This is a genomic window from Niallia sp. XMNu-256 (assembly GCF_036670015.1).
In the GTDB taxonomy this organism is placed as follows: Bacteria; Bacillota; Bacilli; order Bacillales; family Cytobacillaceae; genus Bacillus_BD.
In genome coordinates, this window is sequence record NZ_CP137636.1 from 1,308,374 (window position 1) to 1,366,044 (window position 57,671).

The 57,671-nt window shown below is 38.1% G+C and carries 52 protein-coding genes and 2 riboswitches (1 of these 54 cut by a window edge); of the genes, 37 read left to right on the forward strand and 15 right to left on the reverse strand.

Annotated features, from left to right (window positions below; all coding sequences use genetic code 11):
- The 4 genes in view from R4Z10_RS06750 to R4Z10_RS06765 are tightly spaced (each overlapping or abutting the next) and all read left to right on the forward strand, a layout consistent with a single transcriptional unit that may run on beyond the window.
- On the forward strand, positions 1-1,062 hold the 3' portion of the coding sequence (locus tag R4Z10_RS06750; protein WP_338472437.1) for a Wadjet anti-phage system protein JetD domain-containing protein. 24 nt of this gene lie to the left of the window's left edge; only the last 1,062 of its 1,086 coding nucleotides appear in the window; the start codon falls outside the window, past its left edge; it ends in the stop codon at positions 1,060-1,062.
- The gene (locus R4Z10_RS06755) at positions 1,059-2,570 is read left to right on the forward strand and encodes a hypothetical protein (protein ID WP_338472438.1); all 1,512 of its coding nucleotides are present in this window, start codon (positions 1,059-1,061) and stop codon (positions 2,568-2,570) included. Before R4Z10_RS06750 ends, R4Z10_RS06755 begins: the two co-directional genes overlap by 4 nt.
- On the forward strand, positions 2,567-3,313 hold the full coding sequence (locus R4Z10_RS06760) for a DUF6063 family protein (protein WP_338472439.1): 747 nt from the start codon (positions 2,567-2,569) through the stop codon (positions 3,311-3,313). The genes R4Z10_RS06755 and R4Z10_RS06760 overlap by 4 nt, the downstream gene beginning before the upstream one ends.
- Positions 3,291-7,757, forward strand: coding sequence for a hypothetical protein (locus R4Z10_RS06765; RefSeq protein ID WP_338472440.1), 4,467 nt, complete (start codon positions 3,291-3,293; stop codon positions 7,755-7,757). The genes R4Z10_RS06760 and R4Z10_RS06765 overlap by 23 nt, the downstream gene beginning before the upstream one ends.
- Positions 7,758-7,843: 86 nt before the next feature.
- Here R4Z10_RS06765 and R4Z10_RS06770 read toward each other — a convergent pair whose 3' ends face one another.
- From R4Z10_RS06770 to R4Z10_RS06780, 3 genes are read right to left on the reverse strand one after another with little or no spacing between them, the layout of a single operon-like run.
- Positions 7,844-8,368, reverse strand: a complete 525-nt coding sequence (locus tag R4Z10_RS06770; protein WP_338472441.1) for a DUF3231 family protein — start codon at positions 8,366-8,368, stop codon at positions 7,844-7,846.
- Between the two features lie 41 nt (positions 8,369-8,409).
- Complete coding sequence (locus tag R4Z10_RS06775; protein WP_338472442.1) at positions 8,410-8,829, reverse strand: DUF3231 family protein; 420 nt, start codon at positions 8,827-8,829, stop codon at positions 8,410-8,412.
- Entirely contained in the window at positions 8,829-9,491 is a 663-nt protein-coding gene (locus R4Z10_RS06780) for a hypothetical protein (protein ID WP_338472443.1), read from the reverse strand. The genes R4Z10_RS06775 and R4Z10_RS06780 overlap by 1 nt, the downstream gene beginning before the upstream one ends.
- A 479-nt stretch (positions 9,492-9,970) precedes the next feature.
- Between R4Z10_RS06780 and sigY the strand changes: the two genes are divergently transcribed.
- From sigY to R4Z10_RS06810, 6 genes are read left to right on the forward strand one after another with little or no spacing between them, the layout of a single operon-like run.
- Positions 9,971-10,495 (forward strand): RNA polymerase sigma factor SigY, encoded by a 525-nt coding sequence (sigY, locus tag R4Z10_RS06785; RefSeq protein ID WP_338472444.1) that lies wholly within the window; start codon positions 9,971-9,973, stop codon positions 10,493-10,495.
- Positions 10,496-10,499: 4 nt separating this feature from the next.
- Positions 10,500-10,826, forward strand: coding sequence for a YxlC family protein (locus R4Z10_RS06790; protein ID WP_338472445.1), 327 nt, complete (start codon positions 10,500-10,502; stop codon positions 10,824-10,826).
- Positions 10,823-11,038 (forward strand): transcriptional regulator, encoded by a 216-nt coding sequence (locus tag R4Z10_RS06795; RefSeq protein WP_338472446.1) that lies wholly within the window; start codon positions 10,823-10,825, stop codon positions 11,036-11,038. The genes R4Z10_RS06790 and R4Z10_RS06795 overlap by 4 nt, the downstream gene beginning before the upstream one ends.
- Before the next feature lie 11 nt (positions 11,039-11,049).
- Positions 11,050-11,241 carry a PLD nuclease N-terminal domain-containing protein gene (locus tag R4Z10_RS06800; protein ID WP_338473177.1) on the forward strand — a complete coding sequence of 64 codons (192 nt, stop codon included), beginning with the start codon at positions 11,050-11,052 and terminating at the stop codon, positions 11,239-11,241.
- A 13-nt stretch (positions 11,242-11,254) separates the two neighbouring features.
- The gene (locus R4Z10_RS06805) at positions 11,255-12,145 is read left to right on the forward strand and encodes an ABC transporter ATP-binding protein (RefSeq protein WP_338472447.1); all 891 of its coding nucleotides are present in this window, start codon (positions 11,255-11,257) and stop codon (positions 12,143-12,145) included.
- Complete coding sequence (locus R4Z10_RS06810) at positions 12,142-12,918, forward strand: ABC transporter permease subunit (RefSeq protein WP_338472448.1); 777 nt, start codon at positions 12,142-12,144, stop codon at positions 12,916-12,918. The genes R4Z10_RS06805 and R4Z10_RS06810 overlap by 4 nt, the downstream gene beginning before the upstream one ends.
- Positions 12,919-12,953: 35 nt before the next feature.
- Here R4Z10_RS06810 and R4Z10_RS06815 read toward each other — a convergent pair whose 3' ends face one another.
- A complete protein-coding gene (locus tag R4Z10_RS06815) occupies positions 12,954-13,262 on the reverse strand; it encodes an IS3 family transposase (RefSeq protein ID WP_338472449.1) in 309 nt (102 codons plus the stop codon).
- Between the two features lie 582 nt (positions 13,263-13,844).
- Here R4Z10_RS06815 and R4Z10_RS06820 point away from each other — a divergent pair.
- Entirely contained in the window at positions 13,845-15,218 is a 1,374-nt protein-coding gene (locus R4Z10_RS06820; protein ID WP_338472450.1) for an aromatic acid/H+ symport family MFS transporter, read from the forward strand.
- 142 nt (positions 15,219-15,360) lie between these two features.
- On the opposite strand, the gene R4Z10_RS06825 is transcribed toward R4Z10_RS06820, so the two are convergent.
- Together R4Z10_RS06825 and R4Z10_RS06830 are read right to left on the reverse strand one after the other, a co-directional pair.
- A complete protein-coding gene (locus R4Z10_RS06825) occupies positions 15,361-15,654 on the reverse strand; it encodes a Dabb family protein (protein WP_338472451.1) in 294 nt (97 codons plus the stop codon).
- 12 nt (positions 15,655-15,666) lie between these two features.
- The gene (locus tag R4Z10_RS06830; RefSeq protein WP_338472452.1) at positions 15,667-16,917 is read right to left on the reverse strand and encodes a flavin-dependent oxidoreductase; all 1,251 of its coding nucleotides are present in this window, start codon (positions 16,915-16,917) and stop codon (positions 15,667-15,669) included.
- Positions 16,918-17,307: 390 nt separating this feature from the next.
- Here R4Z10_RS06830 and R4Z10_RS06835 point away from each other — a divergent pair, with 390 nt between their 5' ends.
- The 10 genes from R4Z10_RS06835 to R4Z10_RS06880 all read left to right on the forward strand — a co-directional run bounded on the left by R4Z10_RS06835 (position 17,308) and on the right by R4Z10_RS06880 (position 26,140).
- Entirely contained in the window at positions 17,308-17,685 is a 378-nt protein-coding gene (locus R4Z10_RS06835) for a cupredoxin domain-containing protein (RefSeq protein ID WP_338472453.1), read from the forward strand.
- A gap of 358 nt (positions 17,686-18,043) precedes the next feature.
- Positions 18,044-18,145 carry a hypothetical protein gene (locus R4Z10_RS06840; protein ID WP_338472454.1) on the forward strand — a complete coding sequence of 34 codons (102 nt, stop codon included), beginning with the start codon at positions 18,044-18,046 and terminating at the stop codon, positions 18,143-18,145.
- 64 nt (positions 18,146-18,209) lie between these two features.
- On the forward strand, positions 18,210-18,278 hold the full coding sequence (locus tag R4Z10_RS06845; protein ID WP_338473178.1) for a hypothetical protein: 69 nt from the start codon (positions 18,210-18,212) through the stop codon (positions 18,276-18,278).
- A gap of 287 nt (positions 18,279-18,565) precedes the next feature.
- Positions 18,566-19,291 carry an alpha/beta hydrolase gene (locus R4Z10_RS06850; protein WP_338473179.1) on the forward strand — a complete coding sequence of 242 codons (726 nt, stop codon included), beginning with the start codon at positions 18,566-18,568 and terminating at the stop codon, positions 19,289-19,291.
- A gap of 38 nt (positions 19,292-19,329) precedes the next feature.
- Positions 19,330-20,619 carry an MFS transporter gene (locus tag R4Z10_RS06855; RefSeq protein WP_338472455.1) on the forward strand — a complete coding sequence of 430 codons (1,290 nt, stop codon included), beginning with the start codon at positions 19,330-19,332 and terminating at the stop codon, positions 20,617-20,619.
- A gap of 110 nt (positions 20,620-20,729) precedes the next feature.
- Positions 20,730-21,560, forward strand: coding sequence for a formate/nitrite transporter family protein (locus tag R4Z10_RS06860; RefSeq protein ID WP_338472456.1), 831 nt, complete (start codon positions 20,730-20,732; stop codon positions 21,558-21,560).
- 94 nt (positions 21,561-21,654) lie between these two features.
- Entirely contained in the window at positions 21,655-21,852 is a 198-nt protein-coding gene (locus R4Z10_RS06865; RefSeq protein WP_338472457.1) for a hypothetical protein, read from the forward strand.
- A gap of 1,978 nt (positions 21,853-23,830) precedes the next feature.
- On the forward strand, positions 23,831-24,310 hold the full coding sequence (locus R4Z10_RS06870; protein ID WP_338472458.1) for a YjdJ family protein: 480 nt from the start codon (positions 23,831-23,833) through the stop codon (positions 24,308-24,310).
- Positions 24,311-24,458: 148 nt separating this feature from the next.
- Positions 24,459-24,560: riboswitch (SAM riboswitch) on the forward strand.
- 111 nt (positions 24,561-24,671) lie between these two features.
- The gene (locus R4Z10_RS06875; RefSeq protein ID WP_338472459.1) at positions 24,672-25,007 is read left to right on the forward strand and encodes a hypothetical protein; all 336 of its coding nucleotides are present in this window, start codon (positions 24,672-24,674) and stop codon (positions 25,005-25,007) included.
- Positions 25,008-25,078: 71 nt separating this feature from the next.
- A complete protein-coding gene (locus R4Z10_RS06880) occupies positions 25,079-26,140 on the forward strand; it encodes a sulfite oxidase (protein WP_338472460.1) in 1,062 nt (353 codons plus the stop codon).
- A 222-nt stretch (positions 26,141-26,362) separates the two neighbouring features.
- Here R4Z10_RS06880 and R4Z10_RS06885 read toward each other — a convergent pair whose 3' ends face one another.
- The gene (locus tag R4Z10_RS06885; RefSeq protein ID WP_338472461.1) at positions 26,363-26,701 is read right to left on the reverse strand and encodes a YmaF family protein; all 339 of its coding nucleotides are present in this window, start codon (positions 26,699-26,701) and stop codon (positions 26,363-26,365) included.
- Positions 26,702-27,097: 396 nt separating this feature from the next.
- Here R4Z10_RS06885 and R4Z10_RS06890 point away from each other — a divergent pair, with 396 nt between their 5' ends.
- The 5 genes from R4Z10_RS06890 (at position 27,098) to R4Z10_RS06910 (ending at position 36,294) form a co-directional block, all read left to right on the forward strand.
- Positions 27,098-28,948, forward strand: a complete 1,851-nt coding sequence (locus tag R4Z10_RS06890; RefSeq protein WP_338472462.1) for a bifunctional homocysteine S-methyltransferase/methylenetetrahydrofolate reductase — start codon at positions 27,098-27,100, stop codon at positions 28,946-28,948.
- Positions 28,941-32,372, forward strand: coding sequence for a methionine synthase (metH, locus tag R4Z10_RS06895; RefSeq protein ID WP_338472463.1), 3,432 nt, complete (start codon positions 28,941-28,943; stop codon positions 32,370-32,372). The genes R4Z10_RS06890 and metH overlap by 8 nt, the downstream gene beginning before the upstream one ends.
- Before the next feature lie 506 nt (positions 32,373-32,878).
- The gene (locus R4Z10_RS06900) at positions 32,879-33,964 is read left to right on the forward strand and encodes a Fe(3+) ABC transporter substrate-binding protein (RefSeq protein WP_338472464.1); all 1,086 of its coding nucleotides are present in this window, start codon (positions 32,879-32,881) and stop codon (positions 33,962-33,964) included.
- A gap of 6 nt (positions 33,965-33,970) precedes the next feature.
- Positions 33,971-35,611 (forward strand): iron ABC transporter permease, encoded by a 1,641-nt coding sequence (locus R4Z10_RS06905; protein ID WP_338472465.1) that lies wholly within the window; start codon positions 33,971-33,973, stop codon positions 35,609-35,611.
- Positions 35,608-36,294, forward strand: a complete 687-nt coding sequence (locus R4Z10_RS06910) for an ABC transporter ATP-binding protein (RefSeq protein WP_338472466.1) — start codon at positions 35,608-35,610, stop codon at positions 36,292-36,294. Before R4Z10_RS06905 ends, R4Z10_RS06910 begins: the two co-directional genes overlap by 4 nt.
- 264 nt (positions 36,295-36,558) lie before the next feature.
- Here the strand turns inward: R4Z10_RS06910 and R4Z10_RS06915 are convergent, their stop codons facing one another.
- Complete coding sequence (locus R4Z10_RS06915) at positions 36,559-37,314, reverse strand: GTP cyclohydrolase II (protein WP_338473180.1); 756 nt, start codon at positions 37,312-37,314, stop codon at positions 36,559-36,561.
- Between the two features lie 240 nt (positions 37,315-37,554).
- Complete coding sequence (locus R4Z10_RS06920) at positions 37,555-38,820, reverse strand: M48 family metallopeptidase (RefSeq protein WP_338472467.1); 1,266 nt, start codon at positions 38,818-38,820, stop codon at positions 37,555-37,557.
- Between the two features lie 276 nt (positions 38,821-39,096).
- On the opposite strand from R4Z10_RS06920, the gene R4Z10_RS06925 reads away from it, so the two are divergent.
- From R4Z10_RS06925 to R4Z10_RS06945, 5 genes are all read left to right on the forward strand, one after another.
- A complete protein-coding gene (locus R4Z10_RS06925) occupies positions 39,097-39,513 on the forward strand; it encodes a hypothetical protein (RefSeq protein WP_338472468.1) in 417 nt (138 codons plus the stop codon).
- Positions 39,514-39,706: 193 nt separating this feature from the next.
- The gene (locus R4Z10_RS06930; protein WP_338472469.1) at positions 39,707-40,411 is read left to right on the forward strand and encodes a cell wall hydrolase; all 705 of its coding nucleotides are present in this window, start codon (positions 39,707-39,709) and stop codon (positions 40,409-40,411) included.
- 445 nt (positions 40,412-40,856) lie between these two features.
- Entirely contained in the window at positions 40,857-42,083 is a 1,227-nt protein-coding gene (locus R4Z10_RS06935) for an MFS transporter (RefSeq protein WP_338472470.1), read from the forward strand.
- Between the two features lie 240 nt (positions 42,084-42,323).
- Positions 42,324-43,337 (forward strand): UDP-glucose 4-epimerase GalE, encoded by a 1,014-nt coding sequence (gene galE, locus R4Z10_RS06940; RefSeq protein WP_338472471.1) that lies wholly within the window; start codon positions 42,324-42,326, stop codon positions 43,335-43,337.
- A gap of 108 nt (positions 43,338-43,445) precedes the next feature.
- Positions 43,446-44,675, forward strand: a complete 1,230-nt coding sequence (locus R4Z10_RS06945) for a glycosyltransferase family 4 protein (protein ID WP_338472472.1) — start codon at positions 43,446-43,448, stop codon at positions 44,673-44,675.
- 146 nt (positions 44,676-44,821) lie between these two features.
- Here R4Z10_RS06945 and R4Z10_RS06950 read toward each other — a convergent pair whose 3' ends face one another.
- Positions 44,822-45,658 (reverse strand): protein phosphatase 2C domain-containing protein, encoded by an 837-nt coding sequence (locus R4Z10_RS06950; RefSeq protein ID WP_338472473.1) that lies wholly within the window; start codon positions 45,656-45,658, stop codon positions 44,822-44,824.
- Between the two features lie 485 nt (positions 45,659-46,143).
- Here R4Z10_RS06950 and R4Z10_RS06955 point away from each other — a divergent pair, with 485 nt between their 5' ends.
- Entirely contained in the window at positions 46,144-46,680 is a 537-nt protein-coding gene (locus R4Z10_RS06955) for a hypothetical protein (RefSeq protein WP_338472474.1), read from the forward strand.
- 519 nt (positions 46,681-47,199) lie between these two features.
- Here R4Z10_RS06955 and R4Z10_RS06960 read toward each other — a convergent pair.
- Positions 47,200-47,454: a hypothetical protein gene (locus tag R4Z10_RS06960; RefSeq protein WP_338472475.1), complete on the reverse strand. Its 255-nt coding sequence runs from the start codon at positions 47,452-47,454 to the stop codon at positions 47,200-47,202.
- Between the two features lie 250 nt (positions 47,455-47,704).
- Positions 47,705-47,859, forward strand: a riboswitch (cyclic di-AMP (ydaO/yuaA leader).
- 174 nt (positions 47,860-48,033) lie between these two features.
- Between R4Z10_RS06960 and R4Z10_RS06965 the strand changes: the two genes are divergently transcribed.
- From R4Z10_RS06965 to R4Z10_RS06980, 4 genes are all read left to right on the forward strand, one after another.
- The gene (locus R4Z10_RS06965) at positions 48,034-49,305 is read left to right on the forward strand and encodes a cation:dicarboxylase symporter family transporter (RefSeq protein WP_338472476.1); all 1,272 of its coding nucleotides are present in this window, start codon (positions 48,034-48,036) and stop codon (positions 49,303-49,305) included.
- Positions 49,306-49,500: 195 nt separating this feature from the next.
- Complete coding sequence (locus R4Z10_RS06970; RefSeq protein ID WP_338472477.1) at positions 49,501-50,961, forward strand: S8 family serine peptidase; 1,461 nt, start codon at positions 49,501-49,503, stop codon at positions 50,959-50,961.
- A gap of 152 nt (positions 50,962-51,113) precedes the next feature.
- Positions 51,114-51,893 carry an alpha/beta hydrolase gene (locus tag R4Z10_RS06975; protein WP_338472478.1) on the forward strand — a complete coding sequence of 260 codons (780 nt, stop codon included), beginning with the start codon at positions 51,114-51,116 and terminating at the stop codon, positions 51,891-51,893.
- Positions 51,894-52,056: 163 nt separating this feature from the next.
- On the forward strand, positions 52,057-52,251 hold the full coding sequence (locus tag R4Z10_RS06980) for a hypothetical protein (protein WP_338472479.1): 195 nt from the start codon (positions 52,057-52,059) through the stop codon (positions 52,249-52,251).
- A 192-nt stretch (positions 52,252-52,443) separates the two neighbouring features.
- On the opposite strand, the gene R4Z10_RS06985 is transcribed toward R4Z10_RS06980, so the two are convergent.
- Positions 52,444-53,220: an NERD domain-containing protein gene (locus tag R4Z10_RS06985; RefSeq protein ID WP_338472480.1), complete on the reverse strand. Its 777-nt coding sequence runs from the start codon at positions 53,218-53,220 to the stop codon at positions 52,444-52,446.
- Positions 53,221-53,703: 483 nt separating this feature from the next.
- On the opposite strand from R4Z10_RS06985, the gene R4Z10_RS06990 reads away from it, so the two are divergent.
- Positions 53,704-54,252: a hypothetical protein gene (locus R4Z10_RS06990; protein ID WP_338472481.1), complete on the forward strand. Its 549-nt coding sequence runs from the start codon at positions 53,704-53,706 to the stop codon at positions 54,250-54,252.
- Between the two features lie 46 nt (positions 54,253-54,298).
- Here the strand turns inward: R4Z10_RS06990 and R4Z10_RS06995 are convergent, their stop codons facing one another.
- The 3 genes from R4Z10_RS06995 to R4Z10_RS07005 form a co-directional block, all read right to left on the reverse strand.
- Positions 54,299-54,604, reverse strand: a complete 306-nt coding sequence (locus R4Z10_RS06995) for a DUF5634 family protein (protein WP_338472482.1) — start codon at positions 54,602-54,604, stop codon at positions 54,299-54,301.
- Positions 54,605-54,708: 104 nt separating this feature from the next.
- Complete coding sequence (locus R4Z10_RS07000) at positions 54,709-55,896, reverse strand: amidohydrolase (RefSeq protein WP_338472483.1); 1,188 nt, start codon at positions 55,894-55,896, stop codon at positions 54,709-54,711.
- An 83-nt stretch (positions 55,897-55,979) separates the two neighbouring features.
- Positions 55,980-57,380: an MFS transporter gene (locus R4Z10_RS07005; RefSeq protein WP_338473181.1), complete on the reverse strand. Its 1,401-nt coding sequence runs from the start codon at positions 57,378-57,380 to the stop codon at positions 55,980-55,982.
- Between the last annotated feature and the right edge of the window lie 291 nt (positions 57,381-57,671).

Consider the following 57,671-nt stretch of genomic DNA (forward strand, 5'->3'; position numbering starts at 1 on the left):
ACAAGGGTAAGAGGATTTATTGAAGACATTCAACACCCTAAGCAAAAAAGGAAAATGAATATAAATGACTTAGAATTGCAGTTACGGAAGCTTACCGACGATTATTTTGAAATGGATGGGTATTCGTTATTTTATCAAGCCATTCAAGGGTTGGAAGAGGAAGGAAGGCTGACACCGATTCAAAATCATCAATACAATGCAAAAACGCCGGCCCTTCCTTTATTTTACTGGGTTAATATAAAAGCCCAGGAAGTGAAATGGGATCGGCTCGAGATGATGAAATTAAGTGATGTGTTTGACTTCTCCTATTATGAAAGGCATCCAGAATGGCAAACAAAAGAGGAATGGGAGCGTATCGAGAAGGTCTACGCGTTTCTAAAGTCTAGTGGGGAACGGGAAAACGTGTCTATTGAAGAAAGAAGTCTGGAGTTGTTTGGTCATGAAAAGTTTCTGATCGACGGGGACGAATTTCCAGAGGGAAAGGGTTTTCTCGCACGAATTGGTATCACTCAAGACGAGCTTAAAATGATGCATTATGGAGAGCCTTTTGTCTTTTGGTTGAAGCAAGGAAAAGAGATTAAGGATGTTCAGCGCGTATTGATCGTTGAGAATCTCTCATTCTTTCATACTTCCATTAAATTATTGGAAATGGATGGGCTTGATTATGAACCTGAGTTAATTATTTATGGGGAAGGGACGAAAATCGAAGAGAGTTTTGCCTTTTTCTTTCAAATGTTTCCACAAAAAAACTATTTATTCTATTATGCAGGGGATCTTGATGCTGCGGGCTATGGAATCCTAAAGCGATTGATCGATAAATACTCCGATTGCTGTATCCAGCCTGCATTAAAAATATATCGAAAAATGCTTCAATGTCTGGAACAAAGCAATGAGCAAAAGTTAGGTCAAACCCAAAACTTAAATGAAGTGCTCCAATCCCGTGATGCATTCTTTCAATGGTTTACGGAAGAGGAGAAAGAGCTGTTACAGCAACTATGGCAGGAAAATAAACGGATTCCCCAAGAGGTCTTAACAATTGAAACATGGAGGAATTGGATGTGAATGAATCATGGGAAGGATTCGCCGAGCGAATGCAACGATTAAATCCACTGTTCGAGCTTGGGAGAGGAATGGAAGTAGGCGAGCTGAAGCCCCATCTGCAAACCATTCTCATGCAAGTGCTTCTCACGATCTTCTACAGGGAACTAAATGATGATGACCATCGAAGAAAGTCAGATATTCGTTACGTCGTAGAAGATACGATCAAACAAATGAAGCTTTTAGGAGACGAGAAGCAAATTGAACGGATTACAAGCGGGCTTCTTTATCAGGGCAAGGAAGAGTATAGTAAACCGTTTGAAGCCTTGTATTTTGATGAAATGAAACAATCCTGGGAGACGCAAGTGTTTCGCTATGTGACGATGGATGAATTATATACCAATTTAGAGCTGGGCGGTTCGATTGTCTATAAACTGACAGATGTTGCCCAGGAAATGATTTTTATGAGCAGGGAAATGGCGGAGGAGTTCTCCATTACGATTGAACAGCTTTATAGCATGCAGTTGATTAAAAACGGTAATTTTAGAAAAGCTACTCGAAACCTCGATAACCTCATTTCACGAGTCAACCGCTTAATGGCAAAGGAATTTACTTTTCAAAAAGAAATGATTAACAACCCCAAAATCTTATTAATAGAAGAAGAATGGCAAAGGGCTGACAATCGTGCTGAAATTGAAAACCAATTTGAAGAAGAAAAAAATCATTTCCGCACAATTACAAGCATGATTGAGAAAACGAAACGAAGAAATGAAGAAGAGGATGAAATTCAGAAGGAATTGATGCTCCTTCAGGAAAAGATTGGTCATACACGGCAGCTTCATGACCGATTTGCGAAGCTGGTGATTCAAAATATCTCCTATGAGATGAAACTGAAAGCGGAGAACCCTTCCTTGTTTTGGGAAACAAGCCTTGTTTCGTTTCGAGAGCATATTTATGAAAATTGGTTCATTAAGGAAGGGGTTCAGCGCTTTGAGATGGTTGAACAGGTCCTTTCACCTTTGTTTTCACCTAAGAATGAATTCATTCTGCCATTAGATTGGATTTGGGGGGAACAAGAATTTGATGAAAAGCCACAAGAGGATCCTGTTATTGAGGAAGAGGTAGAAGAGGCAGTTACTCGGAAGCGGGTGACAAACTGGGATTCTGTGATTCAGGCATGGAGCTATGTGTTTCAATACTTACAAACATACGGGGAGTTCTCCTTGGTGAATTTAGAGACGTTGCCAGTAGAAGTGCAGGATTTGTGGATGGAAGAGTCCGAAACGATCGATTTATGGATGATGTTTGATAAAAAGCCGTTAAAGATCCAAGTCCTACATCGGTTAGAAGAAACATTAAGTGATGAGCGGGAAATTCTCCTTTTTAAATTAATGAAGGAATACCCGCAGTTTCAAATGTTTGAGGGCTTGAAAATTTATACGAAATTTGATCCGAAAGCAGAGCCTTTCCAATGGCAGCAAATGAAAATCACCCCATTTAAGATCTGTTTAGAGGGAGGAGAAGCAAAGTGAATGCGGATAGTATCAAAAAAGCATCAGCCGTCTATTTTACACTATTAAAAGAAAAGGTCATCGATGAAACGAGCGAACACTTTCAAACGTATTTTGATCCTGAAGTGAGACAGACCGTTCTTTTAATGGCCGATGAATCAGGGACCTTTATCATTGAGTCGCCGAAGCGGATCCATTTGGTCGTCCAGCCAACAGGCTCCGTGTTTGCGACGAATTTTACCCATATGAAAGAAAAGCATAAGCAAGTTGAAACGAAAAAACACTTTCATCTCATGAGCGTCGTTATCATGTCTTTTTTAGCAGCTATTGACCAAAACCAGGCGGCTAAAATTCGTACGAAACGGGAAGGAATCAGTTATTATGCATTGGAACGACAGGTGAACGAATTAGTGAGGAATTGGGACTCGATTCTGAAAAATAATCCTTCCTTTGGGGAAGAGGAAAAGATTGATATGAAGGACGTTGTCACCACTTGGAAATACATGGAAGTGGATACAGAGGATTATGGAATGAAAAAAGGCAATCGACGGACTCGAATTGGCTTGATTGCGAGCGCCATGCGTTTATTAGAAACGGAGGGGCTAATTGTTGTTCTTGATCGTGAGGATATTCCTAAGGCGATTCCAAAACAAGAGCTGTTTGAACGGGTTGAATATTTATATCATGATTATGATCGTTATGAAATGTTTAAAAAACTGATGACTATAGAGGAGGGGGAGCATGCCGAAAATCCATCGAATTAGAATTGTCGGCCTGAAGTATGATGGCATGCAAAAGCAGTATAAGGATACGACGTTTAATTTCCATAATGAAGAGACCTCCACAAATGGTTTAATTTCCATGATGAATGGGGGAGGTAAGGGTGTTTTTCTTCAAACCATCTTCCAAATCCTTAAGCCGGGGACTGCGTGGGGAAAGCAAAACAATCGGTATTACCAACAGTTCTTTTTTAATCATAAAGAGCAATTTATCCCTTATACCTTTCATGTCGTTATTCAATGGGAATTAGATGGTAGTGATCACAGACATTTAGTAACCGGTGGCATGTTTTCAGCTGAACAACGGATTTCTATGAATGAAGAAGGCATTCCGGAAGGGAAAACATTGGAGCAGGAAGCGAAGATCTTGCCGAATATTTCTTTTTATACGAGAGAATTCGAAAGTAGAGAAGAGGCCGCGCTTGAGCATCTTCCTCTCTATGAAAATGATGAGGTTGCCGATACGGAAAACTTAAAGGACTATCTTAAATGGAACGGTTATGATGTGTACCGGGATACGAAGAAGCATTATCGGATTTTGGATACGTACGGAATTAATCGTAAAGACTGGGATATTATGAAAGATATCAATAAGGATGAGGGCGGAGTCGGAAAGTATTTTGAAGGCGCTGAGGATGACCATTCTCTTTTTCAAAAACGAATCATTCCGACAATCAGTCAAGTTCTATATCGAACAGAACATCAAAAGAACGACCTCGTTGAAATTTTTAAAAGTCAGGCAAGCATTGCGAAGGACCTTCCAATTCTTTTAAAAAGAGAGCAAGCCCATAAGGAATTTTTAGAAGATATTGTTCCATTTGAAGAGCATGTCGCAAACGGTGTACAGCATAAAGATATTGTGGATGAAAGTATAAAGACTGGCAGACAGCTCTTAGGGGCTTTAGAGCATTTGAAGCAAACAGAGGAGGAAACACTTCTAACGTTAGAAAAAGAACTGGAAAAATTAATGCTCAAACAAGCGGATTTACGCTTTCAAAAAGACAATTTAGAATTTGCGAAGGCACATAGAGAAGTCCTAGATTGGGAGAAGAAATTAGGAGAAGAACGAGAGAAATATGCGTCTCTACAAGAGATTTTGAAGGAAAAGCAAGAGCAAAAAGATGAGCTCTCCTTTCAACTCTTATTAAAAGAGTGGCATGAAAACGAACAAACGATACGTGCTCTTTCTGGGCAGATTGCAACATTGGAGCAAAACAGCGGGTTAGAGCAAACCAATCAGCGAATGGATGAAATTAGGAAAGAGGCAAAAGAGCAGTGGGAACAATCTTCACAATCGATAGCAGAAGCCGTTAAAAAATATTCAGGCTACCAATTATCTTTAAAGAAAAAGGCAGCTGGATTGGCGCAGCAAGATAAACAAAAGACAACCGAAATTGCCCAGCTTCGAACGGAAATTGATGCTCTTTATACGGGAATTCATCATTTTGAGACGAAGGAAGCCGCTCTGATTAAGGAATTTGGCGACCGGTTAACCTATGATTTCACGGGCTTTACGAACAGTCTTTCTAAAGGGATTGAAGAGAAAAAGGCTGGTTTGGATGAGCTGCAGGTAAAAATGAAGGACTCAAATGAGCGCCAAAATGGTCTAGCTACCTCACAAGGTACGATTAATCAAGCGATTCAATTTTCAGAAGAGAAGTGTGAAGAGTTAAAGGCAGCCATTAAGGTTCAAAAGCAAAAAGAAGCTAAACTATTAGACCGGCTTCAGGGGATCTTAGATGACGTGACAGAGACGTTCACACATGCCATTCTATCGAAATATGCGATGGAAATGGAAGAATTATTAGTCAAAAATAGAGAGTCAGCCGAACAAATCAAAAAAGAGCTTTGGGAACTTCAGTTGGATCATTCTTTGAACGATGAGCCCTTCTGGATTGCCAATAAAGATGTGAAGGAATTAAAGGAATGGATTGATGAGAAGACCGGGATTGATGTGTTCTATGGGTCCCAATTTTTACAATCTTTACCAGCAGGAGAAATGGCGAAGTCCTTACAGGAAAATCCGCTTCTTCCTTATGGCTTAGTTGTGAGCGCGCAGCAATGGCAAAGAGTGAATCAACAATTCCTTTCCGGAAGATTGTTTAATAGCCCTGTTCCGATTTTTCTACGTGAAGAAATGAACAGTGACCATCATCCAGCCACCTTTGTAATCCTGAATGGAACGGAAAAAGGCTTGTTAACCAATCGAAGTCAATTCACCGATTGGAAAATAGAGATTGCAAAACAAATTGATGAAAAGCAAGAGACGCTGATCGAAATAGAAAAAACGGAAACGTCCTACCGCCGAATGTTAAAAGAAATCGACCGATTCCTCTCAAGCGAGCTTTCCAGTGAACTAGAGAAGGCTTTAGATCAGGAACAGACGTCGCTGCTATCTAAAAAAGCGGAATTACAGGAAGTTGTAACCGGGCAGGATAAGGAAAAGGAATTACAGCTTCTGTTTAAGGAACAGCAGGAAAAGACAAAGCGTAAAATTGGCGAGCTAAAAAAGGATCTTGAAACATTAGAAGAGTATGAACGTGAAAAGACGCTTCATCAAGAAAATGTACGGGTGAAAGGGGAGAAAGAGAAACAGAAAGAAGCCTTGGAAGAACAGCAGAAGGAAATTGCCAAAGAGCATGGATCGATGATTGAATTGCAGAATGAATGGAATCAGACGTATGTCGAATGGAAAGTGTCGATCGAACAAAATTTGAAGGAGATTGCTCTTTTCATTGAAGAAGCGGTATTTCCAGCTGACGAAAAGGCAGAGCTTAGTGAAGAGATTCCGCGTTTATCGTCTTATTTATTAGAAGAGATGAATGGAAAAATGGAAGAGTTAAAACAGCTTCAGAAGTCAAAAGAAGAACAATCAGGAGAATTGCTTGCTTTAGAAGCGGAAAGAAAATCGGAACAAAAGCAGCAAACGAAATTAGAAAAAAAATTAAAAACGCATGACAAGGAATGGAAAGAGGCATCAGAGCCGGATGAACCGATAAGTATTTTAGAAAATATGCTGCAAACGGCACAAAAGGAACTGAAAAGTGCTGAGAAAGTGGAACGGGAACAAGATAAAGCCATCACTGCTGCTGAAACCTCTTTGCAACATAGTATCGATCAACGAGATAAGTCAGCAAAAAAGGTGGCCAAGCATGAAAAGCAGCCTGAGGAATGGGCAGATTTTGATTTAGAAATAAAGGAAGTTGAGATTAAAGACCAAACGAAAATGACAAAAGACGAGATCAAGAAGACGGAAAAACGTCAGAAGGAAACCGAGTCGAACATTAACGGATTTGAAGGGGATCTGTTAACGTTATCCGTTATTTTAAAAGAGGAAGCGGCCGCTTTTACAGATGAAGATTTGGAGAAAATTAAGAGCCAAGGCAAAGCCTGTATTTTATCTTGGTGTGAAAAACATCAAGCAATTGAAGAAGAAGGCAAAGAAAAGCATGCGAAAATCGAGCAATCATTACGAAATTTAAAGCTCACAATTGAAGGAAAGGATTGGGAGCTTCGTTTTAAAAATGAAGTGTTAACAACGCTCGACCATATGGATACGAGGCATTATAGCCATATAGGAAGCATTGTAAAAAATATGAAGCGATTTTCACAGAGTGGTTTGGAACAATTAGAACGTGATAAAGAATGGGCTGAGAAAGCGCAGAATTTCTGGGCCAGCCGTGCCAGTATGAAAGTTATGAGCATTTCAGAGGCGATTCGCTCAATGATTGCGAAAATGAAGCTGAAAAATGAACGTGGTGCCTTCCCGCTCGTCCAGCTTAAAGATGACATTCTGCCTAAAAGGGCAGAAGAGGTAGAGCCGCTCTTAAAGCAGCATTTCGTAGCATCCATCAACAAAATTACAAAACAATTTGATATGATTGACGATCAAAATCGAACGTTAGATGAAGAAATCAAAAAACTAATCAGTGATGAGCAAATTTTATTTGTCGCTCTTCGAAATCGTTATCCGGAACTGCTCGTCTATAATATGAGAACGGATAATGCCTTTATGTATGGGAAACCGCAAAGAGAGCATTATTCTACATGGCAGACGATTAATCAAGGATCAAAGACGAAATCCGATGGAAGTGGTGGACAGAAATTATCCGCACGCATGGTCATGATGATGATGTTATTATCGGTAAAAAGCGAAACCGATCAAAGTTGGGTTCCGTTAGTTTGTGATAATCCATTTGGACAAGCGGCTTCAGCCCATGTTCTTGATCCGATCTTCGCAGTCGCTGAAAAGCTGAAGTTCCAATTCATCGTCGTCACTCCGCCTGAATTGGTTAAAACCGAAATCAGCCAGCGATTCCAAGCCTATTACAAACTAGACTTTGTTCGTGAAAAGGGCAAAGAAATCGTGTCAGACACCATCGTGCCAGCATTTCGGATCTATCAGGGAGAAGAAATCATCACGTCGTAAATTCCGTCGTCACTCTCTTAATTCGGGTCGTCACAGTGACGACCCGAATTTTTTGGGGACTTACCCATCCCCAAGTTTTTTGAATTTCATCTAGATATGGCACCGGGTACTTTTTCCAACCACTCATGGTCAATAAGAAATCGCGTGATTTTTTCTGAGAATGCTCCAGCTTTACTGATTTGGGTAGAATAGGATGCAACTAATTCATGATTCATTATGGTGCCAAGTGAAAAACCGTACTGGGACAAAAGTGTACCGAATAAACCAGCGATATGGTTAACCATGATTCGATCGGAAAACAGTCTCGTTTTTGAACCGGATATTTCGGCTGCATAACTAGGTGGAATGGGAAGTTCATCTTGCTTAAGAATTTCTCCTAAAGCTTCATATTGTTTTTTAGCAACTGAAGCACCCTTCTGGAATAATTCAACAACCTCTTCAGAATCTGATGTTTGAGCAAAGCCGATAGAAAGTGCTTCGATGATTAATAGAGTATCTACTATCAGGTAAAGATTAGCGATTTCCATGCTATTTACCGGACGAGTATCTCCAACCCATCCATTTAAATAACTCGATTTTTGTACTACTTCCATCGTTGAGGGTGCCGGCAAGGAAGGGGGTCTCCAGTAGACTCCTTTATCTAGAAGAAGATTCACGACCCTTTCATAGATGCTGATGGCGGAATATAGACAATCCCCATGATATTTTCGGATGTCTTCCCTAGTACTAGAGCGAGTGATCGTGAATGAAATTCTAGACCCAGTCGTGCTCCCATATGGAGGTAGTATAATAAGAATCGATCGGAAAACAAAGCGGATGAGTGTTTATTGATATCCTTCTCTGAAAAGCCAGCTGGAATCGGATACCCCTCATCACTGAGAAGCTTTTTTCGTGTATTGACAATTTCCGTATTCTTCTGTAACACAAATGAATATAGGTTTTGAATCTCTTCGTCTTTCGTTTGCTCACAAAATGCGGTTAAATACCAGATTGACATTTCATTAATGGAATATCCGGTCCAAAGAAAACCGAGTTCAGAAGCAGTAAGAGAAATGTGCTCTTCATTCGTCATTATGAGGTGACTCCTTTTTTCATTTTTATATAAGGGCGAAGTAAATAACTTGCCACTTTTAATGGGTTAATGGTTTTAGTTTGGAATAACTTTTCTCCCCAGTACCCTTGAAGGGATCGTATAATACGGTCAATTCCTTCATTTGATAGCTGTTCCATTGCTCTCCTTAACACAAGCGAGTTTTCATAACTTTGGCGCAGCGGTTCCATTAATTCTTCATATTTTCCTAAATCACACAGATCATAGGCGGCATAGACTCCACTTAATAGGGCAGTATATTGACCAAATCCCATAAAAGGCATCATACTTCCAAAACAATTTCCTACATAAAACGTATTTCCAATTCGAGCAGAACGACAAATTCCAATAGGATAGTTTGTAATTTGAAATCCGTCCGTGATTGGCAAATCTTGTTTCAATTTATTACGAACCTTTTTATAAAAAATATCCCATAAGTCATTAATCGATCGGTTGTTATCGGGGTTGTCTGGAATGGCTATGGAAATATTTGCTTCTTTTTCTGAAAAGGGAATTAAAAAGCCATATCCATCTGGAGCGATATCATAATTGATCCAACTCATGACCGTATATCGATCAAAATGTCCTTTCACTGTCGACCCTTTTATGGAAACGGTTAAATCTTCCCTGAAATTTGTAACCATTTTTTCCAATTATGTGGGAGTGGAAGGTTCATTCATTCATTCATTCGATAGAGGATAGAGAACGTTTTATTTTCGAATGTAACTACTTACATTTAATGAAAACCAATTTAAGTATAGGGAATCAAAGCCAAAGGCAAGTTTTTAATAATAATAATCTCCTTAGTATTTGGGAACATCTCCATATGCTAAGGAGATTTTTTTGTTTGGATTGGATAGAGGGTCAACATAAGACAGTATTAAGAGGAGCGTGAATAACTATGTTTGACTAACTTTTGAAACCTACAGAGAGAAAATTATATAGCTTTTGAAGCTAGTTTAAGTTTTACTTATTCTAAATAAAGACAACTTAAATCGAACAATATGAGTGGTGAAAAGATAGCAAGAAAGCAATTTTTACTGCTCGAAAAAAATAAAAAAAGAAATGAACGATCTGGCAGTTTCAAACGTCTAATAATTAATCGGATAGAAAGGGGGAGCGTATGGAACATGAGCAAGATAGGATCTTAGTTGAAAAAGCACGATCCGGAGATCAAGATGCATTCACTGTGCTTTTCGAGAGCTATTATTCATTCTTATATAAATATTTGTTAAAACTCACTCTTGATGAGGAAGTGAGTGCAGATCTTGCCCAAGACACGATGTTCAAGTGCTATACGAATCTTTCCTCTTTTAAAGGAGAAGGAAAGTTTTCGACTTGGATGATTTCAATTTCAACAAGGTTGTATTTGGATTTTCTTCGCAAGAAAAAACGTGAAAAGAATTGGCTAGGTCAGTTCAAACAGACCCTTTCTCGTCAGCTATCTTGGCAAGCGAATGCAAAAGGGATGGAATGGAGCGATGCGTTAGCAGATTTTAACCAATTGGAGGTTGAAGTGAGAGTCCCGATTCTTTTACATCATTATTACGGGTATTCGTATGAAGAAGTCGGACAAATGATGGGGATTCGTCCAGGTACAGTCAAGTCAAGGGTTCATAATGGGTTAAAACGATTACGAAAGGGGTGAGTTGATGAAGAAAGGTGAAGAACAAACTCCAATTCAGAAGTTACAACAGGATTGGAAGCAGCTTGATGAATTAGCTGGGAATCCGTCAATTTCAGCGATCGAAATGAAACGGCAGATCGCTGAATACAAGGAGAAACAGAAGAAACGACTTTATAAAGAATTAATGATTTTTTACGTAACAGCACTCTGTATTTTAGGATTTTTCATCACTAGTTTTTTGAGAGCTCCTGGCCTTTTTATTGCGATTGAAATACTCGCAATGATTATAGGGCCAATTGTCTATTATATTTTGGTAAAAAGAAAGAAGAAGGAAAGGAATATTCTCGGATGAAAACTTGGGAACTTTACTTAATTCCAGTTCTTGTTGTGATCTTACTTGTTCAAAGTACGCTGCTGTTTATTGATGCGAAAAAGAAAAACGGGTTTGCATGGTTTTGGGGGCTTTGGGGATTGATTCAATTTCCAATGCCAACTTTGTTTTATCTCTTATTTGTCATTTTACCTTATAAAAGAAAACAGAAACATCATGAAACGGGGGAATAAATATGAACACAATCGTTGATGTAAATTGGGCGCTTGTCGCACCACCTTTGGTTTTGCAACTTATTCTAATGATCTTTGCGCTTGTGAACTGTGTAAAACAAGAGGAGACGAAGGGACCGAAATGGATGTGGTTTGTTATCATCATCTTCGTGAATATTGTGGGGCCGGTCATTTACTTTCTATTCGGTCGAAAAAAAAGTTAAGGGGGGAAGGAACATGCTCGTAACCGTCAAAAATTTATCAAAGAAATATAAAAGGCATACCGCCGTCCATCCACTTTCCTTCTCAATTCGAAAGGGGCGTTGCATCGCCTTGCTTGGTCCGAACGGCGCTGGGAAAACAACGACCTTGCAAATTCTCGCAGGGTTGTTGACACCGACGACAGGAAAAATTGAGTTTGCAGAAAACAAGCAAAAAGATGTGCGGTCAAGGATTGGTTTTCTTCCGCAACACCCTTCATTTTTCAACTGGATGACCGCAGCGGAGTTTCTTCAATTTGCTGGAGAATTGTCCCAAGTTCCAAAAAAAAATTTGACCGTTCGGATGGAAGAGATACTGGCATTTGTTCAACTTGAGGAAGTAAAAAACAAGAACATCGGTGGGTTTTCAGGAGGGATGAAGCAGCGGTTAGGGCTTGCGCAGGCATTGTTGCATGAACCGGAATTGCTTATTCTTGATGAACCAGTTTCAGCTCTTGATCCGACTGGCAGAAGAGATGTGCTCCAGTTAATACAGCGACTAAAAAGCGAGATGACCATTCTGTTTTCAACACATATTTTACATGATGCTGAGCAAGTGTGTGAGGATATCCTCATGCTGAAAGATGGAAGCTTAAAATGGGATGGGACGTTAGAGGCTTTAAAAAAAGAATATAATTCGCTCACCATTAAGCTGCAAACAAGAGAGCCGTTAGAAGGGGCGCTCGAACAGTTGGGTTTTATTCGAAAGGTCGAGTATTTTGATCCTTGCACGGCTAAGATTGGGATGGATTTAGCTTATTCTAATCAATTAATTGAGACAGTTTTGCAGCAACAGCGAACGCTAAGTCATTTTGAAGTTTTGCAAGATTCATTGGAAGACGTATATATGAAGGTGATGGAGCGATGAGAATTTTTATGGTTTTATTTAAAAAAGAAATGATGGATAGCGTGCGCAGTGGGAAATGGATATGGCTGCCAATCGTGCTCATGGTGATTGGCATTTCGCAACCACTGACAAGCTATTATATGCCGCAAATTCTTGAGATGGCGGGAAATCTTCCTGAAGGAGCTGTTATTGATATCCCAATGCCGTCGGGAGCGGAAGTGTTAATGGGGACGTTGTCTCAATATGGAACCATTGGAACATTATTGTTCGTTCTGGCGTTGATGAATGTAATTTCCCAAGAGCGACAATTCGGTTCATTATCATTTGTGATGATGAGGCCTGTGAGTGCAACACAGTATATGGCAAGTAAATATGTGGCACAGCTTTGCATTTTGCTTGTCGCATTGACAGCAAGTTACCTCTTAACTTGGTATTATACAAATATCTTATTTGATCAGGTGCCATGGACCCTGATGCTCGCAAGCTTAGCTGTTTATAGTCTTTGGCTTGTTTTCCTTACTGCGGTTACACTTTTTTTGGGAACTCTGTTACGGAATAGTGGAGGAATTGCAGGAGCCAGTGTGATGTTTTTAGCTGCTATGAGTCTTCTTACAACTTTATTGCCGAAATATATGGAATGGAATCCAGCTAATTTGCGCGCAGAAGCTTCAATTATTTTATTAGAGGGAGAATGGCAACGATCGACATCTCTTCTATCCATCAGTACCTTGGCCTTATCGTTCCTATTTTTTGGATTAGCAGTGTATGCCTTTAGAAAGCTTGAAAGGTTTTGATACATCGGTTTCTGTGTTTCACCAATTATTACTATTTATTTAAAAATGGAAAGTATTATTCGGGTGGTCACTGTGGAAGAACCTAATAAATGAACACCGTAAAAATTCGAAAAAATTGCTACTTTTTTGTGGTTCACAAGCATTCCTTTGGAAGTAAAATATTTAGCAATTCGTTTGGCTCCGTATGTACCTTTATGAAGAGTAAAAGCCCTTTTTATCTTAGTTAGTAATTTACCGTCTTCAACGGATGCTTGTGATTTTGGTCTTTTAAGATAGGCATAATAACCACTTTTAGAGATTCCAAATATGGGACAAAGAAGGCCTACTAAATAAATCTTCCCCAAGTACGAAATAGCTTCAAATTTCGTGCTTATTCGTTCTCCTTGAGAAAGGCCTGGAATTTTTTTAATATCTCATTATCCAATTCTACTTCCTTTTGCTTTTTTCTAAATCTCTAACCTTTTGACTACCTTTTTTCGATTGGGGGATTATGAGCGGAATGATTTTTAAAGCCGTTTTGTCCCTTTTCTTTCTATGCAATAACCCAACGATTAACAGTATCGCGATGTAGATTTAAACTGTCCGCCTTCTTTCTAACTGATTTCTTACCATCTAAAATCTGACGTACAGCCTCCCACTTAACTTCGACACTTGCTTCCTTTTTGCCATTCTAGTTTTGCCCCTGAAATGTAGATATGTCGTATTTTCATCTATACTATATATCCCTTATAAGGGGCAACTACTGTGATTTGTCGAAAAAGATTGAAAGTTATTTTTATTTTACATATAATTAACGGATAAAAATTAATTTGATGTGATTATTATCGGTTCGTGAGTATTTTGATTATTTGGAAACGAAACGAGAAGAGGGGGATGAGACGGTTACTCAAATTAAGAACTTAATTTTAAACAAGGGGGTTATAAACATGCAAAAGATCCATCCAATGAATATCATTAATGAAAGTCGTTTTCATTCCTTTCATATGATTCTCGTATTCTGGCTGTTTGTAATTATTGCTTTTGATGGGTACGATGTTGTTATTTATGGAGCGGTCGTTCCATCACTTATACAGGAATGGGGGATATCTGGGGTAACAGCAGGTGCAATTGGAAGTTATACAGTCATTGGAACAGCGACTGGAGCGGTTGTTTTTGGTATTCTCTCAGACAAGATCGGTCGTAAGAAGATTATCATATTCACCACTTTTTTATTTAGTTTTTTCACATTTATATCTGGTTTCGCGGATGGCCCTGTTCTATTTACGATATTTCGTGTAATTGCGGGGATCGGTCTTGGAGGGGTTATGCCGAATGTAATTGCTCTAGCAACCGAATTTTCTCCTAAGCGTATCCGTACGGCAATTGTATCTTTCATTTTTTGTGGATATTCCGTGGGAGCCATGGCTGCTGCCCTTACAGGTCGCTCTTTAATCACGACGGTTGGTTGGGAATCTGTGTTTTGGCTTGCAGGAATTCCAATTTTATTTATTCCTTTTTTAATAAAGAGTCTTCCAGAGTCGATCGACTTTTTACTACAGAAAGGAAAGTTAGAGGAAACGAGAAAGACACTTGGTAGAATTGATTCACACCTAAACCAATCATCTGAAGTTCAGTTTGTGAAACCAGCTGTTAGAGAAGCAGGCTCGCCTGTTGTTAAGCTTTTCGGGGACAAGCGAGGAATTAGTACGCTTATGTTCTGGATTTCTTGCTTTAGTGCTTTCGTCTTAATCTATTCCATGAATACATGGTTACCTTCTCTTATGATGGAAGTCGGTTATGATCTAAGTTCAAGTCTTGCTTTAACAGCAGTCACACAATTGGGGGCGATTGTAGGTACAATCATCTTTGGTCCAATAGTGGATAAGATTGGATTTAAAAAAGTGCTTGTTCCTTTATTCTTTAGCGGGGCTATTGCTTTATCCTTAATTGGCTTCTCGAAAAATATCTTTATTGTTATTGCGCTCCTTTCCGTTGTTGGTGCTGCATCAGTGGGATTACAAAATTTATCGAATGCGTTCGTTTCACAATATTATCCAGGCAATATGCGTTCAACAGCGATTGGGAGTACGATGGCATTTGGACGTTTGGGCGGAATTGTGGCCCCAATATTTGTAGGGATTTTACTATCATTAAGTCTCGCGCCACAGTATAATTTCGCCGCGATTGCAAGTGCTGCCGTTCTTGGTGGTGTGGCAATCCTATTTGTACAAGATAAATATGCGTATTTTAATGAGAATGAGCTAGAACTACAAGGAAAAGTGGTTTCAAACCCAAAAGGAGAAGTGATCGTGGTAGAGTAGCAAAATATGAAATGAACAAACCTGGGAAAGTTGTCCGGGATTTGTTTGTTTGAGGAAGTATTTAGCTTGCTCAATTGCCAATCATAACAAAAAACCCCCCATTCATTGAAAGTGGGGGGTTTTTGCGATCTATTTTAAGATATTAAAATTTAAAATCAACAACAATGATGTCTTCTACACCAAGTTCTTGCAAGTGTTGTTTAATTTCTATATGTTTTGGATGGGAGTCATAGTTTTCAAGCGCGATTTGATTTTCAAAACGAACGGTGAGTCCAATCTCGTAACCTTTGCTTCGATTGGAAAAGTCCCGTCCTTGCTGAATATCAATGATCCCTGGAATAAAATCTTTTAAAGCCATCGTTCTTTCAATGAGTCCATTGAGCTGTTCATCTGATAGTTGATTTTTAAATTTGATTAAGACGATATGTTCAATCATTTACGGCCGTACCTACTTTCTGTTTAATGTTTGGCGGTCAAAACCGGCAATTTTTTTATATTTGTTTGCAATATCCTCTAACTCTTGTTGAGTGATAACATCGTGTAAATGGTTAAAGCCATTTGGTGCACGATCTTCGACAATTTGCATGACACTTTCCGGTCCATTTTGTCGGTTGCTCATTACGATTGAGGCTGTTGGCTCCATTCTTGCATCAGCATAGGCTTTTAAAGCAAGATCAACCGTAGGCTGCGATTCAAATGCTTGTCCAAGTGCATCCGCATCCAAGATGGCTTGTGAGGCTCCATTTGAACCGATCGGGTACATAGGGTGGGCTGCATCACCTAATAAAGTGACTCTTCCGAATGTCCACCGTGGAAGTGGGTCACGGTCAACCATAGGAAATTCATAAACGGTTTCGGTTTCTTCAATTAATTTTGGAACATTTAACCAGCCGAAATCCCAATTGGAGAAAGCAGGTGCAAAAACTTCTTTATCCACTTTCCGGTTCCAATCACTGCGAGGAGGAACATCGCCTTGTACGGAAAGTTCCGCAATCCAGTTAACTAAGGAACGGCCTTTTGCAGCAGTCTCCGGACAAACAGGGTAAGCCACAAATTTTTGATCTTGGAACCCAGACATAATCATTGATTTTCCTGTCAAAAATGGAGTAGATTCAGTGATCCCACGCCATAAAATCCTACCGCTAAACTTCGGAAGCCCTTCATTTGGATAAAAATGTTTCCGAACGACGGAATGAATTCCGTCTGCTGCGATGAGGAAATCCCCACGGTATGTGCCAACGATTTCTCCAGTCTTTTTATTTTCAAAGGTGGCTTCAACCCCGTCATCAAATGTTTGAAATGATTTTAGATGATGGCCAGTAACAATCATGTTTTCACCGAGTTGTTCTTTTACAGCGTCTAACAAAATCATGTGCAGACGGCCACGGTGAATGGAATATTGTGGCCATTTATAACCAGCATCTAAACCTCTTGGTTCATGCCATATTTGTTGACCAAATTTGTTATAGTAATTTAATTCAGCCGTAGGGATACCTTGTCTCTTAAGCTCGTCTTTTAATCCCAGCTCAGTTAAAATTCGTACAGCATGTGGAAGTAAATTAATACCTACCCCTAAAGCCTTTATATTTTCTACACTTTCGAATACACGCACTGATACGCCAACGTGGTGAAGTTTAAGGGCGGTAACGAGTCCGCCGATACCACCACCGACAATAATCGCCTTATTTTCTTTTGTCAATTGTTTCTCCCCCATACCATTATCTAAAAATAGTTGTTTATATATCTTTTAATTTTAGCATTACTTTTGCAGCAAATAAACATGGATAACCTCCCTAAGATAAATAATTCTTTATTTTTGATAAATTTTATCAAATTTCGGATGTGCGTGCCCACTCTAACTAGGTATTAGAAATGTACCTTAGGAAGAGCCCATTTGAATAAGAATAAAGAACGATTTAGTAGTAGTTGGGAAGGACGTGTGGCGTTATTATTCAGCTATTGCTGCTGAGGTAAAAGATGCTGATTTTTTTCTGGTTCGTTCGGGGCGTCACAGCGACGACCCGTAACTTTTTGTTTGGATAATATTTGTAAATTAGCAGAAAATAGGGCAGAGAAAGGAGGGATGGGAATGTTACTGAAAAAGTACGTCGTTGGATTGGTTTTATTGTTTGGATTGTTAACGATTGGTTCACTAGAGGGATTCGCTCAGTCTAGTACCGAAAATCAACCTATAGAGACGGCAAAAGCGTTAGAAGTGGAGTTAAGGGATGACTCTTTTAATCCAAATACGATCACGCTTCCTAAAGGTGAATCGACAACGTTGCTGTTGAAAAACACAGGCAATAAAGAACACACTTTCACAGTAGAAAAGCTCAGAATTGATGTTGAAGTTGAGCCGAAAAGTGAAAAAACCATTACTGTGAAACCGGATCAGCCTGGTACATATGAATTGATTTGTCGCTATCATGTCCAAGAAGGCATGGTTGGAAAAGTCATTGTCCAATAATGGTCACTGAGAAACTTTTTAGACAAGAGCCGGTTCCTAAATATTGATAAACTGCTGCACCTCAATTGTTAGACATAACGGATGATTGAGGTGCAGTTTTTGCTTGGGAAATCCCCGCTCAATTTTGATCTTATTCAATATTCACCGTACAAGTTGATATTGTATATTTTTTTGGGTATGTTATAATGCTCGGAATCTAGCTGGAAATAATTGAATAAGAACGATTATTCTAGAGTCCAAGTTGGAAAAAAGAGTTTGATAGAGAAAATGGTCAGATAAGTTCGCTGAAAAATGAAATTAAAAATTTTTAGAAGCAAATTTGTCTGTTGTGAAATTACCTCAAGCGGAACCAATACGTATGTGGGCTTTAAACTCCAATGTTTTTTCAATGACCCAAACAGAAGAGGAACTGTCTATTGTGTGTTCTTCCCAATGCTTTACCAACAAATCAATCTTTTAAAGAGGTTGAAAACAATTGGAAATGTATAAAAGTAGAGGGAATGTAGTACTTCAGCCTTACTGGAATATTAGCTTCATTAGCCAATCCATTAACCGAAAATAAAATCAGCATTTATGCTATTTCAACCTTTTAATACCGATTACTTATTGATTAAAAGCGATTCCATCAAAAAGACAAAATCATATTAGAGAATGAAGGACATAATTTTTAACATTTTTAAAATTGTTTAATCCCACGATGAGATGCGTTAAACAATGAAGGATTATCGCTTTTTTGGTGAAACTATTAAACGAAAGAGCAGATTTAATATCGTATAGTAGGAATAGAACAATAGGATGTGAATAAATGTCTTACTAAAAATCGGAAGATGGGATTGATCTTTTTTATGAGTGTTATGGTGAAGGAGAGCCACTCGTTTTTATACATGGATTAGGTGCTTCTTCTGCGATGTTTGAACCGCAAGTTGAATATTTTCAAAAATTTTTCAAAGTCGTTCTAATCGATTTAAGGGGAAATGGAAAATCAGGGAAATTAGACTGCTTGCCAGAAAAGGTTTTGGATACACAAATAGAAGATATTAAAGAAGTCTTACAACGTTTGCAGATCGATCAGCCGATCTTTGTTGGGGTTTCGTATGGTGGAGTTTTAATTCAAAAGTTAGCCATCACTCATCCCGATCTTGTTAAAGCATTAGTTATATCTAATAGTTTTTGTGATACAACCGTTGATTCTTATCTAAAACGATTAGCCATGATCTTTGCTAAGCAAACGTGGATATTAAATATGCCTTCGAAGTGGTTGGCAGAGTTAACAAAATTATCATATAAAAGATGGTCATTAGCTAGTAAAGAGATGGAACAAGTTATGCTAAAGTTGAGGAAAGATGAAGTTAAAATACAAAGGAACGCAATCAATAAAATTAACTTTAATGTGGATTTACCGCATTTAAATATTCCTACACTCTGTTTAGTAGGAGATCATACAAAACTAGGAGTTCAAATGATGAAGCAAGTGAATCGTTTAATCCCACATTCAGAATTGCAGATCATTGAAGATTCTTTTGACCCAAGCAACCTTTGTCAGCCCAAGGTATTCAACGAAAAAGTACATACGTTTTTATGTAAAACATTCGGGTCGTCACTGTGACGATCCGAAGTTAGGTTATGAGAAAGGCAGGTTAGATGATGGTACATAAAGGTCGTGGAGAGGCTCGCCAAACTGCTTTATTGCAGAGCTACATCCATTCTTCAGAAAAACAAAAAACGTTATATAGGCGTACATTATTGGTTGTCAGCATTTCCCAAATTTTTGGCGGCGCAGGATTAGCTGCCGGCATTACAGTTGGAGCGCTTCTTGCACAGCAAATGCTTGGAACGGATGCCTATGCTGGAATTCCTACCGCTTTATTTACGCTAGGATCAGCGGCAGCCGCTTTATTGGTTGGGAGGCTATCTCAACGTTATGGACGACGGACAGGCCTTACAGCAGGTTTTATGCTCGGTGGGCTTGGAGCGATCGGTGTCATCCTTGCAGCCATTATAAATAGTGTTTTCCTGTTATTTTCCTCCCTGCTCATTTATGGGGCTGGGACAGCAACAAATTTGCAAGCACGTTATGCAGGGACGGACTTAGCGAGTAGTAAACAACGAGCCACAGCAGTTAGTATGACGATGGTTTTTACTACCTTTGGGGCTGTAGCAGGTCCAAACTTGGTAAATGTGATGGGAAATTTCGCTCAATCGATTGGTGTTCCATCACTAGCTGGACCTTTCATTTTAGCTGCAGCAGCTTATATCTTAGCAGGTGTTGTTCTTTTTATCATGCTTCGTCCGGATCCATTCATTATTGCTAAAATGATAGAAGAAACCAACCAAGAACCAAGGAATAAAGGAGATTTGGCAGCAACTCAGCCTGTAGAAAACAAGAAAGGTATTTTCGTTGGGGCAACCATTATGGTTCTTACGCAAATAGTCATGGTAGCGATTATGACGATGACACCCGTTCATATGAGAAATCATGGGCATGACTTGGGGGCAGTCGGGCTTGTAATTGGTTTTCATATTGGTGCTATGTATCTGCCTTCCCTATTTACAGGGGTTCTTGTGGATAAGCTGGGTCGTACAATGATGGCGATTGCTGCTGGTACTACATTGCTCTTAGCAGGTTTAATCGCAGCCTTTGCACCAGGAGATTCAATGGTTCTCTTAATTATTGCACTTTCCTTGCTGGGATTAGGATGGAACTTTGGGTTGATTAGTGGCACGGCACTGATTGTTGATTCAACAGACATTTCCACACGGGCTAAAACACAGGGTGCAGTGGATGTATTGATTGCGTTGTCAGGGGCTGCTGGTGGAGTATTGTCCGGAATAGTTGTAGCAGGTTCAAGTTATTTAACCTTATCCATTGCTGGAGGGATTTTATCATTATTGCTCATTCCAGTCGTGATATGGGCTGGTAGAGTTAAAAAGTAGGCCACACCAACGCCGTCACAGTGACGCCCCGAATAATAACTGACAAGCATGCATGAATGTAAGGGTTAATAAGCAAAATAAGGTTAGATCAGAGAAGGAGGATCAGCCAGATGAGTTTTCACCAACCGCAGAGAATTGCGGAAATTGCTGTTGAATCAGGGATGAGAAAAGCCCATTTACCTCTTGTGAACATGCTTGTTTTAGGTTTCTTGGGTGGTGCTTTTATTGCTTTCGGCTACCTGCTTGATATACGGGTAGTAGCTGGATTGCCGCCTGAATGGGGGACCTTAGCTAGTTTATTAGGAGCGGCTGTGTTTCCACTTGGTCTTATTTTGCTCATTATTGCAGGTGGAGAGTTGTTAACTGGAAATATGATGGCTGTATCGATTGCTTGGTTCTCCCGAAAAGTAACAACAAGACTTCTTATAAAAAATTGGTTTTGGATTACAATTAGTAATTTCCTTGGCTCTATTTTTGTCGCATATTTATTTGGGCATGTAGCTGGATTCACGGAGACCGAGCCTTATTTATCCTCAACCATTGCTTTTGCACAAGGCAAGATAAGCCCTGGCTTTTGGGGGAGTTTAATATCTGGAATAGGTTGTAATTGGTTAGTTGGCCTAGCGGTTTGGCTCTCTTATGGAGCGGATGATATTGGCGGAAAAATCTTGGCTATATGGTTTCCTGTGATGGGCTTTGTTGCGATTGGTTTTCAACACGTCGTTGCGAATATGTTCGTAATCCCTGCTGCCATCTTTGCCGGTTATTTCGATTGGACTGATTTTATTTTAAATTTTATTGCCGTGTTTATTGGAAATGCCATTGGCGGTGCGATCTTTGTCGGAATGGTTTATTGGATTCCATATATTTGGAACACCAAATCTAAAGTTGTTGGTGAAGGTCAAGTTTTTCAATTCAAACAATTAAAAACGAAGCAATAGAATAGAGAAAGTTATTAAAATGTGCTCGGCACCATGCTTGATGATCAACCCTGTCTAAATAGATTTACTTATAGATTAAAATTAACGAAATTAAATGGAGGATCGAATACATGTGGGTGATAACGGCCTATACAGAAGGCGATATATTAAAATGTATGAATTTGAAACAGAAGAAGAGGCAAGAGAATCATTCAATCGTATTGAAGGTTACAAGATTCTTTCTGAAATCGCCTATTACAATGACCCTTCTGTTAAGCTAAGAAAAATTGTTTCGAATGCTGTTCGAGTATAGAACAGTGGGATCAATAGTCACCCCAATCACTTCTACCTATTGTTCGCCATGCAATGATCAAATTGTATGGTTTTTTTGTGCATGTTATGATGGGTGAGAATTGGCCGAATAGTAAAATAATCACCCGCGCTGTCACAGTGACGACCCTAATAAGTGAACGTTTTAGATTACTGGTAAAATTTATTTGGAGGAGGTGCTCTTTTGGATGTAAAATCGTTACAGATATTTTTTGGACTTATTTATATGTCTACTATATTTGCAATCGGTTGGATTCTGTGGAAAAAGGGGATATTACGCTTTCGTATCGGGACTTATATAGGATATTCTTACTTTCATAAGCAGCGTTCTTGTCGTGCTACCTAACATTTATTTAATGGAGTTAGACAATATCACTTTCGGCTTCAACAAGGGACTGCTGTTAAGTTAAAGTATTCAGTTAAGGTAGAGGAAGGCACGATTTCAATTCAACTGCGGAATAAAGCAGGTGAATTATTTAGAAAATCATTTTCTGAAGACGAAGAAGGAGAGTTTGCGTTCGTTACAGAATTTAAGTGGTACTCCATCCAATTTGCTGGTAGCAAAACAAAAGGGAGTTACTACGCTGAGTTTTTAGTTGATAAAGGTTCCACGTCGTCACAGTAACGTTCTCAAAGAGTTGGAAGGGTCCTATTCGTTCTACCTGGCGATGATACATAACCTGGTTGTATTGAAATAAACTTTTTGGAAAGAGGGGCTTACAAGATGGAAGTAATGCTAACAAGTATTTTTTCAGCTATCATTATACTAATTACTGTCTTTTCTATGATGAAGGTATTTATTATCGCATATAAAAGGAGTGAAATTTCACTCCTTAAATGTATTGTTTTTTCAACAACTTCCATTGTAATTGGTATAATAGTCGCCTCCATATTGCCATTTAGTTATCAAAAACTATTTAATTACCTTTACTAAAAAGCATTTTAAGTAGGCCTTCCTCACCGAAGGTCTTTTATTTTTTCAGTCGCTATTACCAGTCGCAGTCACAGTGACGCCCCGAATTGTGACGCCTCAAACTTAAGGAACCAACTTTTTAAAATGATAGACGAGGTCCTCTAAAAAGCTATGGTAATATATATCAACAAAGGATTCGAAATTTCTTGATACATGTTTTATTTTCATTGGTACTTGAAATTTTATTGTAAAAAAAACGGTAGAATATAAAGATAAAAACAACGTAAGGAATGGCCTTTTCGTAAATAATAAACTGTATGTAAACATCATTGTATAAATTAGGCCGGTCCAATAAATATTCCAACCATGAGCATAAATGATTAACTTTTGCTTGTGTACGAAATATTCAATTATACATGAGGTTATAACCCATTTAATTGTATAAATGATCTGTTTAATAAGTGTATGTGGAAATTTAGATAAAAATGTAAGCACCAGTAAAGGAGTAATGATGACTACATGTACAAATCGAATAAGCCCCCAATTCATACCTATTGGTGAAAACTCCCATAGAAGGTGTCTTCTACACAAAACATAATAGAGGATATTAAATAAACTAACATAACCAATGTTTTTGTAATATTTAGGGATGTCACGCCAAGAGTTACGGCTTAATAATAAGATGCCTAGTATTAAGGTGATGTGCTTCATCCTCATTTTTTGCTTTTGATTCATTGTTAACCTCTTTGAATATTTATTAATCTTGATATCATTATTCCCTAATTTTTTTGAAAAAAAACTAAACAAAACTTAATGAAATAAAAAGGCTGTACCTTCTTTGTTTCTACATATACTAACGCAGTCACGGTGGTACCCTGAATAAGATCTTTTTTTTATCTTCTTTTATAAAAAAATTAAAGGAATTTTAAGTAGGATATCGAAAAGAAAATACAGAAGTAACAACATTTAAAGATTAGTCGGATTAATGAAGACTTATTTTGTGATGGATCCCATCCGAATTTAAATTTATGTAATTGAGGTGAGGCAGATGTTCAAAATCATGATTCAACTTGGTTTAAGTTTTATGGTTTTTTTAGTGTCTACGATCGTGGCATGGTATGAAGGAAGTAATCTTTTGCAAGATACTCACGAATGGAAATCTACAGCGATTTTCTCTCAGTGGCTGAATGGAGAAGTGATCCATTCCGGTGATATTTTACTCGTTGATTTTTTTATTTATGCTGCAAAGTTTTTCCCGACATTTCCTATCCTCATGTTATTAAGCGGCACACATCTGTTGGTCTTAATCGGCTATCTTTTGTTTAGACGAAGTCAAAAAGGATATGCTGGTTACCTCTCTTTCTTTGGAATTTTGTTTTTAGGCATAAGTGGAATTGTTGCGAACTCTCCATCACATGATTTACATACTTTTTTTAACATATTTTTCATCATTGGCATATTTTTAACGGTTGCAGCATTGGTTAGGATTTTTCGTAGCAATCGAGCAAAAGAACCGATTAATATTTAAAAAAAACTAGTAGGATAGGGGGCATGCATACAATAGTACCGCAACACTACTTTCAGATACAGGTTTAACAAATAAAAGTGGCAATATTTGGAGTCTTGCAATCTGTAAAAAAGCATCAAGTCTGTTATACTAAATCTATCAACTTAATAGTTTATCAAGAGTGGCTGAGAGATCTGGCTCAATGACGTCACAGCAACCTGCGTAAGTAAGGTGCTCCAACCAGCAAAGCAATGGCTTTGGATGATAAAACGGTGAAAACCCCCTTTTGCTTCCACAGCAGGAGGGGGTTTTTGCATGGGAGCTCTAGTAGTAAAATTTGCAGGAAGCCTTGATAACTCTACATCAATAGGAGAGATGAAGGATGAATATAAACGGATTTGCGAGAGGTTTAATGGCAAAAAATGATAGCGAAGAGAAATTTCTAAAACATGTAGCCAGCTTGGTTGAGAGACAGTTGAAGGAATGGGATGAACAGTATGAGGTAATGGTTATGAAGCTCACACATTATGAATTTGTGGTCAATCATAATGATCATTTTTATCATTTACAATTAACAATCCATGACATTCACAAACTTCAACAAAAAAGTCCTTATGCATTAGATCGGAAAATTTGGAAGGAGTTAGAAAAACAAGGATTGACGATAAAGCGGGATAAAGGCAATTATATTGCGGTTATGTTCGACAAGTCCCTGTGACTTGTCAAATATCTAAACGGTTCTATTGATCTCATTAGACAATATTATAAATAGTGAAATGAGGTGAATAAATGAATCGTAAACAGAACATCCCATTTTTAACAACAAGAAGTTTACATCCAGAAAATCAAGAGTCACCAATACATTTTCTGAATGAGTGGCTAACATCAATCAAATATTTTTATCGTAGAAATCATTTTTCCTACCCTCTATTGTCACAACGTCATTTTTGGATTCATATTGATGGGATGGTGCACAAGCCACGTTTTTTTCACTACGACGAGATCTTATCAATGCCATCAAAATCAATTATCGTACCTTTAGAGTGTGCCGGAAACCAAAGAGCAAATTTTAAACCTAAAGTTTACGGGGAACAATGGGAAGAAGGAGCGATCAGCCAAGGAAAATGGACTGGGGTCCCTTTGAGGGACATTCTTGAAAAAGTGGGATTTTCACAAAATGCACAGGAAATTGTCTTTGTGGGAGCTGATTCTGGTAAAAAACCAGGGGTTCATGAAAATATTCCCTATACAAGAAGTCTTCCTTTAGAAAAGGCAATGCATCCTGATACCCTCATCGCTTTTCAATATAATGATAAGCCCATTAACTATAAACATGGTTATCCTTTTCGATTAATCGTTCCCAATTGGTATGCTATGGCTTCTGTTAAATGGTTAAACACAATAAAAGTCATTGATTACAGTTATAAAGGTCCATTCCAAACGGATGATTATGTATATTATCCTTATAAGGATAATGACAAAGATAAATTTCCCGTTACCACTTTAAATGTTAATTCTATTATCCAACAACCCCTTCATTTATCCATTTTAAATACGGGTGTGCATGAAATTAATGGAATGGCTTGGAGCGGAAGAGGAAGAATTAAAGAATTACAAGTAAGTTTTGATAAAGGGAAGAGCTGGAAAAATGCAACTGTGCACCAATTATCTAATCAAGACTATGCGTGGTCAAGATGGTCCTATATATGGAAGGTAGAGGAAAAAGGGGAATACACCATCTATGCTAGAGCAAAGGATTCATCAGGCCAAATTCAACCCCATACTCCATTCTGGAATCGAAAAGGTTATGGGTATAATGCAGTGGCAAGAATTACGGTAAAAGTTGAATGATTTGGTTTCAGGCCTTTGTCGTCACAGGGACGCCCCGAATTATATCTGCAAGTCTTTGACAAGGCGTATAGATTTAATTTTTGTAACAAATTAAACCAGAATGGGCTTCCACTCTGGTTTTTTCAACTGATTATTTTTCCTTTCTCTGTCATAAGGCAATTGCTTTTACTCTATTTTATGAAAAAATTTTTGAACGATTTGTCTTTCCTCACATTTCTTCCTTTATTTATTCCCTGGAGCTGGTTGGTCAACTCCTTTTACGTGATGCCGATGCCCGTTATCCTCTGACGTATAGAAGTCATAATAGTGTACATGCATGCCGTTTCCGACTGGAATGGCAGGGCCCGAATAGGCTTTATAGTAATGAACATGTCCATCCTCAAAAACAACATATCCTTCCGTATGGTGAACATGACTTCCATCTTGAGTTATAATCGGTGGAGAGGTCACATCTAAACACTGATGAACATGACCATCTGCTATACCCGTATAATCAACTGAACCGTGATTATGGTGTGGCACAAACCCCTTTACAAATGAATCCTTACCTACTCTATCCATATCGTCACCCCTAATGATCAGTTACTATGAAAAAAAATACGATCTTATAGAGGGTATGTTGAAGAAAATCAAAACATTCTATAAAAATACTGTTGCCTATTTTAAATAATCTGCTCCCTTAAACATTCATAATCTTAAAAAATATACATCAGTAATCCTAGATCATTTGGCCTGTAAAAGAAAAAAACTAGTCATAGTTTAAAACTATATCAATGGATAGATATTTTGTGTTACGCTATATCGTTTTTCCATGTTACACTAATGTTAAATAATTAGTAATTGAGGGAATTGTCAGCCGATAGAAATTGTTTATGTTTTTATGAGAATAAGAGGATGGGTTTCTGGATTTAATTTAATATGAAGGTTTTTTATTCATATCCGAGGAGTGGGATGAGAATGGCGGGGTTACTTGAAGCTCTAAAAACGCAAGTGTTGACAGCAGATGGTGGGATAGGAACGCTATTGTATTCATATGGACTAGAATCTTGTCACGAAGAAATGAACGTTGTTAGACCGGAGATCATCGAAAAGATTCATCGCGAATATATTGCTGCTGGTGCAGATGTGATTCAAACAAATACGTATGGTGCAAATGCAATTAAACTTGCTCGATATGGCAATGAATCTTGTGTGGTTAAATTTAATGAAGAAGCAGTGAAATTAGCAAAAAAAGCAGCAGCGGATGGAGGACAATACGTTCTAGGGACGATTGGAGGAATTAGAGGCGTTCGAATAACAGATGTGACGCTAGAAGAGATATTAGCAGCAATACGTGAACAAGCACAAGTTTTAATCAAAGGGGGCTTAGATGGGCTCCTGCTTGAAACGTATTATGACTTAGAAGAGTTAAAAGAAACATTAAAAATGTTACGTCAAATGACAGATATGCCCATTATCGCACAAGTATCCATGCATGAACCGGGTGTCTTGCAAAACGGGATGTCATTAAATAATGCCCTCCATGAACTAGCAAGCTTAGGTGCAGATATTGTGGGCGTCAATTGCCGCTTAGGTCCCTATCATACGATTCAGGCGTTTCAAGGAGTAGAATTGCCTAAGAAAGCCATGTTATCAGCCTATCCGAATGCATCATTATTAGATATTGAAGAAGGCCGAATTGTTTATGTATCAGAATATGATTATTTTGCGCGGGCGGCAGTTCAATTAAGAGATCAAGGGGTTCGCTTAATTGGCGGATGCTGTGGGACGACACCAAAACATATAGCAGCAGTGAAGAAACACCTAGCTAACCTTAAACCGATCGAGAAAAAAGAAGAAATCACCCGCCCGACAATCGAGATTTCGGAACCAGAACCAAGCCAGTTAAAGCCACTACATGAAAAAGTAAAGTCCGAACGTTCCATTATCGTAGAATTAGACACGCCTCGTCACTTAGAAATTGATGCTTTTGTTAAAGGGGCCAAAACCCTTTATCAAGAAGGTGCAGATATTGTCATGATGGCGGATAATTCACTAGCATCTCCAAGAGTGAGCAATTTAGCGATGGGATCGATTTTAAAGCTTCAGCATGATGTTCGTGTAATGCCGCATATTACCTGTCGGGATCGAAATTTAATTGGATTACAATCGCATTTAATGGGATTGAATGCATTAGGTCTTCATGATATTTTAGCGATAACAGGGGACCCAACAAAAGTTGGCGATTTCCCAGGTGCAACGAGTGTATATGACGTATCCTCAATGGAGTTAATTTCGCTCATTAAGCAGCTTAATGAAGGAATTTCTTTTTCTGGAAAAGCCTTGCGTAAAAAAGCGAATTTCTCGGTTGCTGCGGCCTTTAACCCTAACGTTCGTGCGCTAGACCGTGCTGTTAGTCGACTTGAAAAGAAAATCGAGCATGGGGCCGATTACTTTATTTCTCAACCTGTTTACTCAAAAGAAAAAATTGTTGACATTTACGAAGCCACAAAACATTTAAAAGCACCGATCTATATTGGTATAATGCCTTTAGTTAGTTTTAGAGGTTCAGAGTTTATCCATTACGAAGTTCCAGGAATAAAGCTTTCAGATGAAGTGCTCGAACGAATGAAGGCTTGCCAAGGAGATAAAGAGAGAGAAGCGAAAGAAGGCGTTTCAATCGCAAGAGAGTTGCTTGATACGGCAGTGAAGTACTTCAATGGCATTTATTTAATTACCCCTTTCTTACGTTACGAAATGACCGTGGAACTCTTGCAATATATTAAACAACTTGATAAGCAGAATAAAGGAGTACAAGTGAATGCGTAATCATCTTATAGAAGAACAATTACAGAAAAAGATCGTAATTTTTGATGGTGCAATGGGGACCATGCTTCAAAATGAGAATTTAACAGCAGATGACTTCGGTGGGGAAGAATTAGACGGCTGTAATGAAAATCTAGTGTTAACTCGACCAGATGTTATTTCGAAAATTCATCGTCAGTATTTAGAAGCGGGTGCTGACATTATTAGTACAAATACATTTGGTGGAACTCCTCTTGTATTAAATGAATACGGCCTAGGTGATAAAGCAGAGGAAATTAATAAACGTGCCGTGCAGTTAGCGGTTGAGGCAGCCTCAGAATATTCAACTTCAGATTGGCCTCGTTTCGTAGCAGGTGCGATCGGTCCAACAACTAAAACGTTATCAGTGACTGGTGGAATTGCATTTGATGAACTGTCTGAAAATTTTTACATCCAAGCAAAAGCTCTAATTGAGGGTGGTGCCGATTTACTTTTACTGGAAACGAGCCAAGATATGCTCAATGTAAAAGCGGCAACACTTGGTGTCAATCGAGCCTTTAATGAAACAGGCAAAGAGTTGCCAATCATGGTTTCAGCAACAATTGAGCCGATGGGAACGACGCTTGCAGGACAGACGATTGAAGCATTCTATATTTCCATTGAACATATTAATCCGATCTCAATTGGTTTAAACTGTGCGACAGGTCCCGAGTTTATGACGGATCATATTCGTTCATTGGCTGAACTGTCAACAAGCTATATTAGCTGTTACCCAAATGCTGGTTTACCAGATGAAGAAGGTCATTACCATGAATCGCCCCAATCTTTATCGATAAAGTTAAAAGGTTTTGCTGAAAAAGGGTGGTTAAATATTGTCGGCGGCTGTTGCGGTACGACACCAGAACATATTAAAGCCATCCATGATGCAGTAAAAGATTTTGAACCGAGAAAACGTCTAGAACATCCACATGGGCATGTCGTAGCAGGAATCGATCCATTGCTATATGACGACTCTATGCGTCCGTTATTTATTGGCGAACGTACAAATGTGATTGGTTCACGCAAATTTAAACAATTAATTATCGATGGGAAGTTCGAAGAAGCGGCTGAAATTGCTAGAGCCCAAGTAAAAAATGGAGCTCATGTCATTGACATTTGCTTAGCCAATCCAGACCGCGACGAATTGGAAGATATGCGCAACTTTATGCAAGAAGTCGTGAAAAAGGTAAAAGTGCCACTTGTTATTGATTCAACCGATGAACGTGTGATTGAAGAAGCGCTTAAATTTTCACAAGGGAAGGCCATTATCAACTCAATTAACTTAGAAGATGGGGAAGAACGTTTCGATGCGGTTATGCCCATTGTAAAAAAATACGGCGCAGCGGTCGTTGTTGGAACCATTGATGAAGTAGGGATGGCGGTGGATCGAGAACGTAAATTACAAGTTGCTGAGCGTTCCTATCAGTTGTTAACTGAAAAATGGGGGCTGGCTCCAGAGGATATTATTTTCGACCCATTAGTATTCCCTGTTGGAACAGGGGATGAACAATATATTGGTGCTGCTGAAGAAACGATTGAGGGAATCCGGTTGATTAAAGAAAGATTCCCCAATGCGTTAACCGTATTAGGTGTTAGTAACGTTTCATTCGGTCTACCTCCGGTCGGTCGAGAAGTGTTAAATGCCGTCTATTTATATCACTGTACGCAAGCAGGTTTAGACTATGCGATTGTCAATACGGAAAAGTTAGAACGTTATGCTTCAATTCCTGAAGAAGAAATTAAATTGGCAAATGATTTAATTTTTAATACAAATGATGACACCCTTGCGAAATTTACCGACTTTTATCGAGGTAAGAAAAAAGAAAAGAAAGTGGCGAATATCCCGGCAACGGTTGAAGAACGATTGGCCTATTACATTGTGGAAGGAACTAAAGAAGGGTTAATTCCTGATTTGGAAGAGGCAAGAAAGATCTTTGACACACCGTTAGATATTATTAATGGTCCATTAATGGCTGGGATGTCTGAAGTAGGCCGCCTATTCAATAATAATGAATTAATTGTAGCAGAAGTATTGCAAAGTGCAGGCGTGATGAAAGCAGCAGTTGCCCATTTAGAACAATTCATGGAAAAAAAGGATGATAGTGCTGGGAAAGGGAAAATGGTCCTTGCAACCGTCAAAGGGGATGTTCATGATATTGGGAAAAACTTGGTGGACATTATTTTAAGCAATAATGGCTATAAAGTCGTGGATTTAGGGATTAAAGTTACACCAGCCCAATTAATTGAAGCAGTAAGAGCGGAAAAGCCTGATTTTGTTGGATTGTCGGGTTTACTTGTAAAATCTGCCCAACAAATGGTGTTAACTGCACAAGATTTCAAAGAGGCAAACATTGATGTTCCTATTCTAGTAGGCGGAGCTGCTTTATCAAAACGTTTTACCGAGACGAAAATTGCGGCAGAATACGATGGACCGGTTATTTATTCGAAAGATGCCATGCAAGGTTTAGACCAGGCCAATCGTTTAATGGATCCAAATGAACGTGGAGTACTACTGCAAGAACTTCAAGATGCAAGAGAACAACGCTTGCTTAATGCTGAAAAAATTGCAGCGCTACCAAATAAACCCGTCAGTAAAAAGAAAGCTCGCACTCTTTCAGACGCACCTGTGTTTATTCCGAAAGATTTAAAAATGCATGTATTAAAAAATTATTCCGTGGCCCATCTACAACCTTATGTGAATATGCGTACTTTAATTGGTCACCATTTAGGGTTAAGAGGAAACGTTGAAAAACTACTGGCAGAGGGTGACGTTCGTGCTACCGAATTGTATGATTTGGTCACGAGTTTCTTAGAGTCAAAAGTGTTAAAACCATCTGGTATGTACCGATTCTTTCCAGCGCAAGCCCATGGGGATGATGTGATCATCTATGATCCGGAAGATGCGAAAACAGAAATTGAGAGATTCCATTTCCCTCGTCAACAAGACGCACCGTTTTTATGTTTAGCTGACTTTTTAAAGCCAGTAGAAAGCGGAGAGATGGATTATGTCGCCTTAATGGTTGTAACAGCAGGGCATGGGGCGAGGGAAATTTCAGATCAATATAAAAATAAAGGCCAGTTTTTAGAAAGCCATGCAATACTATCAACCGCATTAGAGCTTGCAGAAGGATTTGCTGAACGAATCCATCAGGAAATTCGCGATGCATGGGGATTCCCTGATGCGACCGATTTTACGATGCGCGATCGCTTCGCGGCTAAATATCAAGGACAACGCTTCTCATTTGGCTATCCGGCTTGTCCAAATTTAGAAGATCAAGAAAAACTATTTAAATTATTAAACCCAGAACAAATCGGTGTCAATCTAACAGAGGGATTTATGATGGAACCTGAAGCTAGTGTATCAGCCATTGTTTTTGCACACCCAGATGCTAGATACTTTAATGTATAATAACGTCGAACCGCCGTCACTGTGACACCCCGAAGTATCTTGTTCCACTGAATGTATCACGAATGCCAATCGATTACTTTCACTGTCACAGTGGCTCTCCAAATAAGTAGTACATTAAGGCGTGCCCTTTAAAGGTGCGAACACTAGTAGAATACTGAGAATAACATAATCATTCATATAAAATAGCAGAAACAAATTTTTTACTCAAATTTGTTTCTGCTATTTTGTTTTGTCATAGTTGATTTAGATAAAAGCATGATCCAAGGAAGGGGAAAATATCGTGTAGAGAATTTGAGAATAAAAAAGTTCAACATAAATTTAAAGGCTTAAATAATAGCGCTAAATAGAAATAGAACACCATCTAACCGAAATCTACATTTTTTGATAAAATATTCAAAATTCTTTAATTTGTTATTGACATTGGGTATATAGGGTAGTAAAATAAAAATATCAATTGAGAGTGATTCTCAATATCATCGAATTGAAAATGAGAAGGGGGAGAAAAAATGAATCTATCAAAATTATTTAAGCCTTTACTAGTTAGTGCCGCACTTACGATTGGTTTAGCCGGTTGTGGTGCTGCAAACGAAAATAATTCAGAAGGGAAAGAGGCAACATCTAAACCGAAAACAACTGAAAATCAAGAAGTAAATATCTACACGGCAAGACATTATGAAGCAGATGAAGAAATCTTTAATAAGTTTACAGAAGAAACAGGCATTAAAGTTAATGTGGTAAAAGGGGAAGCTGAAGAGCTTATTGAAAGAATTAAACGTGAAGGCGAAAGCACACAAGCCGATTTATTTATAACCGTCGATGGTGGAGTTCTTGCTAACGCAAAGCAAAATGGTATTTTACAACCGGCTAAATCAGATATTATTAATGAAAATGTTCCTGAAAACTTCCGTGATGCTGATAATCAGTGGATTGGATTGGCAACAAGAGCACGTATCATTGCTTATTCTAAGGACAGAGTAAAACCTGAGGACCTTTCTACATATGAGGATTTAGCAAGCGATAAATGGAAAGGTAAAGTACTTGTTCGTTCTTCAACAAGTTTATATAATCAATCATTACTTGCTTCTTTTATTGAATTAAATGGGGAAGATAAAGCAGAACAATGGGCACAAGGAATCGTAAATAATTTTGCCCGCCAGCCAGATGGTGGTGACCGTGACCAAGCAAAAGCAATCGCTGCCGGTACTGGTGATGTGGCTATTATGAATACTTATTATGTGGGACTTTTAGCAAATTCGGAAGATCCTGAAGAAAGAAAAGTGGCAGATCAAATTGGAGTCTTTTTCCCGAACCAAGAAACAAATGGTACCCATGTAAATATTAGCGGAATCGGTTTAACGAAACACAGTAAAAATCAAGAAAATGCGATTAAGCTTATTGAGTATATGACAAGTGTCCCTGCACAAGAATTCTTATCAGCTACGAATTATGAGTTTCCAGTAAACCCTAAGGCAGCTAAACCAGAATTGCTAGAAAACTGGGGAGACTTCAAAATGCAAGAACTAAACTTTGATACTTTAGGAGAACACAATCAAAAGGCGATTGAGATCTTTAATAAAACAGGCTGGAAGTAATAGAAGGTGAATTATATCAAACGTACGATAAAAAAAGAGTTTAATGGTTGGTGGATCATTAGTTTAGTTGGGGCAGTAGTTATTCTACTGCCTATCCTTTTTGTTTTCTCCTCTATTTTTCAAGAGCCTAATGAAAATTGGCTGCAAATTCGTCAGTATTTGCTGAAACATTATGTGTTTAATACCGTGATGCTTGTAGGTTTAACAGGGATTTTTACAGCCCTTTTGGGAGTGACCTTGGCATGGTTAATTGCAGCATATGATTTTCCTTTTAAACGATTTTTCCGTTGGGGATTAATGCTGCCACTAACGATTCCAACGTTTATAGCTGCTTATACGTATCGAACGATGTTAGGGTATACGGGAGTCGTTCAAACAACGTTAAGGAATCACTTTGATTATCAGATCGATCCGGAGTGGTTAACAGTTTCAGGGATAAGTGGAGCGGTTTTTATTTTTACTCTATTTTTATTTCCTTATGTGTATTTGATTACAAGAGCCTTTCTTGAAAGCCAAAGTACATCCTATATAGAAAACGCTAGGTTGTTAGGGAGAAAACCGCTTGCTGTATTTTTTAAGGTTGTTCTACCACTTTCTAGACCGGCGATTATCGGTGGTACCGTTTTAGTCATTTATGAAGTATTAGGAGATTATGGGCTTACGAGCTATTTAGGTATTCATACGATTTCAACGGCTATTTTCCAAACATGGTTCAGAATGTACGATGTCGATTCTGCTATGAGACTTGCTGCTTGGCTGATGCTGGTGATTGTTGGAATCTTTTTGTTAGAAAAACTGCTGAGACAGGGGCGGCGGTATTCGGTAAACAATAAATCAAGGCCGCTTGTACCTGTAAAGTTAAAAGGAATCGCTGGGTTAGCTGCTTTTATGTATTGCGGAGTTGTATTTTTAATCGGGTTTCTTATTCCATTTATTCAATTGATCGTCTGGGCAAAAATGACGTTTCATAAAGTTTGGGATCCTTCCTTTTTTACATTGCTTTACCAAACGGTCTATGTTGCCGTTATATCTACAGTGATCATCTTGATCCTTGCTGTGATTGTTGCGAACGTAAGTCGATCTCATACTACTTTTTCTTTTATCCTATCGAAGTGCGTTACTTCAGGCTATTCGATTCCAGGTCCGATCATCGCTATTGGTGTACTTGCCATGTTTATATCGCTTGATAAATGGCTGGCTCCTGTTTACTCTTATATGGGACTAGGAGAAGCACCACTTATTTTAAGTTTATCGTTAGTGATGTTAATCTCAGGTTATTTCATTCGATTTATGGCACCAGCCTTTAATGCGACTGAGGTAGGTTTTGAGAAAATAGGAACGAAATATCTAGAAGCCTCAAGACTTCTAGGACATGGTGTGACAAAAACATTCTTTAAAGTGGATCTTCCTTTAATCAAAGGATCTTTAATTAGTGGATTTATTTTAACATTTGTTGAAATTTGCAAGGAGTTGCCATTGGCTTTATTATTAAGACCATTTAATTTTGAAACACTAGCAACAAAGACTTTCCAATATGCCAATGATGAGCAAATTTATGAAGCTTCTATATCATCCCTATTAATTATCGCAATTAGTATTTTATCTGTAGTGATTATTCAACTAATTGGCAAGAAGGTGAAACAATGAGTATCGTTGAAATTGAAGGCCTTACTTTTTCATTTTCTCGAAAAGAGGAACCAGTCATTAACGATTTTTCTTTTTCCATGGAAAGAGGAGAAATTGTCGGCATTTTAGGACAAAGTGGCAGTGGGAAAAGTACGTTACTACGCTTAATATCAGGATTAGAAATGCCAACAAAAGGAACGATTAAAATTGATGGTATGAGCGTTGTTGGTGAAAAGATATTCATTCATCCAGAAGAAAGAGGAGTAGGGATGGTTTTTCAAGACTATGCTCTATTTCCTCATATGACGGTGAGAGATAATATACTATTTGGTTTATCTCGTATGCCTCGAAAGGACCGGAAGCAACGTGTAGATGAGATGTTAGAGCTTGTCCATATGGAGAGTTTCGGAGATCGATATCCACATGAATTAAGTGGGGGGCAGCAACAAAGGGTTGCTCTTGCTCGAGCTCTTGCTCCTAAGCCGAAATTGCTGCTAATGGATGAACCATTTAGTAACTTAGATGCTGATTTAAAGGAATCGATTCGGGAAGAGCTTGGACTGATTTTGAAAAAAGCGAACATGTCCTGTATTATCGTCACACATGATCGAAATGATGTGAAAGCCATATGTGATTATAGTGTTATTATTGGTGAATCTCATGTTACTAATCTAGAAAATGAAAAAAAGTATCAGAACATATAATCGTTTATCATAGAGAAAGGATAACTTTTTCGTAAATCAGCCATCTTTTTTGATTTGATACGAACTTTTAAGATTTGTTGTACAAGTGTTACTCCTCAACTTGTTTGATTATATGCTGTTTATCCTTGTTTCTTCTATGGACACAGCTTAGCATATACACGGAAAGATCTTGGTTTTATAAAAAACCAAGATCTTTTTGATGGATTAGGATATACCTCAGTTTTTTTTGCTGTTAAGGAATAAGAGTTTTCTTATAATTAAGAACTAATCATTGCAACAAGTATCGTCATCCTTCATATGACCGGATCGATTAATTTTTGTTTCAAGGTACTTTTCATTAAATTCGGATACATCACCCCATAATGGTTCTCTTCCTAATACTGGCAAGCCAGAGTTTTTTAACGCATCCAATTTTTTCGGGTTGTTGGTAATAAGGGTAACGGGCTTGCGTCGCAATGCTTTTAATACTTGGATCGCATCACTATAATTTCTTGAATCATCAACAAAGCCAAGCGCTTGATTGGCATCCACTGTGTCATAACCATTTTCCTGTAAGATATAAGCTAAAGCTTTACTAAATAAGCCAATGCCTCTGCCTTCATGGTTGGCTAAATAAAATAAGGCACCGATCCCATGTTCTTTAATCATTTTCATTGATTGTTTTAATTGAAATCCACAGTCACACCGCTTGCTTCCAAATATGTCCCCTGTATGACAAATTGAATGCATTCGAATAATCGCATCATCACCGTATTCAAAATCCCCGTAAGCAAGAACACTAGACTGTTGCAATTCAGCTAAATTCACAGAGGCTAACTTAAGAATAATTTTTTCAAAATCCTCTGTGACTTCATCGCAATTTAACCAGCAATACCACTTGAATTCAACCGTTTCACCGTACAAATGAACAGGGAGCCGAATCGGACCCACTAAATAAATGGCCCCCTTTGCAGTTCGAATCAGTTGAATTTTATCTTCTAAGATAGAAAGGACCTTTGAATCGAATTTAACTTCTACCACCATATCACTCACTCCTTTTGTTTTTATTTTGTGCAATATCCGGATTTTAAAAAATGATTTTCAAATAATAATGATGGAAACAGGGGACGGTTCATGTGTGTCATAGGTAATGTCTATAAAGTGCCAGAATAAAAAAGCGCCGTCTCTGTGACCACCCGACTCACCAAAAAAGGAAAAAAGCGATTTATCTGCTTTTTTCCTTTTTTGGTGGGCCATTCAAATTAACAATTGAGTAGGGAGTTATTTTTCTTGCTTCAACTCATATACAGCCATAGAATCAATTCTTTCTGTAATCCTTGGATGCGTTCCGAGAAAGAAGTGAATGAGTGTTGGTTCATAACCGGTTGACTTTATATTTTTTGTCAAGGTTTGAAATGCGGAGACAGCTGCATCTTTATTTTGTGTCAATTCAATCGCGTATTGGTCTGCTTCTCTCTCTTGATAACGAATTTCGTAATTCATCATTGGTGAGATTATAAAAGAGAGCAAGCTCATAGTTAAAAGTAATAACGGCATGGCTGCAATATCTTGCTGGCCCTCGATTCCCCATAGCTTGCCAAATCTTTTTATCAAGAAATTATATAAAAGATATCCCCCTAAAATGACAAAGAACATGATCACCAGACTAATGGCTAATCCGACATAGATATGGTTTAACTTGTAGTGGCCGATTTCGTGCGCCATGACAAATTTAATTTCTTCTATCTCCATTTCCTTGATCGCTGTGTCGCCTATCACAATTTGCATATTGCTTCCAATGCCGGTTACCATTGCATTGATGGTGTTCGTTTGTTTAGACATATTCATTTCAAGAATCTTTGCATTTGAAATCCCCGCTTCATCGGCTAGTTCTTGAATTTCTGCTTTTAATTGCTCGTTTTCGAGCGGCTTATATTCGTTGTATAGAGGCAGAATAAGTACGGGAATGAGAAACATGGCAATAACCATGAGCGGAACAGATGCACCCCAAGTAACCAGCCACCATTTCTTCGGAAACTTTTTCATTACCCAATAGAAAAGCCACAGAAGAGGAACGATAAGGATAATATGCAAAATAAATGAGATTCCCATGTCACCTAGTGCTGAAAGAAGGCTCTGACTTGATAAACCATATTGATGGGATAGATAGAAAAAGAACAAGTTCAGAGGTAAATATAACAAGGTCATTAGTATACTAAAAATAAGATAATAGTAACCAAGCTGCCAAAAAGACTTTTTAAAAACAGTTTTTGCTTTATCTCTTAATTTTGTAGAAAAGGCCATGAGCAAAATCAGAAGCAGAAAATCCAAAGGTGTTTGTAAAAAGAAGGTGAAATAATAAATGAGGTTTAAATGATGAGCTTCAGTAATTTGATTCATTGTCATAAAAGTGGTTGGATCCGCAACAGTCCCTTTGGATGAATCTGGAACAAAACCAGGTTCTAAATTAAATAAATACAGGCTTATGATGATTGCGTAGATCAAATAAAAAATGGTAAACCCAATATAAAATCTTTTGAACGTCATGGAGTCCCCCTTGATTGATTGAAAATTTTTATCTATCTTGCAAAAAAACAGAGGTAAATTAGGACGTTTAGACGGTGATGAATATTCAAATATATTCATATATATTTAGAAGTTGCTGAAACTATTCAGTAATTTTTTGTATATGGCTGGGAAAATTTCCGTCAGAGAGGCCAGACGATCAGCTCTGTCAGTATCGGAGTGAGTTTGAGTTAATATACAGCATTATGTATACTTGTTGTGTAATAAGGTTTTTGAGAGCGAGGGGCAGAATAATCATTGTTAACGTTTCTTTCGTATTTTATTTCTCTTATTGCCATTGTGATTTCGGTATTTGTAACACTTATTTTCAAGAATGAATTGGAGCAAATGTTTGACGAAAAAAAGACCGTTGTTCCTTTTCATGTATGTAATGTACTCATTGTTTTAATGGTATCGATTGCGGTATATGCGGTCATGTCGATTTATGTTTTAGGACATGAATTTAATTTCATCTTACACTCGGGGATTTTGTTATTTATTGTTTTACCTATTTATTTTTTGGGAAACTTTGCTTTTGAAAAATATAAATCGATCCATCAAAAATACATGATTACTGAGAACGAGAAAGTGATTGTACTCAACGAAAAATACTTAAAAAAGAGAAAGAGGTTTTCAAAGTTAAAAAAATATAATTCCTTTTTTAGGGAAAAATGAGTACCAAAATATTCCTCTGTAGATAAAAGATGGTTCGAATGTGACAGTTGTATGGGTAATACGTCATATTTCGACCCTAGTTGTAATGTTATACATGAAACTCTAAAGAAATGTAATCTAATCGTTCTTTAAAATGTATACAAGCCCGTGATAGTGTTATAGCATCCGAGTTAGCTAGGAGGTTATAACACACATGAAAAACAACAGCATGAAAAAATTCATTACGGCTTGTGCAGCTGTGATTGCATTTATAGGGGTAAATCATCCGACGGCTGAGGCCATTATCAACTATCAGGTTGTTAAAGGAGATACGCTTTGGGACCTTAGTCAGCAATACGATGTAACCGTAGAGAGCATTCAAGCAGAGAATGATCTTTCAGGCGATCTAATTCTTATTGATGAAATTCTGCAAATTCCAGAACCGCCAATAGGTGTTTTACCATTGTCAGCATCGATGTTGGGTGAAGATCCAACGGTAGAGCCGAAAGAAGAAGTAGTTGAAGAAGAACCAGCTGAACCGGCGATCTCTCTTTCAGATGAAGAAAAAGATTTGTTTGCGAGATTAGTAGAAGCGGAAGCAAAAGGTGAATCTTATGAAGGAAAAGTAGCCGTTGCCACGGTTGTCTTAAACCGTGTGGAGTCTCCTGAGTTTCCAGATACGGTGACAGATGTCATTCACGAAGTGGTAGGCACTGCTTATGCCTTTTCACCTGTACAAAACGGTTCAATCAATAAACCAGCTTCAGATGAGTCTAAACAAGCAGTGGAAGAAGCGTTAACGAGAAAAGATCGTTTAGAAGACTGCATTTTCTTCTATAACCCAGAGATTGCAACAGATACTTGGATTCGCAGCCGTGAAATTGTAACTACGATCGGAAACCACGTCTTCGCGAAATAAGGCCTAGGGGACCGTTCGAGATCACTGAAAGTCCACTGTTTTCAATGTTCCCGAATCGTTTCCTTCTCCTATAAGCTGTATAAAAAAGTTGGTTTTCTATTTAATGTAGAAAACCAACTTCTTTTTGTATAGGCAGGTGTTTTCATTGGGTTTGAAGCAGTATACCTGTTCCAAATGTATTCCTATTAATCGTTTAAACTTCTAACCATCTCTTCTACCGTTGCCATCCGAGCAAACACAAATTCAAAGTTTTTGAAAGCTCCTTTTTCAGCTTCTTATAAATGAAGCGGTTCGTAAGATTGTCACATTGCATCCGTCTGTTCAAACTCCTTTTAAAAATCTTTTCTATGGCAGTAGGAAAGCGACTGATAGTATAATAGACATGGTGTTTCGGCGGAGGATCTTCCTCCATGTTTGTTAATAAGATTTTGATTGAGGGTGTATTTTGGATTTGAAACAATCAGAGAACAATATACTTAAACAGCCATTTTTTGCAAAATTTTGGATTTCAAGAATTTTATCTTCTACTTCATTTCAAATGTTGTCTGTTGCCATCGGTTGGCAAATGTATGAGTTGACACAAGATGCTTTTAGTCTTGGAATGGTAGGGCTTGCACAGTTTATCCCCATGCTTTTATTAACCTTGTTTGTCGGGCAAATTGCGGATCGCTATGACCGCAGAAGAATCGTATACATAAGTTTAGTCATTGAAGCTTTGACCGCTGCTTTTCTTTTGCTCGGCAGTATGGGTGGTTGGCTAGGACCTGGTCAAATTCTAATTTCGGCAGCTTTAATTGGAGCATGTCGTGCTTTTGAAGGACCAACGGCGAATGCCTTATTGCCGCAAATCGTCTCGAAGAACATTTTGCCGCGTGCGATTTCTATGAGTACAACTGCGATTCAGACGGCTCTCATCCTCGGACCCACGATTGGTGGAGTGCTATTAGCCTTTGGTGCGTCAACTGTTTACTTTTTGGCAGCAGTTGCTTTAATGGTTTCAGCGCTTTTTACTTATTTAGTAAAAGTCGAGCAAGTAAAGAATCGAAAGGGAGCAACTGTATCACTACGTTCATTCTTTCTTGGTTTAGAATATGTGAAAAGTAAACCCGTCATTTTAGGAACGATTTCAATGGATCTTTTTGTTGTCCTTCTTGGAGGGGTCACAGCACTATTGCCGATATTTGTACAGGATATTTTACAAACGGGGCCATGGGGACTAGGACTGCTGAGGGCTGCACCTGCTGTTGGCGCGATAATTGTTTCAGTTGTATTGGCATATTATCCTTTGAAAAAGTCGGTTGGAATGATTTTATTTGGAGCTATAGCGGTGTACGGACTGGCAACGATGGTTTTTGCAATCTCAACGAACTTAGTTTTATCCTTGCTTGCTTTAATGGTTGTCGGTGGATCTGACGTTATTAGTATGGTGATCAGGTCTTCGCTTGTACAATTACAAACACCGGATGAATTACGGGGCCGAGTAAATGCAGTGAACTCGCTATTTACTGGGACATCCTTTCAAATGGGGGAATTTCGAGCAGGCGTGATGGCAAGTTTTATCGGAACGGTTCCAACCGTATTTATTGGCGGCATCGGATCCATCCTTGTTGCGGGACTATGGATGTATTTATTCCCTTCAATAAGAAAACTAGAGTCTTTATCTAAAAATTAATAATAAGAAAAGTATTCACTTTGAACAAAAATGAGAAGAATCATGAATACACATTGAAAAAAGACGTTGATCCAACTACATAGGAGATCAACGTCTTTTTCCTTTAGTGAGGTTTCTCACTTAACCTGGACGGGTATTTTGTTACAATAAGGCAAGTTTATTCTAAAGTTTACCTTCGTTATACAACGATAGAAATAGAAAATGATGGAAGGTACAATTATTATTTGGAGGAATTTGGCGGTGTCAATATTAGTAACAGGGGGAGCGGGCTATATTGGTAGCCATACATGCCTAGAGCTATTAAATGCAGGGTATAAAGTTGTAGTGGTTGATAACTTAAATAATAGTAAAGTTGAGTCTTTGTCCCGAATTAAGGAAATAACAGGAAAAGAGCTCTCTTTTTATAAAGTCGAACTTCTCGACAAGAACGAGGTAGAAAGGGTTTTTGCTGAAAACAAAATTGAGGCAGTGGTTCATTTTGCTGGCCTTAAAGCAGTCGGAGAATCCGTCCGAATTCCGTTGTATTATTATTATAATAATATAGCGGGTACATTGATTCTTTGCGAGATTATGAATAAGTTTGGAATCCATAAAATGGTGTTTAGTTCATCTGCTGCTGTTTATGGAGAGCCGCAAAGTGTTCCCATTTCGGAGAATGTTCCTTTGGGACCTGCGAATCCATATGGCCGGACCAAATTAATGATTGAAGAAATACTTCAGGATCTCTATATTTCGAGTCCGAACTGGAGTATTGCTTTATTACGTTATTTTAACCCAATCGGAGCTCATCCTAGTGGAAAGATTGGCGAAGATCCGAGTGGGATCCCAAATAATCTGATGCCCTATATTACACAAGTAGCAGCTGGAAAATTAAAGGAGCTCCATATATTTGGTAATGATTATCCAACCAGTGATGGAACAGGGGTAAGGGATTATATTCATGTAGTCGATATAGCAAAGGGACATTTGAAAGCAGTAGAAAAGATTTTGACACAAACAGGTGTAGGAGCCTATAATCTTGGCACTGGAAAAGGCTATAGTGTACTAGAAATGGTTAATGCGTTTGATAGAGCAACGGGAGAGAAGATTCCTTATAAGATGGTTGCTCCAAGACCTGGTGATGTAGCAAGTTGTTATGCAGATCCAACAAAGGCAATAGAAGAGTTAGACTGGATCGCTGAAAAAGGAATGGAAGAAATGTGTCTAGATGCTTGGAGATGGCAAAAGAACAATCCGAATGGCAACGGGGATTAATTCGTTTAAGGCTATATCTAGGATTATAAGTGTCTTGCGAGGGGGAAAGCACATGATAATGGAAGTTTTAGATTTTAAAAGAATTATATATGAAAAAGGAAGAAATGAATGAGAATTTTACATACTCTAGCACAGCTGCCAAGTAAAACAGGTAGTGGGGTCTATTTTACAAATATGATTAAAGGACTTGAAGGCCGCGCCCAACAAGCTTGCCTATATGGGTGCTATTCAGATTTCGAATGGAATATATTACCGGAGGATATGCAATACCAAGTACTCTTTCCAAATGAATATTGCAATTTTCCGCTTCCGGGAATGAGTGATGTGATGCCATATGAAAGCTTGATTTATGGAGAAATGACGCCTGAAATGATTAAGAATTGGAAAAAAGCTTTTAAACCGGTAGTCCGCCAAGCGGTAGTTGATTTAAAACCGGATCTCATTATTTCCCATCATTTATGGTTTTTAACTGACTTCATCCGTCAATGGTTCCCACATATAAAAGTCGCAGCAGTTAGTCATGGAACGGATTTGCGTCAGGCAAAAAAGCATCCTCGTTTAGCGGAACAGTATACGAAACATATTCAAGATTTAGATATTATTTTTACACTGAGTGCAGAGCATATTCCCTCTATTAAAAAAATCTATGGTGCCTCTGAAAAACAAATTCACATATTAGGAAGCGGGTTTAACGAAAATAATTTTTATCCTGTTGAAAAAAATAAAGATAAAAATCTTACCATTGTCTATGCAGGAAAGATTGCCGAAAGTAAAGGTGTTTTTCAATTAGTTGACACATTTAAAACTCATCTTAAACATGAGAAACATGTAAACTTGGAGTTATATGGAACTGGAGATAAAGAAGCCCTAGACCGGTTAAAAGAAGCAATAGAACCGGATCCACGCATCATTTATTACGGAGCTGTCACTCAAGATGTATTGGGAGATATCTTCCGGAGACACGAAGTTTTTGTCTTGCCATCTTATTATGAAGGTCTTCCATTGGTTGTTTTGGAGAGTCTAGCCTGCGGGATGCGTGTCGTTGTGAATGATTTTCCTGCTTTAAGAGAGTTTTTAAGTGGAACGATTAATGAGAGCGGATGGATCGAATATGTAAAACAGCCTCGCTTAGAAAACATTGATCAGCCTGTTGTAGAGGATCTGTCTTCTTATTGTGACCGTCTTGCAGAAACATTAAAAAGACAAATGGAGCAGGCCAATGAAAGCACAGACCTTCCAGAGAAACTTCATGAAAGTATTAAAAGGTACTCTTGGACAGGCCTCGTTGAACGTCTATGGCAGACGATTCATGGAGGAATAGGTACTATATCCAAATAAGGCAGGGTCATCCTAAAGCTATCGTAATAAAATAACTTTGCTGAAATCGAAGGAATTTATCCGGCTTATGAAATTAATTGTATTTACCCGTCATCTGTAGGCCAAGGGAGCGACAAGCTCTCCATGGCCTGCAAGGGGATTCGTAATCACAAAGCAAAATCCAGATAAATCAGTGTTGCATCGTCATGGGTTTTCAGTCTGCCTATGTTTTTCAAGTCTCTGTCTGTCTTCTCCAGATTTCTCAGTTCTTTAATAAGTTCTTTGGCACCTTTTTCTCGAAACCGATCAAGAAGGCTCTTTTTTGTATACTTCATACTTAAGGGTGCCAATCCATCCGTCGCAAGCAGGCATCTTTCAACAGATTCAACGGGGAATGTTTTGTATCTCCCCATATCAACCGCTTCTTTGCTGTGACTCAATATAAAATAGCCTCCGGGCTCGTTCATTTTAGATCTGTTTCTTCTAAGAATATCAAGTTCCTCTTGCGTAAAATCCTTGAAAACAACCTGGTCCTTTCTTTTTTCGTTTCTGCCCATCATCCGTATAACCTGGTCATCAAGATTCTTAATGGAGGGGTCGGTAATAGCGATAAACTCTCCTTCACCGTTCTCAATGGTAATTTCTACATCCCCCAACACATAAGATTCCAGAAACTCTTCACTTTCTCTAACGATGGCAATTCCTGCTGACAGTTGCTCATAGGGCTTAAGTGTTGAAAGGTCAACAAATTTTTCATAATCGTTATTAAAACAGTCGATACCTTCCTTTAAAAGCTCACGAATGGAATACAATGTATTATCGAGGTTCTCTTCCAAATATTTTTTCCACCAATTAACCATCCAGTTTACATCGTTTCCAGATGGGGTGTAGTTTTTGTTTGTAAGGGCTGATGCACCATCGATGACAAACGCACCAAACCTTGTAATTCCGAAAATGTCTTCATTGCTTTTCTTTACAGTATCTGTACAAAATTCGATTTTCATATTGCACCTCACTTATTCCACTTAAGTTTTCATGATTCCATGCTCATTTGGATGGCAATGGACTATCTGGAAGGGCAAAGAGTAGCATTAAGAAAAGTTCTAATCTAGGTATTAACCTTCTTTATATCTTTGTAGTTATATGCTGTAGGTTTTGCAAAAAGTATTTTAAAAATTAACAAGGAAATTAATTATTAATATTCTAATATAGTATACTAATAATCAGCCTTAAAGCATATTCGAAATACCGTGAAAGCGTTCTCGATCCTATCGGTTTTTTGAATTGACTTTTTGACAAGTCACAGGGACTTGTCGAATCAAGAGGATAAGTATTACTATTTATCAAAATAAAAATTTGCTAAACACTAACTCTATTTTTGCTAAGGGAATACGACTTTTGTGGCATAATAAAATTAGGTTACATAATACTCCAATCTAGTATAGAGAGTGAAAATGAACACTAGCTTAAATGAAGGGGAGGAAAATATATGGACATAACGGAAACGAATCGAGCCCAATCGACAGAAGGTTTACAAAATGACGCGTTTATTCAAAAAGTAAAGATGTTGCATCCTCATTCAAGGTCAACGTTAATGGCCGAAATAGCCTCATTGGAGAAAGATAAAAACGCAAATGAAAAGGCTAAGCAATATTTAAAGTGGATTCTTAAACAAACCGAGTTCAACTTTTATTTGGCGCTGCTTCCAAAAGGTCAAGGATTAATGCTATTGAAGCAAAATTCAAAAGCGGTACTCGTGATTGGATTGAATCGGCCCCAACAGGAGTTAAAGCCAATTGTTGAGGGACATGAGTTTGTTATAGAAATATTGAATATTCATTCGCTTCAAAAAGGAGAAGGCTACAAGATCATGCAAAAGGTGATGGGATTATCGAACCAACTTCACACACCGATCTGTCTGGTTGTAGAAACAGAAGAACAACAGAAGTACTTTGGACGCTATGGATTCAAAGACTATGGTGCTTTAGAGAAGGATAATGAACGGATGATGATTTATCTGGCTTAAGTAAGGCTATGAACTTTGCAACAATTGTTGAATGAACAGGTTTAAGTGAAGAAGAGGTAGGCAAATTATCAATTTTCATACAGGGACGTCATAGCGACCATTGTAAGATTAAGTATGGCCACCTTAAATGATTGCGATGACATACTCTGTAGCATAAAAATATTTTCATCATACTATCATTATTGTTCTAAAAATTGGGAATTTTTAAGTAGTAGTTGAGGGATCCATCCTTAAATCGGGAGATACGATTAAACTCAAAGAGGCTGTCTTATAGAATTGTCCCTGAGACAGTCTCTGCATAATGATTATAAACTATTTCTTCGTTTCAGTGACTTTTTGTTTAAATAATTCTTTTTCCTCGTCAGAAAATAACTTTTCAGCCATCGGATAAAGGAATTGCTCTTCTTTTATAAAATGATCTACTAGCGTGTGATAAGCGTCTTTAATAAGAAGTGTATATTAAATGATGTTCCTCATTCGATTTTGAAGCATTTTCGGCATTGGATAAAAAGGAGCTGATCAATCCATTAGCTTGTTCATGTTCATATTCCATAACCGCAATCGGACCTCCGTTTTTGCCGATATATATACTTCCATCATTCGGAATAAGATCTCCTCTTCCCGAATCGAGTGAAATTTAAGGTTTTTTTCAAAATCTATGACTTCTTTCCTTAATTCCTCATAAACAGCTGCTTTGTCTTCAGTCATTTCAACTTGATTGCATAAAGAAAATAAAGCTATTAATTGCTTCCGGAAAGGGCCGTGTTCACCCACTAATAGAGATAATCCTTCTTAAAGAGTTACAGGTTCATTGCCAATTAAACTACTAGGACATCCTTGCATTGAAAAATCTCCCTTCGGTGATGTTTTAATCCTAGTATAGTAGTCTTTTTTCTCTTTTATTGTGATATAAATCATCCTTTTGAAAAATAGACGGCAGTGAAGGGATAATATCGAGTTATTGATATGTGAAAAATGTTACGGTTTACTAAAAATAATTTTTGCAGTATAATGATGAAAGGTTTCTGCCATTTTGCTTAATCTTATTTTTAAGAGCGGGGGACCCAATATATACCGCGGAATTTCCGCGTGGGGTGAATCCTTGTTAGAGGAAGGGCTGACTGTTTCCCTATGTCCTAACCCGAAAGCTAACCTCGTAAGCGTTTTAAGGGATCAAATGAATAAAGGATAACGTGCGAATTGACACAAGCTGTGTCTTTTTTTGTGGGTCAATTTCGGATTCCATATTAAATTCGACTCATCCGTCAAAGACTTAGCTTCATTCAGAAGTTAAATCACCTTTGTTTCCCTTGCCTAAACATATTTATATACAACAAGAAGGTAGGGTAATTGATGAAGAAATTTAGATTAAGTTTAGCAAGTCAAATATTTATTGGTCTAATTTTAGGGATTGTTGTCGGTGGTCTTTTCTACGGCAACGAAACAGCACAAAGTATTTTACAGCCATTTGGTGATCTATTTATCCGTTTAATTAAAATGATTGTGGTTCCTATTGTACTGTCTACTATTATCGTTGCCATTGCTGGGGTTGGTGATTTAAAGTCTGTTGGTAAACTTGGCGGCAAATCGCTAGCTTATTTTATTGCTATGACTTTTATTGCGATTGCGGTTGGTCTTATTTCCGCTAATATTTTCCAACCTGGTGCGGGACTAAACATGGACAGCCTACAGCAAAGTGATATTTCAGGTTATGTCCAAACATCGGAAGAGCAAGAAGGCAAATCGATTGCTGACACCTTACTACATATTGTACCTACAAACCCGATCCAAGCGATGGTAGAGGGCGATATGTTAGCGATCATCTTCTTTGCTGTTGTATTTGGTCTTGGAGTCGCAGCCATTGGTGATAAAGGAAAACCAGTCCTTAGATTCTTTGAAGGTACAGCAAATGCTATGTTCTATGTGACTAATCTCTTTATGAAGTATGCACCTATTGGTGTGTTTGCGTTACTCGGTGTCACTATTTCTAAGTATGGGTTTGCATCACTAATTCCATTAGGAAAGTTAGCCCTTACGGTATATGGAACGATGATTTTCTTTGTTTTTATCGTGTTAGGTTTGATGGCCAAAATGGTTGGATTTAGTATCTTTAAATTATTAAAGATGATTAAAGAAGAATTAATTTTGGCGTTTTCAACCTCAAGTTCGGAAACGGTGCTTCCGAGAATTATGGACAAAATGGAGAAAGCAGGAAGTCCGAAACACATTGCTTCTTTCGTTATTCCAACAGGTTACTCATTTAACCTCGATGGGTCTGTTTTATATCAAGCGATTGCATCGTTATTTGTTGCGCAAATGTTTGGGATCGAACTAAGCATTTGGCAACAAATTACATTAATGTTAGTGTTGATGGTTACATCGAAAGGGATGGCTGGAGTACCAGGCGTATCCTTTGTCGTGTTACTCGCTACATTTAGTACGATTGGATTACCTGCAGAAGGGTTAGCGTTCATTGCTGGGATTGACCGTATTCTTGATATGGGACGTACCGCTGTTAACGTTGTGGGGAACTCACTAGCAGCCATTGTTGTTGCTAAATGGGAAGGTCAATTCAACCCTCCAATCGAAGAAGAAGAAGAAGAATTGGTTGAACGGGTTTCATAATATAATAGGGGAAACATTAATAGCACAGACCAAGTGTATGGTTTGTGCTATTATTTTTTAATCATAAATCGGGTCGTCGCTGTGACTTCGGTTATAAGAATATGTTAAGAATATTTCAAAACATAGAATAATTATGTGTTTTATATTAATCTATTAATAGTTTGGTAAAAAATGCTTAACAAAAGGAGGAGGAAGATGAAGACTGTTTTAGTAAAGACTTTGCTTGCCGTGACATTGGGGTTAGGTTTAGTTGCAGGAGGTGCGACATCAAGTTTAGCTGTTAATAATCAATCAACGGAAACAAAGGGAAAAAACTTGTATGTGGTTGCATTTAAAAAAGAGTTGCCAAAGGATTATGCAGAAATAATCGAACAAGCAGGTGGACAAGTGGTAAAAGTACTCCCAGAAGTGGGGGGGATCCAAGCACAGTCCAATGATCCTGCCTTTCTAAATAATCTCAAAAAGCTAAAGTCGATTGAGGTTGCCAGTAAAGAAATGCCACTTGCATTAAATCAACCATCAACCATTTCAAATCTAGCACAAACAGCTTCCATCAATGAGCAAGAAAGTTTATGGGATGCCCAATGGGATATTCAAAGAGTGACGAATAATGGGAAATCGTATGAAATAGAAACGGGTGGATATGTAAATGATCAGGGAGAAACGGTACATAAAGCAGTAGTTGGGGTTATTGATACAGGGATTGACCCTGCACATCCAGATCTACAGAAAAATAATCTTGGAGGAAGGAATCTTGTTCCAGCTGGAATGGATGAAACGGAAACGGGAGACCCAAATGATATCATAGACCGAAATGGACATGGTACGCATGTGTCTGGAATCATTGCAGCAAATGGGAAACTGAAAGGGGTAGGACCAGACCTCGGGATTCGTACTTATCGAGTATTCTTTTCAGAAGACGCTCTTACTCTACCATCCGTGATCATAGATGGCATTATTGCTGCCACAGATGATGAGGTAGACGTCATCAATATGTCTCTAAGACTTTATAACACTTCGAAAACAATCATTGAAGGAGAGACCTATAAAACAACAGCCGATACGCTGCTATGGAAGCGAGCGGTCCAATACGCACTGAAGAATGGCGTAACGGTAGTAGGGGGAAGTGGGAATGAGAGCTTGAACTTGGATGACAAAAAAGGGGTAACTGCTTATTTAAACACGCTATATGAACCATTTGGTATCACCCTCAAGGGACCGTCAACGGTTGTACCGGCACAAATGCCAGGAGTGATCAATGTATCTGCTTCAAACAAATGGTCGAAACAGGAGCTGGCCTTTTTCTCCAATTATGGAAATAGTGCAATTGATGTGGCAGCTCCGGGGGGAGATCTTGGAGCCAAATATGCTGAAACATATGATCCAGCTACAGCTGATATGACTAGCATGATTCTTAGTACATGGCCTACTTACTTGGGAACGCCTTATGTTTATAACGCGGGAACATCGATGGCTGCTCCTCAAGTAGCTGGAATTGCAGGGGTTATTAAAGCAGCAAATCCTGATTTAAAACCAGCACAAGTATCAGCTATTATTAATCAAACTGCGATTGACTACGGAAAACCAGGACAAGATGCCTTATTTGGTTCAGGAGAAGCCAACGCGTATCGGGCGTTGATGAATATAAAGAAATAGGTAACAAAAACTTTATTTTTATAAACGTGATTAAGGGGCAGTCTCCCAATGTTTAAGCAAACCACGGCAGGGGACTGACCTGTTTTTTTGTTGAAACCATTCGGGTCGTCACTGTGACTCCGACTAAAATAGATATGAAAGGAGCGACCGGTTTGAAATTGAGTTATCAAGAGTATGGAGATAAGAACGCTCCATTAATTGTGTTTTTGCATGGTGGTGGGGTTAGTAGTTGGATGTGGGATAAACAAATCCAATACTTCCGTCATTATCATTGCATTGCAATCGATTTACCAGAACAAGGAGAAAGTAAAAATACCGAAAACTTTTCTATTCAATTAAGTGCAGAAAAAGTAAATCAATTAATTGAAAATATAGCGGATGGTAAAGAAGTTATAGTAATAGGGTTCTCTAAAGGTGTCCAAGTAACGATTCAAATGTTAAGCCTTCACCGTAATTTAATTCATTATGCGATTATAAACAGTGCATTAGTAAAACCTAATCCATTTATTAGAAAAATGATAAGTCCTTCTGTAAAGTTATTTTTTCCAATCGTTAAAAATAAATCCTTTTCACAACTACAAGCTAAAACACTTTATATTGATGATGAATACTTTGTTACGTATTATAAGGAAACTTCTCAAATGAAGTCTGAGACTTTTATAAGAATATTAGAGGAAAACATGTCATTTGAAATTCCTAACGGTTTTAATAGAGCAGCAGGCAAGATATTAGTGACTGTTGGTGAAAAGGAAAAAGCAGTAATGAAAAAATCAGCGATAGATGTAGTATTAAGTAATCCGAATTGTACAGGGATAATAATCCCAAACGTTGGTCACGGAATACCATTGGGAAACCCTCATTACTTTAACGAGATGGTAGAAAAATGGTTGCAGGAAGGCTCTTTACCACAAAACGTGGAAATAATTGATTAATAGAGGAGAGCAAATTTGTTACCTCTATTTTTTGTGAAGTTCTCTATAGTAAAGATCTACCTTTATAAAGGAATTGATAAGTCCAGTCCAGTGGCATAATAAATCCGAATAAGTATATCCTATTGAGTGTTATCTATTTTTTTTAGAAGGAAGGGATTACTTAGTGGAAGAAAAACCTACTAATAAATTGGAGTTTGGAAATTCAGATATGATGTCTAATAATAGAATCAATGAAGACTCACAGATTACAAAAGGAAAAAAACAACATAGTCAACGAAATCATGTAACCGAAGCACAGAAACAGATTTCTTCTCAAAAAACAGTGGGGATACCGCCTGAAGATTTGACCTCTCGATAAAGTGAAATTTCCATAATTGGTGGAGGCTTCATTCCTCACTACTTCATTAAAATATACTCAAAAACTTGAGAAGAGGCTTCTGCTCCTTGAAAGAGTGGGATAATCCAATTTTTCAATTGTCTTTTCCTGAACGGGAATAGTGCCAGGCGCGTCCAAGCTGGATAAGCCGGGCATTTTTAATAAATTATCCGTTTAAGCCGTAAACCTACAATTTGGGTAATTGTTGCAACCTCGAAAATTTCCATATTTTCCTTTCCTTGACACAAGTTGACCACCGCACTGTGGACAAATGTTTGAGATAACTTTATGATTCTGTTTATTTATATTTTGTTTAATTATGGTCACGTGTTCTATTTTCTGAGCTTTTTTCTCCTTTTTATCCATTATATAGGTGGACGAAAGCAACTGATGGATTTTTTTCCTAGTGGAAGAGGAAATCGTATGATCACTTGATATGTACTTTATTACAGATAATAAATCACGTATTTTAATGACATTCACACCATAAAACGGTTTGTTAAATTTCAAAGTAGCTTGTTTGCCGAAAACGATAAGGGAGTAAATCGGAATGTCACTGAATGCATCTCCGAGAAAATGTCGTAATTCTTTTATATGTCCAGAATTTTGCCAAATGGGATTGTAGAATTTTTCTTTACGTTTATATATTACTTGTGTCCAATACTTACTGTTCTGCGAGCCGAAAATCCATCCATTATAATTCTTCGTTTCAATCACAAACAATCCTTTGTCGGAAATAAGGACATGGTCGATTTGAGTGGTGGTTCCATCTTGTTTTGGAATATATAAATCATTTAGAAGAGTATTATGATTAAGGTCTAAAGATCGTAGGAGTTTAGAAACCTGCTTTTCACCGTAAGCCCCTTTTAAACTAGCGAAATTAGCTCCAACCCAAATAGTAAGAATCGTCATAATCAATAAAAAGAGTAATGAAAATACAAGAAAAATCATAGGAAATACCTCCTGTGTTAAAATACCTAAATATAGAATAACATAATTTGCCATTTTGGGTAGGTGGTGATACGTTAATACTATAAATCAATTTAAATCACTTTTATTTCTATGTTAGTAAGGTTAGTGCATTAGTAAAAATCATAATGTTTAAATTTGTTACAGTTTCTTCTCATCCATGAACAAGCTTCTTAGAGGATAAAAATAAGGAGTTGGATGGAATGGAGTTTATCAGGCTTAACGGGCAGTAAGACCCCCACCTCAAGATTCTAAGAATGGTAAAAGAAGATAGGTGGGGGATCAACTGCCCGTAAAGCTCCGATTGGTTCAACTAACCATCAGTGGGGGATGAAAGAAAACCCCCACTAATGGAAGTTTCACTTTATTAAGGCTGAACAATTAAAAGTTAACTTTGAAGTTCAAGCGAGTTTTTATAACGTAGAAATAGGTGGGCAGGTTTTTGAATGTCGAAATTATGCGCAAGTGTATCGAAAGGACAGTAAACAACAAGAGCATTATGATGCGATCTTTGTATTAGTGAACCCGGGTTTATGTACGCCGAAGCAATCAACTTATCAAATTCCACACGTAACGATAGGTGAGGGGCCAATTAATTTTATTCCTGCTAAAACAGACAACACTCAGTATCAAGTTATGCGCTTTATGGAATTGAAGCAATGGAAAAAGGTATTGTTACTAAACCTTTCAGACATTCGATCCGGAAACCTATCCGAATTTAAAGAAAAACTAGATGATGCAAATAGACTAGGTTTTGAAAGTCATACCATTTTTTCACCTTTAAGAACAAGGGAGTTAAAGCTAGTATTGCTTAAATGTCTGGGATCAGTTATTTTGGCTTGGGGTACAGACTCAAAAGTGAAAAGTTTAGCAAAATTAGCATTGAATACTTTTCCACATGCAAAAATTGTAGGGCTGGAATATAAACAAACACCGTATTATTATCATGCTAGTCCACTTCGATTAGATGGGAAAATAAGGTGGTTAGAAAATATGAACGATCGAATTTCTTGAGGATAGAAACAGTAATCGACAAGTCGTGTGACTTGTCGATTGCTGTTTAGTATATTTCGCGGAATACATGATCGAGATCTTCAAATTCTTTCAGATCTTTTTCCTGCGGATTGTCTGATTCTACCGTCCACTTCTGATCAATAGGGATTAACCCGCCATTATTATCTTTATGAAAAGGAAGGTGGACATGGTAAGTTTTGCCATCTTTCTGAGTGGTATATCCAATATAGTAGCACTCATCTTGTCCTTCTTCTTCAAAAATACCGATCCTTTCAAGGCCGTACTTATTTAAGTAGGGTTCAAAGGATTGCTGCAAACCATTCACAATTTGTTCGCGTGATTGATAATCCACAAAAATTCTCCCTTCTATGTCGTTCTCCCCTTAATATGTCATACTTACGTTCAATTTAATCTTGTTTTCGCAAACGGCTTCGTCACAGTGACGCCCCGAAAAAATTAATCTAATTCATAAAACCCACAAACGACATAACCTACTGCTTTGGCTGCTACTAGTAGGGCGTCTTCATCAATGTCAAATTTAGGGTTATGGTTAAAATATGGTTTTTCGACTCCTTTGGGCGTACAAGCAATGTAAAAGAAGCAAGAAGGGAATTTTTCAGCATAGTAAGCAAAATCTTCAGATGGAGGCAATGCAGGAAATTCTTTCACTTCTTGAATATCCTTATCATTGGCTTCTTTTAGAAATTGGGCTACTTTTTCGGTTACTTCCGGATCATTGTATACCGGTGGATAATCATTCTCGTACGTGAGGTCACAGGTAACACCAAATTCTTCTTCCAATCCTTTTGCGAGTCGTTTGATTTCTTTTGCAATGAGTTCTCTTGTTTCAATCGTCATATATCGGATATCGCCTTCAAGCTCGACGCTATCTTTTATGACATTAAAGGTTCCTTTTCCATCGAAAGAACCAATGGTAATGACACCCACATCAAAAGGATTTAAGCGTCGACTAATGATGGTTTGAGTGGCTGTCACAAAATGAGCACCCGCTACAATCGCATCATTCGCTAAATGTGGGGAAGAACCATGCCCGCCTCTGCCTTGAATCACTAACTTCATGTAAGCTCGTCCGTTGAAAGAATATCCAGCGTGATATCCCACAACTCCGGCTGGGCCCATTGGTAACAAGTGGATGCCAAATACATGATCTAAATCATCGAGTACGCCTGATTCGACAATGCTTTTTGCACCGCCCGGAGGAACTTCTTCCGCATGCTGATGAATAATTTTAATGGTCCCTGGTATTTCATCTTTTAATTGAATGAGACAGTCGGCTAAGACTAACAAATAGGCAGTATGACCATCATGACCACAAGCATGCATGACGCCTTCGTTTTTTGACTTATAAGGTACATCTGTTTCTTCTACGATTGGGAGTGCATCGAAATCAGCGCGCAAGCCAATGTTTTTTCCAGGTTTTCCACCTTTAATAGTCACAATGATTCCATATCCATTTCCTACATTTGACTGAACGTCTACATCTTTGCCTTTATAAAAATCTACAATATATTGAGCTGTTTTTTCCTCTTTAAAGGAAAGTTCTGGATTTTCATGGAGATGTCTGCGAATTTCAATCATTTCATCTTTACGTGATTCTAACATTTCCATTAATTTACTTCTCATATCTTGTCATCCCCCTTAAATTTTAGTGAAATGCAAAGAGGTGTCTTGCGTTTCACTAATTAGTTTTATTCCTAACAAACCGTTTATTCTGTAACAGGCTTTCGGATATTTCTTCTTTGTGGTTTCTGAGGAGCAGAAGAGGTTTTTCCCGCATCGCCTGGTACTAAGAAGATCACCGATATGACTGAAAGAGCACCGAAAATGACATTTACAATAATACCAGCGGAAGCTGCCGCCTCAAGGTTACCATTCGCGGCAATGGCGCCATATACGGTTGCTGAAATCGCGACACCAAATGCACCTCCAAGTGAGCTTGCCATTTTATAAACACCAGCGGCTTCCCCAACTTTGTCAGAAGGAGCATTTGATACAGATGTATCTGTAGAAGGGGTTGCATAAAGCCCGAGGCCTAGTCCGAATAAGGCAAAGCCAATAAATACGACAACAGTATAAGTAAAGCCTGGTAAGAATGTTAGGCCCATCATTGCCACACCAATGGTTGTAATAATACCGCCCCAAACCATCGGTAATTTTGCGCCAACCCTTTGTAGAATTTTCTCACCTACACGTATCATTGATAGTACAACGACTAAATAACCTAAAGATAACATACCTGATTGTAATGAATTGAAGCCTCGTCCTACTTGTACGTACGTATTAATTACGATCAGAGCACCAGCAATCGCATTGAGTAGAAAGTTGGAAATGGTTGCACCGGAATAGGCTTTATTTTTAAATACGGCAAAATCGACTAATACAACTTCTCTATTTTTTTCAAATTTAACAAAGACAATTAAGCCAATAATGGTAATAGCAAGAGCGGTAATCGACTTAATATCTGTCCAACCCCAGTCCGCTCCATACGTAATAAATAAGTTTAAAGCAATCATTGTAACAATAAAAATAGCTAAACCTGTATAATCAAATTTAAACGTACCTGTTGATTGTTGCTTGCTTTCTGGTGTATCTTTCAATAAAAATAATCCGATTACTGCAAAGATAATGGAGAAAATGAAGATCCATCTCCAGCCGAGTGATGTAGCAATGGCACCGCCTGCGAATGAAGCGAAGCCTGAGCCGCCCCAAGAACCAATGGACCAGAAGCTTAAAGCACGTTGACGTTCGGCTCCTTCAAAATACGCTTTGATTAACGCGATGGTGGATGGCATAATAAACGCAGCCGAAATCCCTTGAATAATCCGTCCGATAATTAACAATGCTGCACCTTGAGCAAATACTAGACAAAGGGAACCGATAATACTCAATATAAATCCAATGACGGCAATTTTTTTGCGTCCCACTTTATCGGCAAGACCACCTGCCGCGACAATAAATAACCCGGAGAATAACGCAGCTAAACTAATAGCGACATTTAAAGTTCCTAGTGAAACACCTAAATCTGCTTGAACAGCAGGGACCACATTGACCATAGCTTGTGCAAATAACCAGAATGTAATGACACCAAATACAATCCCTATGATCATTTTATCTGTACCTTTATAACTTGTTTCCAAAACTAAAACCTCCTGAATATTATTAAAAGACAACTGTTTTACTGCTTATTATTATTGTCATTTTCTTTTTTAATCATTTACATTATCTAAATATAGTTTAATTTGTCATTTGGGCTTCTAGATCACCATCCTTTTTATCGTTTCCTACCCTATATAACCTGAGTTAAACTAGCATTAGCATTTTTTACAAACTGATTATAGTACAGCTACTTTAAAATAGTGAGTCACTATTTTATCAACTTATTATGATAAAAAAGAAAA

Coding starts and splice junctions, on each gene's coding strand:
- R4Z10_RS06765 (WP_338472440.1), top strand. CDS start 3,291: ATGCCGAAAATCCATCGAATTAGAATTGTCGGCCTGAAGTATGATGGC.
- R4Z10_RS06775 (WP_338472442.1), bottom strand. CDS start 8,829: ATGACGAATGAAGAGCACATTTCTCTTACTGCTTCTGAACTCGGTTTT.
- R4Z10_RS06780 (WP_338472443.1), bottom strand. CDS start 9,491: ATGGTTACAAATTTCAGGGAAGATTTAACCGTTTCCATAAAAGGGTCG.
- sigY (WP_338472444.1), top strand. CDS start 9,971: ATGGAACATGAGCAAGATAGGATCTTAGTTGAAAAAGCACGATCCGGA.
- R4Z10_RS06790 (WP_338472445.1), top strand. CDS start 10,500: ATGAAGAAAGGTGAAGAACAAACTCCAATTCAGAAGTTACAACAGGAT.
- R4Z10_RS06795 (WP_338472446.1), top strand. CDS start 10,823: ATGAAAACTTGGGAACTTTACTTAATTCCAGTTCTTGTTGTGATCTTA.
- R4Z10_RS06805 (WP_338472447.1), top strand. CDS start 11,255: ATGCTCGTAACCGTCAAAAATTTATCAAAGAAATATAAAAGGCATACC.
- R4Z10_RS06810 (WP_338472448.1), top strand. CDS start 12,142: ATGAGAATTTTTATGGTTTTATTTAAAAAAGAAATGATGGATAGCGTG.
- R4Z10_RS06820 (WP_338472450.1), top strand. CDS start 13,845: ATGCAAAAGATCCATCCAATGAATATCATTAATGAAAGTCGTTTTCAT.
- R4Z10_RS06825 (WP_338472451.1), bottom strand. CDS start 15,654: ATGATTGAACATATCGTCTTAATCAAATTTAAAAATCAACTATCAGAT.
- R4Z10_RS06835 (WP_338472453.1), top strand. CDS start 17,308: ATGTTACTGAAAAAGTACGTCGTTGGATTGGTTTTATTGTTTGGATTG.
- R4Z10_RS06840 (WP_338472454.1), top strand. CDS start 18,044: ATGTGGGCTTTAAACTCCAATGTTTTTTCAATGACCCAAACAGAAGAG.
- R4Z10_RS06855 (WP_338472455.1), top strand. CDS start 19,330: ATGGTACATAAAGGTCGTGGAGAGGCTCGCCAAACTGCTTTATTGCAG.
- R4Z10_RS06860 (WP_338472456.1), top strand. CDS start 20,730: ATGAGTTTTCACCAACCGCAGAGAATTGCGGAAATTGCTGTTGAATCA.
- R4Z10_RS06865 (WP_338472457.1), top strand. CDS start 21,655: ATGGAGGATCGAATACATGTGGGTGATAACGGCCTATACAGAAGGCGA.
- R4Z10_RS06870 (WP_338472458.1), top strand. CDS start 23,831: ATGTTCAAAATCATGATTCAACTTGGTTTAAGTTTTATGGTTTTTTTA.
- R4Z10_RS06875 (WP_338472459.1), top strand. CDS start 24,672: ATGAATATAAACGGATTTGCGAGAGGTTTAATGGCAAAAAATGATAGC.
- R4Z10_RS06880 (WP_338472460.1), top strand. CDS start 25,079: ATGAATCGTAAACAGAACATCCCATTTTTAACAACAAGAAGTTTACAT.
- R4Z10_RS06885 (WP_338472461.1), bottom strand. CDS start 26,701: ATGGATAGAGTAGGTAAGGATTCATTTGTAAAGGGGTTTGTGCCACAC.
- R4Z10_RS06890 (WP_338472462.1), top strand. CDS start 27,098: ATGGCGGGGTTACTTGAAGCTCTAAAAACGCAAGTGTTGACAGCAGAT.
- metH (WP_338472463.1), top strand. CDS start 28,941: ATGCGTAATCATCTTATAGAAGAACAATTACAGAAAAAGATCGTAATT.
- R4Z10_RS06900 (WP_338472464.1), top strand. CDS start 32,879: ATGAATCTATCAAAATTATTTAAGCCTTTACTAGTTAGTGCCGCACTT.
- R4Z10_RS06910 (WP_338472466.1), top strand. CDS start 35,608: ATGAGTATCGTTGAAATTGAAGGCCTTACTTTTTCATTTTCTCGAAAA.
- R4Z10_RS06920 (WP_338472467.1), bottom strand. CDS start 38,820: ATGACGTTCAAAAGATTTTATATTGGGTTTACCATTTTTTATTTGATC.
- R4Z10_RS06930 (WP_338472469.1), top strand. CDS start 39,707: ATGAAAAACAACAGCATGAAAAAATTCATTACGGCTTGTGCAGCTGTG.
- R4Z10_RS06945 (WP_338472472.1), top strand. CDS start 43,446: ATGAGAATTTTACATACTCTAGCACAGCTGCCAAGTAAAACAGGTAGT.
- R4Z10_RS06950 (WP_338472473.1), bottom strand. CDS start 45,658: ATGAAAATCGAATTTTGTACAGATACTGTAAAGAAAAGCAATGAAGAC.
- R4Z10_RS06955 (WP_338472474.1), top strand. CDS start 46,144: ATGGACATAACGGAAACGAATCGAGCCCAATCGACAGAAGGTTTACAA.
- R4Z10_RS06965 (WP_338472476.1), top strand. CDS start 48,034: ATGAAGAAATTTAGATTAAGTTTAGCAAGTCAAATATTTATTGGTCTA.
- R4Z10_RS06970 (WP_338472477.1), top strand. CDS start 49,501: ATGAAGACTGTTTTAGTAAAGACTTTGCTTGCCGTGACATTGGGGTTA.
- R4Z10_RS06985 (WP_338472480.1), bottom strand. CDS start 53,220: ATGATTTTTCTTGTATTTTCATTACTCTTTTTATTGATTATGACGATT.
- R4Z10_RS07000 (WP_338472483.1), bottom strand. CDS start 55,896: ATGAGAAGTAAATTAATGGAAATGTTAGAATCACGTAAAGATGAAATG.
- R4Z10_RS07005 (WP_338473181.1), bottom strand. CDS start 57,380: ATGATCATAGGGATTGTATTTGGTGTCATTACATTCTGGTTATTTGCA.